At 73.5% G+C, this 56026-nt stretch carries 54 protein-coding genes and 1 pseudogene (2 of these 55 only partly in view); 22 read left to right on the top strand and 33 right to left on the bottom strand.

Translation table 11 applies throughout. The features are described from left to right. The 7 genes from ACQP0T_RS14825 to ACQP0T_RS14795 form a co-directional block, all read right to left on the bottom strand. A protein-coding gene (locus ACQP0T_RS14825) for an ABC transporter ATP-binding protein (protein ID WP_345366025.1) crosses the window boundary here: on the bottom strand, positions 1–487 show its beginning. It extends 1391 nt beyond the left edge of the window; only the first 487 of its 1878 coding nucleotides appear in the window; it begins with the start codon at positions 485–487; the stop codon falls past the left edge of the window. Between the two features lie 217 nt (positions 488–704). Next, complete coding sequence (locus ACQP0T_RS14820) at positions 705–908, bottom strand: hypothetical protein (protein WP_433868597.1); 204 nt, start codon at positions 906–908, stop codon at positions 705–707. Between the two features lie 202 nt (positions 909–1110). Beyond that, positions 1111–2274 (bottom strand): acyl-CoA dehydrogenase family protein, encoded by a 1164-nt coding sequence (locus ACQP0T_RS14815; protein ID WP_433868596.1) that lies wholly within the window; start codon positions 2272–2274, stop codon positions 1111–1113. A gap of 78 nt (positions 2275–2352) precedes the next feature. Further along, positions 2353–2970, bottom strand: coding sequence for a LutC/YkgG family protein (locus ACQP0T_RS14810; protein WP_433868595.1), 618 nt, complete (start codon positions 2968–2970; stop codon positions 2353–2355). Further along, positions 2967–4394 carry a LutB/LldF family L-lactate oxidation iron-sulfur protein gene (locus ACQP0T_RS14805; protein ID WP_433873724.1) on the bottom strand — a complete coding sequence of 476 codons (1428 nt, stop codon included), beginning with the start codon at positions 4392–4394 and terminating at the stop codon, positions 2967–2969. Before ACQP0T_RS14805 ends, ACQP0T_RS14810 begins: the two co-directional genes overlap by 4 nt. A gap of 14 nt (positions 4395–4408) precedes the next feature. Continuing rightward, positions 4409–5143 (bottom strand): (Fe-S)-binding protein, encoded by a 735-nt coding sequence (locus tag ACQP0T_RS14800; protein ID WP_433868594.1) that lies wholly within the window; start codon positions 5141–5143, stop codon positions 4409–4411. A 28-nt stretch (positions 5144–5171) separates the two neighbouring features. Then, complete coding sequence (locus tag ACQP0T_RS14795; protein ID WP_433868593.1) at positions 5172–6800, bottom strand: L-lactate permease; 1629 nt, start codon at positions 6798–6800, stop codon at positions 5172–5174. Positions 6801–6897: 97 nt separating this feature from the next. On the opposite strand from ACQP0T_RS14795, the gene ACQP0T_RS14790 reads away from it, so the two are divergent. Next, positions 6898–7653, top strand: coding sequence for a FadR/GntR family transcriptional regulator (locus ACQP0T_RS14790; RefSeq protein WP_433868592.1), 756 nt, complete (start codon positions 6898–6900; stop codon positions 7651–7653). Here the strand turns inward: ACQP0T_RS14790 and ACQP0T_RS14785 are convergent. From ACQP0T_RS14785 to ACQP0T_RS14745, 9 genes are all read right to left on the bottom strand, one after another. Beyond that, positions 7642–8454: an IclR family transcriptional regulator gene (locus tag ACQP0T_RS14785; protein WP_433868591.1), complete on the bottom strand. Its 813-nt coding sequence runs from the start codon at positions 8452–8454 to the stop codon at positions 7642–7644. The two genes, ACQP0T_RS14790 and ACQP0T_RS14785, sit on opposite strands and share 12 nt — an antisense overlap. Next, positions 8451–9590 carry a 3-oxoadipate enol-lactonase gene (gene pcaD, locus ACQP0T_RS14780; protein WP_433868590.1) on the bottom strand — a complete coding sequence of 380 codons (1140 nt, stop codon included), beginning with the start codon at positions 9588–9590 and terminating at the stop codon, positions 8451–8453. Before pcaD ends, ACQP0T_RS14785 begins: the two co-directional genes overlap by 4 nt. Continuing rightward, positions 9587–10930 carry a 3-carboxy-cis,cis-muconate cycloisomerase gene (gene pcaB / locus ACQP0T_RS14775; RefSeq protein ID WP_433868589.1) on the bottom strand — a complete coding sequence of 448 codons (1344 nt, stop codon included), beginning with the start codon at positions 10928–10930 and terminating at the stop codon, positions 9587–9589. The genes pcaD and pcaB overlap by 4 nt, the downstream gene beginning before the upstream one ends. A gap of 64 nt (positions 10931–10994) precedes the next feature. Further along, positions 10995–11567: a protocatechuate 3,4-dioxygenase subunit alpha gene (gene pcaG / locus ACQP0T_RS14770; RefSeq protein WP_433868588.1), complete on the bottom strand. Its 573-nt coding sequence runs from the start codon at positions 11565–11567 to the stop codon at positions 10995–10997. After that, positions 11567–12319, bottom strand: coding sequence for a protocatechuate 3,4-dioxygenase subunit beta (pcaH, locus tag ACQP0T_RS14765; protein WP_433868587.1), 753 nt, complete (start codon positions 12317–12319; stop codon positions 11567–11569). The genes pcaG and pcaH overlap by 1 nt, the downstream gene beginning before the upstream one ends. A gap of 28 nt (positions 12320–12347) precedes the next feature. Then, positions 12348–13526: a thiolase family protein gene (locus tag ACQP0T_RS14760; protein WP_433868586.1), complete on the bottom strand. Its 1179-nt coding sequence runs from the start codon at positions 13524–13526 to the stop codon at positions 12348–12350. Continuing rightward, positions 13523–14290 (bottom strand): CoA-transferase subunit beta, encoded by a 768-nt coding sequence (locus ACQP0T_RS14755; RefSeq protein ID WP_433868585.1) that lies wholly within the window; start codon positions 14288–14290, stop codon positions 13523–13525. Before ACQP0T_RS14755 ends, ACQP0T_RS14760 begins: the two co-directional genes overlap by 4 nt. After that, positions 14287–15123, bottom strand: a complete 837-nt coding sequence (locus tag ACQP0T_RS14750) for a CoA transferase subunit A (RefSeq protein WP_433868584.1) — start codon at positions 15121–15123, stop codon at positions 14287–14289. The genes ACQP0T_RS14755 and ACQP0T_RS14750 overlap by 4 nt, the downstream gene beginning before the upstream one ends. 228 nt (positions 15124–15351) lie before the next feature. Beyond that, entirely contained in the window at positions 15352–15837 is a 486-nt protein-coding gene (locus ACQP0T_RS14745; protein WP_345366053.1) for an NUDIX hydrolase, read from the bottom strand. A 210-nt stretch (positions 15838–16047) separates the two neighbouring features. Between ACQP0T_RS14745 and ACQP0T_RS14740 the strand changes: the two genes are divergently transcribed. From ACQP0T_RS14740 to ACQP0T_RS14730, 3 genes are all read left to right on the top strand, one after another. Continuing rightward, the gene (locus ACQP0T_RS14740; RefSeq protein ID WP_433868583.1) at positions 16048–17508 is read left to right on the top strand and encodes an Nramp family divalent metal transporter; all 1461 of its coding nucleotides are present in this window, start codon (positions 16048–16050) and stop codon (positions 17506–17508) included. A gap of 29 nt (positions 17509–17537) precedes the next feature. After that, the gene (locus ACQP0T_RS14735) at positions 17538–17693 is read left to right on the top strand and encodes a hypothetical protein (protein ID WP_433868582.1); all 156 of its coding nucleotides are present in this window, start codon (positions 17538–17540) and stop codon (positions 17691–17693) included. Positions 17694–17796: 103 nt separating this feature from the next. Continuing rightward, positions 17797–18978 carry an MFS transporter gene (locus ACQP0T_RS14730; protein ID WP_433868581.1) on the top strand — a complete coding sequence of 394 codons (1182 nt, stop codon included), beginning with the start codon at positions 17797–17799 and terminating at the stop codon, positions 18976–18978. On the opposite strand, the gene ACQP0T_RS14725 is transcribed toward ACQP0T_RS14730, so the two are convergent. Continuing rightward, positions 18975–19145 (bottom strand): hypothetical protein, encoded by a 171-nt coding sequence (locus ACQP0T_RS14725; protein WP_433868580.1) that lies wholly within the window; start codon positions 19143–19145, stop codon positions 18975–18977. The genes ACQP0T_RS14730 and ACQP0T_RS14725 overlap by 4 nt on opposite strands. 171 nt (positions 19146–19316) lie before the next feature. Between ACQP0T_RS14725 and ACQP0T_RS14720 the strand changes: the two genes are divergently transcribed. Then, the gene (locus ACQP0T_RS14720) at positions 19317–20084 is read left to right on the top strand and encodes an IclR family transcriptional regulator (protein WP_433868579.1); all 768 of its coding nucleotides are present in this window, start codon (positions 19317–19319) and stop codon (positions 20082–20084) included. Between the two features lie 221 nt (positions 20085–20305). On the opposite strand, the gene ACQP0T_RS14715 is transcribed toward ACQP0T_RS14720, so the two are convergent. Next, positions 20306–21781 (bottom strand): MFS transporter, encoded by a 1476-nt coding sequence (locus tag ACQP0T_RS14715; protein WP_433868578.1) that lies wholly within the window; start codon positions 21779–21781, stop codon positions 20306–20308. Positions 21782–21945: 164 nt separating this feature from the next. Between ACQP0T_RS14715 and ACQP0T_RS14710 the strand changes: the two genes are divergently transcribed. Both ACQP0T_RS14710 and ACQP0T_RS14705 read left to right on the top strand, forming a co-directional pair. Then, positions 21946–22707, top strand: coding sequence for an IclR family transcriptional regulator (locus ACQP0T_RS14710; protein WP_433868577.1), 762 nt, complete (start codon positions 21946–21948; stop codon positions 22705–22707). A 59-nt stretch (positions 22708–22766) separates the two neighbouring features. After that, positions 22767–23510 carry a GAF domain-containing protein gene (locus tag ACQP0T_RS14705; protein WP_345366071.1) on the top strand — a complete coding sequence of 248 codons (744 nt, stop codon included), beginning with the start codon at positions 22767–22769 and terminating at the stop codon, positions 23508–23510. Here ACQP0T_RS14705 and ACQP0T_RS14700 read toward each other — a convergent pair whose 3' ends face one another. After that, positions 23511–23939, bottom strand: coding sequence for a universal stress protein (locus ACQP0T_RS14700; RefSeq protein WP_345366073.1), 429 nt, complete (start codon positions 23937–23939; stop codon positions 23511–23513). Next, a complete protein-coding gene (locus ACQP0T_RS14695) occupies positions 23936–24808 on the bottom strand; it encodes an SDR family NAD(P)-dependent oxidoreductase (RefSeq protein WP_433868576.1) in 873 nt (290 codons plus the stop codon). Before ACQP0T_RS14695 ends, ACQP0T_RS14700 begins: the two co-directional genes overlap by 4 nt. A gap of 294 nt (positions 24809–25102) precedes the next feature. Here ACQP0T_RS14695 and ACQP0T_RS14690 point away from each other — a divergent pair, with 294 nt between their 5' ends. Beyond that, positions 25103–26269 carry a S8 family peptidase gene (locus ACQP0T_RS14690; protein WP_433868575.1) on the top strand — a complete coding sequence of 389 codons (1167 nt, stop codon included), beginning with the start codon at positions 25103–25105 and terminating at the stop codon, positions 26267–26269. 33 nt (positions 26270–26302) lie between these two features. On the opposite strand, the gene ACQP0T_RS14685 is transcribed toward ACQP0T_RS14690, so the two are convergent. The 5 genes from ACQP0T_RS14685 to selA all read right to left on the bottom strand — a co-directional run bounded on the left by ACQP0T_RS14685 (position 26303) and on the right by selA (position 31982). Next, entirely contained in the window at positions 26303–26623 is a 321-nt protein-coding gene (locus tag ACQP0T_RS14685) for a hypothetical protein (protein WP_345366079.1), read from the bottom strand. An 81-nt stretch (positions 26624–26704) separates the two neighbouring features. Then, complete coding sequence (locus ACQP0T_RS14680) at positions 26705–27676, bottom strand: phytoene/squalene synthase family protein (RefSeq protein WP_433868574.1); 972 nt, start codon at positions 27674–27676, stop codon at positions 26705–26707. A 246-nt stretch (positions 27677–27922) separates the two neighbouring features. Next, positions 27923–28873, bottom strand: a complete 951-nt coding sequence (locus tag ACQP0T_RS14675) for a Ku protein (protein WP_433868573.1) — start codon at positions 28871–28873, stop codon at positions 27923–27925. Between the two features lie 83 nt (positions 28874–28956). After that, complete coding sequence (selB, locus tag ACQP0T_RS14670; RefSeq protein WP_433868572.1) at positions 28957–30693, bottom strand: selenocysteine-specific translation elongation factor; 1737 nt, start codon at positions 30691–30693, stop codon at positions 28957–28959. Then, positions 30693–31982, bottom strand: a complete 1290-nt coding sequence (selA, locus tag ACQP0T_RS14665) for an L-seryl-tRNA(Sec) selenium transferase (protein ID WP_433868570.1) — start codon at positions 31980–31982, stop codon at positions 30693–30695. Before selA ends, selB begins: the two co-directional genes overlap by 1 nt. A gap of 89 nt (positions 31983–32071) precedes the next feature. Here selA and ACQP0T_RS14660 point away from each other — a divergent pair, with 89 nt between their 5' ends. Continuing rightward, positions 32072–32995 carry an alpha/beta fold hydrolase gene (locus ACQP0T_RS14660; protein WP_433868569.1) on the top strand — a complete coding sequence of 308 codons (924 nt, stop codon included), beginning with the start codon at positions 32072–32074 and terminating at the stop codon, positions 32993–32995. A 19-nt stretch (positions 32996–33014) separates the two neighbouring features. Here the strand turns inward: ACQP0T_RS14660 and ACQP0T_RS14655 are convergent, their stop codons facing one another. Next, complete coding sequence (locus ACQP0T_RS14655) at positions 33015–34547, bottom strand: PucR family transcriptional regulator (protein ID WP_433868568.1); 1533 nt, start codon at positions 34545–34547, stop codon at positions 33015–33017. A gap of 323 nt (positions 34548–34870) precedes the next feature. On the opposite strand from ACQP0T_RS14655, the gene ACQP0T_RS14650 reads away from it, so the two are divergent. Continuing rightward, on the top strand, positions 34871–35338 hold the full coding sequence (locus ACQP0T_RS14650) for a GreA/GreB family elongation factor (RefSeq protein WP_433868567.1): 468 nt from the start codon (positions 34871–34873) through the stop codon (positions 35336–35338). Positions 35339–35510: 172 nt separating this feature from the next. After that, positions 35511–35699 carry a hypothetical protein gene (locus ACQP0T_RS14645; protein ID WP_433868566.1) on the top strand — a complete coding sequence of 63 codons (189 nt, stop codon included), beginning with the start codon at positions 35511–35513 and terminating at the stop codon, positions 35697–35699. Positions 35700–35702: 3 nt separating this feature from the next. On the opposite strand, the gene ACQP0T_RS14640 is transcribed toward ACQP0T_RS14645, so the two are convergent. Next, entirely contained in the window at positions 35703–36344 is a 642-nt protein-coding gene (locus ACQP0T_RS14640; protein ID WP_433868565.1) for a TetR/AcrR family transcriptional regulator, read from the bottom strand. Between the two features lie 123 nt (positions 36345–36467). On the opposite strand from ACQP0T_RS14640, the gene ACQP0T_RS14635 reads away from it, so the two are divergent. The 4 genes from ACQP0T_RS14635 to nrfD all read left to right on the top strand — a co-directional run bounded on the left by ACQP0T_RS14635 (position 36468) and on the right by nrfD (position 43203). Then, entirely contained in the window at positions 36468–38054 is a 1587-nt protein-coding gene (locus tag ACQP0T_RS14635; RefSeq protein WP_433868564.1) for an MFS transporter, read from the top strand. A gap of 72 nt (positions 38055–38126) precedes the next feature. Continuing rightward, positions 38127–41417, top strand: a complete 3291-nt coding sequence (gene fdh, locus ACQP0T_RS14630; protein WP_433868563.1) for a formate dehydrogenase — start codon at positions 38127–38129, stop codon at positions 41415–41417. Continuing rightward, positions 41414–42301 (top strand): 4Fe-4S dicluster domain-containing protein, encoded by an 888-nt coding sequence (locus ACQP0T_RS14625; protein ID WP_433868562.1) that lies wholly within the window; start codon positions 41414–41416, stop codon positions 42299–42301. Before fdh ends, ACQP0T_RS14625 begins: the two co-directional genes overlap by 4 nt. Positions 42302–42315: 14 nt before the next feature. Continuing rightward, positions 42316–43203, top strand: coding sequence for an NrfD/PsrC family molybdoenzyme membrane anchor subunit (gene nrfD / locus ACQP0T_RS14620; protein WP_433873722.1), 888 nt, complete (start codon positions 42316–42318; stop codon positions 43201–43203). A 290-nt stretch (positions 43204–43493) separates the two neighbouring features. Here the strand turns inward: nrfD and ACQP0T_RS14615 are convergent, their stop codons facing one another. Further along, entirely contained in the window at positions 43494–44384 is an 891-nt protein-coding gene (locus ACQP0T_RS14615; RefSeq protein WP_433868561.1) for an NmrA family NAD(P)-binding protein, read from the bottom strand. 261 nt (positions 44385–44645) lie between these two features. Beyond that, positions 44646–45518 carry a helix-turn-helix domain-containing protein gene (locus ACQP0T_RS14610; RefSeq protein ID WP_433868560.1) on the bottom strand — a complete coding sequence of 291 codons (873 nt, stop codon included), beginning with the start codon at positions 45516–45518 and terminating at the stop codon, positions 44646–44648. A 612-nt stretch (positions 45519–46130) separates the two neighbouring features. Between ACQP0T_RS14610 and ACQP0T_RS14605 the strand changes: the two genes are divergently transcribed. The 5 genes from ACQP0T_RS14605 (at position 46131) to ACQP0T_RS14585 (ending at position 50988) form a co-directional block, all read left to right on the top strand. Then, positions 46131–46769, top strand: coding sequence for a transglycosylase family protein (locus ACQP0T_RS14605; protein WP_433868559.1), 639 nt, complete (start codon positions 46131–46133; stop codon positions 46767–46769). A gap of 792 nt (positions 46770–47561) precedes the next feature. After that, on the top strand, positions 47562–48887 hold the full coding sequence (locus ACQP0T_RS14600; RefSeq protein ID WP_433868558.1) for a MurT ligase domain-containing protein: 1326 nt from the start codon (positions 47562–47564) through the stop codon (positions 48885–48887). After that, positions 48884–49609, top strand: a complete 726-nt coding sequence (locus tag ACQP0T_RS14595) for a type 1 glutamine amidotransferase (RefSeq protein WP_345366115.1) — start codon at positions 48884–48886, stop codon at positions 49607–49609. Before ACQP0T_RS14600 ends, ACQP0T_RS14595 begins: the two co-directional genes overlap by 4 nt. A gap of 24 nt (positions 49610–49633) precedes the next feature. Next, positions 49634–50179: a DUF2243 domain-containing protein gene (locus ACQP0T_RS14590; protein ID WP_433868557.1), complete on the top strand. Its 546-nt coding sequence runs from the start codon at positions 49634–49636 to the stop codon at positions 50177–50179. Next, complete coding sequence (locus ACQP0T_RS14585) at positions 50179–50988, top strand: cytochrome c oxidase assembly protein (protein WP_433873721.1); 810 nt, start codon at positions 50179–50181, stop codon at positions 50986–50988. Before ACQP0T_RS14590 ends, ACQP0T_RS14585 begins: the two co-directional genes overlap by 1 nt. A 78-nt stretch (positions 50989–51066) precedes the next feature. Here the strand turns inward: ACQP0T_RS14585 and ACQP0T_RS14580 are convergent. Beyond that, positions 51067–51486, bottom strand: a pseudogene (locus ACQP0T_RS14580) (transcriptional regulator); the annotation flags it as partial. Between the two features lie 163 nt (positions 51487–51649). After that, complete coding sequence (murJ, locus tag ACQP0T_RS14575) at positions 51650–53272, bottom strand: murein biosynthesis integral membrane protein MurJ (protein ID WP_433868556.1); 1623 nt, start codon at positions 53270–53272, stop codon at positions 51650–51652. A 115-nt stretch (positions 53273–53387) separates the two neighbouring features. On the opposite strand from murJ, the gene ACQP0T_RS14570 reads away from it, so the two are divergent. After that, positions 53388–53864, top strand: coding sequence for a YkvA family protein (locus ACQP0T_RS14570; protein WP_433868555.1), 477 nt, complete (start codon positions 53388–53390; stop codon positions 53862–53864). A gap of 18 nt (positions 53865–53882) precedes the next feature. On the opposite strand, the gene ACQP0T_RS14565 is transcribed toward ACQP0T_RS14570, so the two are convergent. Together ACQP0T_RS14565 and ACQP0T_RS14560 are read right to left on the bottom strand one after the other, a co-directional pair. Then, positions 53883–54257 carry a hypothetical protein gene (locus ACQP0T_RS14565; protein WP_433868554.1) on the bottom strand — a complete coding sequence of 125 codons (375 nt, stop codon included), beginning with the start codon at positions 54255–54257 and terminating at the stop codon, positions 53883–53885. A 289-nt stretch (positions 54258–54546) separates the two neighbouring features. After that, positions 54547–55704, bottom strand: coding sequence for an acyl-CoA dehydrogenase (locus tag ACQP0T_RS14560; RefSeq protein ID WP_433868553.1), 1158 nt, complete (start codon positions 55702–55704; stop codon positions 54547–54549). A gap of 114 nt (positions 55705–55818) precedes the next feature. Here ACQP0T_RS14560 and ACQP0T_RS14555 point away from each other — a divergent pair, with 114 nt between their 5' ends. Then, positions 55819–56026, top strand: the start of a protein-coding gene (locus ACQP0T_RS14555) for a TetR family transcriptional regulator (RefSeq protein WP_433868552.1). Its footprint extends 518 nt past the window's final position; only the first 208 of its 726 coding nucleotides appear in the window; it begins with the start codon at positions 55819–55821; its stop codon lies off the right edge, out of view.

Genomic DNA, 56026 nt, shown 5'->3' with positions numbered 1-56026 from the left:
TGGAGACCACTGAGGACAGCGTGCTGGTCAGGGCCCGCTGCGCCCCGATCACGTCGTTGTTCAACCTGCTGACCAGGGCGCCGGTCTGCGCCCGGACGAAGAACGCCACCGGCATCCGCTGCACGTGGTCGAAGACCTCGCGGCGCAGGTCGTAGATCAAACCCTCGCCGAGCCGGGAGGACAGCCAGCGCTCCAGCATGGTCAGCACCGCCTCGGCGATCGCCACCCCGGCCACCGCCAGCGCCAGCCACACCACCACGGCGAGGTTCCGCGGCACGATGCCGTCGTCGATGATCGCCTTGAACAGCAGCGGGTTGACGATGCCGAGCGCCGCCGAGATCGCCACCAGCACCAGGAACGGCACGATGATCCGCGAGTAGGGCCGCGCGTAGCGGAAGATCCGCCCGGCCAGCCCCGGCGACAGCCGCTGCCGCGTCACGGAGTCGTCGCTGGTGAAGGAGCGCATCGTCTCCCAGCTCGCGTTCATGTCGTTCCCTTCGCGCGCACCGGTCGGTCCGCCCTCGATCCTCGGACGTCCAGCGCGGTGGAGGTCAAGGCCGCCACCGGCAGCAGCACATCTTCCCAGGCGGTGCGCACCGGCGAGCGGGGACGCACGAGCTCGCGCGGCGGTCCGGACGTGCCGAGGTTCCGACCGCGGGCGCAGCGGGCCGCGAGGTCCCACCGCCGCGCGAGCTCGCGGGCGCTCAGGCCTCGACGCCGACGTAGTTGAACTCCCAGGAGCCGTCCCGGCGCGCGCGGTGGCGCTCGTAGACCACGACGGCGCGCACGTGGGGCGATTTCAGCGGCATGGTGATGCGGGGGATCGGTTTGCCGGACGGGTCCGCCGACACCGAGACCTCGTGACCATCTTCCGGTCCGCCGCACAACCGGACCCGGACGTCCTCCACGAGGGACTCCCTTCCTTGATCGTCAACGACAGTACTGCGACCTCGTGGCGAGCGTCGACGTTCCGCGGTTCACTTGATCGGGTAGGGGGTATCCGTTCCGGCCGTCGCCGCGCGTTCGCTGGTGCCGACGGCCGGGCGGCGCTGCGCCGCCCGGCGGCGCGGTGGTGCTGTTCCACTCCGGTGGAAAGCGCACCGCGCCGGTTCACACCATCTCGGTGATCGCCGGGTCGAGGCCGAGCACCGCCCGGCCGTAGATCTCCGCGTTGACCGCCGGGTTGGCCACCGCGTGCCGGGTCGCGGTCTGCACGTCGCGCAGCAACCGGTTCAGCGGATCGCTGTCGGCCAGCGCCCCGGCTCCGTAGGCGTCGACGAGCACGTCCACCGCCTCGCGGCACTCCCGGACGGCGTGCGCGGCGCGCAGCCGCATCCGGGCCCGCCGCAGCCGGTCCGGCAGCACGCCGCGGTCGGCCGCCCCGTCGACCTCGGCGGCCAGCGCGTGGGCGGTCGTCCGCGCCACGTCGGTCTTCGCGGTCGCCTCGGCCAGCGCCAGCTGGACCGCGGTGGAGTCGCTGAGCCGCCGGTAGGTGGTGAACGGCACCGAACGGTGCTCCGCCTGCGCCAGCACGTGCTCCAGCGCGGCCTCCGCCATGCCCAGCACCGGGCCGAGCAGGCAGGTCAGCAGCGTGGGCACCAGGGCGGTCCGCAGCCGGGCCGAGTGCCGGTGCTCGGCCCGGCCGTCGAGCACCGCGCGGGTGCGCAGCAGCCGGTGCTCGGGGATCGCGAGGTCCTCGCCGACGAGCAGTTCGCTGCCGGTGGCGCGCATCCCGAGCGTGTGCCAGGTGTCCCGGACGACCAGCTCCTCGATCGGCACCAGCGCCCACGCCGCTGGCCCGCCCGGCTCGTCCAGCGCCACGCCGAGCATCGCCCAGCGGGAGTGCCTGCACCCGGAGGCGGGGGCCCACCGCCCGGACACCCGCCAGCGGTCGCCCTCGTGCCGCGCGGTCGCCTTCGGCGTCAGCACCTGGCACACCCGGGTGTCCGGGTCGTCGCCGAAGACCTCGCGCTGCGCGGCGTCGGGGTACTGCGCGGTCAACCAGTCCCCGCAGCCGAGGATCATCACCGCCCAGGCGGCGGAGGGGTCGCCCTTGGCGAGCTCGGCGGTGGCGTCGACGATCACCGCCAGCTCGTGCTCGGCGCCGCCGAAGGCGCGGGGCACCATCATCCGGAAGAACCCGGCGGACTCCAGCGCCGCGACCACCGGTTCGGCCAGCCGGCGCTCCCGCTCGCCCCGGTCGCGGTGCTCGGCGAGGAGCTCGCGCAACGCCCCCGCGCGCTCGACCGGGCCCGGCCCGTCTTCGTCCGGCATGAACACCCTCCCGTCGCCCGGTCCCAGTGTGCCGGTCGGTCCGGTGCCGGGGCGGGACGGGCCGGGCCGGGCCCGGCCTCAGGGCAGGACGAGCACCCGCAGCGTCCGCGGACCGTGCACGCCTTCCACCCGCTTGAGCTCGATGTCGCTGGTGGCCGACGGACCGCTGATGAAGGTCAGCGGGCGGGCCGGGTCGAGGCGGTGCAGCGCGGCCGGGACGTCGTCGACGATCTGCGATTCCCGGAGCACGCACACGTGCACGTCCGGCACCAGCGTGACCGCCCGGCGGCCCTGCCCGGGTCCGTGGTCGAGCACGATGGTGCCCGTCGACGCGATGCCCACCACAGCCGTGGTGACCACCGCGTCGACCCGGTCGAGTTCCGCCGCGCTCAGCCCGTCACCATCGCTGACCAGCTCGAACGATCCCGCGGGCGGATACCACGCCTGGGGTAGTCCGCTGGGGGTGAGCACCCGCTCGGCCCCGCCCAAGGCGGTGGTGATGCGTCCGGGCAGGTCCTCCGGCCCGATCCGCTCGATCTCGGCCCGGTAGTCGGCGACCCGTTCGCAGAACAGCGCCACCGGGTCCGCGACGTCCCGCGACGTCGCGTAGTCCCGGGGGATGTCCGCCCGGGGCATGCGCTCGGTGCCCGCCAGCGCCTCCCGCACCCGTCGCAGGACCGCTTCGCGCGCGTTCACGACTTCTCCTCCCGGGTTCGGGTCCACCAGGACCGGAAGCTCTCCGCCGCGGGCGCCGGCGCGTCCCGGGCGTCGGTCCAGCGGGACAGCGGGGCCGGCAACCGGCCGATCCGCCCGCGCCGCCACAGCAGCCGCCGCCCCCAGGACGCCACCCGTTGCGCGGCGGCCAGCCTGCGGGCGTCGCCGAGCACCCAGGACGCCGCGGCCAGCGCGGCGGCCACCGGCCACGACCGGGGGCCGCGCTGCTCGTCCACGACCCGGGTGCGCAGGTGCACCAGCAGGCTCGGGATGTCGATCGCCACCGGGCACACGTCGTAGCAGGCGCCGCACAACGACGAGGCGTAGGGCAGCGACTTGTCGATTTCGGAGGCGGTGCCCCGCAGCTGCGGGGTGAGCACCGCGCCGATCGGTCCGGGGTAGACCGAGCCGTAGGCATGCCCGCCGGTGCGCTCGTAGACCGGGCAGACGTTGAGGCAGGCCGAGCAGCGGATGCACCGCAGCGCCTGGCGCCCGACCTCGTCGGCCAGCGCGTCGGTGCGGCCGTTGTCCAGCAGCACCACGTGGAACTCCTGCGGGCCGTCGCCCGCGGCCACCCCGGTCCAGGTGGAGGTGTAGGGGTTCATCCGCTCGCCGGTGCTGGAGCGCGGCAGCGACTGCAGGAACACCTCCATGTCCTGCCAGGTCGGGACCAGCTTCTCGATGCCCACCACGCTGATCAGCGTGTCCGGGAGGGTCAGGCACATCCGCCCGTTGCCCTCGGATTCCAGCACCACCAGGGTGCCGGAGTCGGCCACCGCGAAGTTCGCCCCGGAGACCGCCACCTTCGCGCGCAGGAACTTTTCCCGCAGGTGCTGCCGCGCCGCCTCGGCCAGCCGCACCGGGTCGTCGGTCAGGTCCTCCGGAGCGGGCGCGCCCGCCGCGCCCATCTCGCGCCGGAAGATCTCCCGGATCTCGGCCCGGTTGCGGTGGATGGCGGGCACCAGGATGTGGCTCGGGGCGTCGTGGCCGAGCTGCACGATGAGCTCGGCGAGATCGGTCTCCCAGGCGTCGATCCCGGCCGCGGCCAGCGCCTCGTTGAGCTCGATCTCCTGGGTGGCCATCGACTTGACCTTGACCACCTCCCGCTCGCCGGTGGCCCGGACCAGGTCGGTCACGATCCGGTTCGCCTCCGCCGCGTCGCGGGCCCAGTGCACGGTGCCACCGGCCTCGGTCACCGCGGTCTCGAAGCGCTCCAGGTAGGTGTCCAGGTGGGACAGGGTGTGCGCCTTGATCGCCGCGCCCGCCGCGCGCAGCCGGTCCCAGTCGTCCAGCTCGCCGACCACCTCGGCCCGCTTGGCGCGGATCGTCCCGGTGGCCCCGGCGAGGTTGTGCCGGAGCTGGGAGTCGGCCAGCGCGTCCTTGGCCGCGGTGGGGAACGCGGGCATCCCCAGGTGGGTGGTCACGGGAGGTCTCCTTCCGTCGCGGCGAGGATCTCGGCCAGGTGCAGCACCCGCACGCCGGAGCGCTGGCGGGACAGCAGCCCGCCGATGTGCATCAGGCACGAGCTGTCCCCGGCGCAGAGCACCTCGGCCCCGGTCTCGGCGGCGTGGCGCGCCTTGTCCGCGCCCATCGCCACCGACACGTCGGGGTTCTTCAGCGCGAAGGTGCCGCCGAACCCGCAGCACTCGTCGGCGTGCGGGAGCTCGGCGAGGTCCAGCGAGCGCACCGCCCGCAGCAGCCGCAGCGGTCGGTCGCCGACCCGCAGCAGCCGGCTGGAGTGGCAGGTGGGGTGGTAGGTCACCCGGTGCGGGAAGTAGGCGCCGACGTCGGTCACCCCGAGCACGTCGACGAGGAACTCCGAGAGCTCGTAGGTGCGCGGCGAGGTCCGCTCGACCGCCCGGGACAGCCGCCGGTCGCCCGCCGCGACCAGCGCGTGCTGGTGGCGGACCGAGCCGGCGCAGGAACCCGACGGGGCCACGATCGCGTCGTAGTCGGCGAACGCCTCGACGTAGCTGCGCACCGAGGACTTCGCCTGCCACCGGTAGCCGGTGTTGGTGTGCATCTGGCCGCAGCAGGTCTGGGCCATCGGGAACTCCACCTCGACCCCGAGCCGCCCCAGCAGCCGCGCGGTCGCCTTCGGCGCCTCCGGGAACAGGGTGTCCCCGAGGCAGGTCGCGAACAACGCCACCCTCATGCGCCACCACCTCCTTCGGTTCCGATCATCATGGGAGCATCCAGGACAGGACGGTGGACTGCAGGTAGACCAGCACGCACAGGACCAGGAGCAGGCCGATGCTCCACTTGAGCACCGCGCGCAGGATCGTGGACTCAGCCCCGGCCATGCCGACCGCGGTGGCCACGATGGCGAGGTTCTGCGGGCTGATCATCTTGCCGACCACGCCGCCGGCGGTGTTCGCGGCGACCAGCAGCGCCGGGTCGACGCCGACCCGTTCCGCCGCCACCTGCTGCAAGCTCGCGAACAGCGCGTTCGCGCTGGTGTCCGAGCCGGTGACCGCGACGCCGACCCAGCCGAGCACCGGGGAGAAGAACGCGAACGCGGAGCCGATCCCGGCGATGGCGGTGCCGATCGTGGTGGTCTGGCCGGACTGGTTCATCACGTACGCCAGGGCGAGGACGCTGACGATGGTCAGCCCCGACCACCGCATCGACACCACGGTGCCGCCGAGCTCGGCCAGCGCTGTCCGCAGCGGGAGCCGGTACACCAGGGCCACGCCGAAACCGCACAGCAGCAGCAGGCTCCCTGGCGACGACAACCAGCTCAGGGTGAACACCGCGGTGTCCGACGGCTCGCCGGAGGCCGACAGCAGCGCCTCGTGCAGACCGGGCCACGGGATCTCGACGTCGGTCGCGGCCAGCGCGTCCTCCACCGGCCCCCACAGCTTGGCCACCGAGAACACCGCGATCACCAGCAGGTACGGGAACAGCGCGAGCAGGACCTGGCCGGCGCCCAGCCGCTGATCGGGGGCCGGGGACTCCGCGTCCTCGCCGGCCAGCCGGGACCGGGCCTCGTCGCTGTCCGCGGGCTGCCAGAAGCGCAGCAGGGCGAGCAGCGCCACCGCGCCGGCCAGCGCCGAGACGATGTCGGTCAGCGGTACCGAGATGTAGTTGGCGCACACGAACTGCGCGAGGGCGAACGCCGCACCGGTGGCCAGCGCCGCGGGCCACGTCCGGCGCACCCCGCGCCGCCCGTCCACGACGAACACCAGCAGGAACGGGACGACCAGCGCCAGCAACGGGGTCTGGCGGCCGACCACGGCGCCGATGTGCTCGAAGGGGATCCCGGTGAGCTCGCCCGCGGTGATGATCGGCGTGCTCAGGGCGCCGAAGGCGACTGGTGCGGTGTTGGCCAGCAGCACCGCGATCGCCGCGCGCAGCGGCGGGAAGCCGATCGCGACGAGCATCATCCCGGTGATCGCGACGGGGGCGCCGAACCCGGCGAGGGCTTCCAGCAGGCCGCCGAAGCAGAAGGCGATCACCACGGCCTGGATCCGCGGGTCCGGGGACAGCAGCGAGAAGGTCGCGCGCAGGTCCTCGAAGTGACCGCTGCGCACGGTCAGCTGGTAGAGCCAGATCGCGGTGATGACGATCCACAGGATCGGCAGCACGCCGAACGCGGCGCCTTGGGCCGCCGACATCAGGGCCATGCCGGTGGGCATGCCGTAGCCGAGCACGGCGATCAGCAGTGCCGCGGCGAGCCCGGACAGGCCGGCCCAGTGCGCCTTGACGCGCAGGCCACCGAGCAGGATAAACACGACGAGCAGGGGAACCGCGGCCAGCAGCGCGGACAGGCCGAGGCTGTCCGCCACCGGAGCGGTGACCGGTTGGTACACGAGTGCGACACCTCTCTGTGTCGTTGACCTTTGTATGGTCAGACCAAGAGCTGGAGGTACCGTAGAGATCGCTCGTGGGGCTTGTAAAGGGGGATGGGTGACCGGTTCGGAGATCGACGAGCGCGGCGGTTGGCGGCCGGTCGCCCGGGCACGCACCTACGAGCTGGTCATCGACCGCATCGAGGAGCAGATCGTCGGCGGTCAGCTCGGGGTCGGGGACCGGCTGCCACCTGAGCGGGAGCTGGCCCAGATGCTCGGCGTGAGCCGCGCGGCGGTCCGGGAGGCGTTCCGCGCGCTGGAAGCCCAGGGCGTGCTGCGCATGGCCGTCGGCACCGGCCCGGATTCCGGGACGACGGTCGCCGCGCTCACCAGCCAGGCGCTGACCCGGCTGCTGCGGCTGCACGTGGGGCTGGCCAACTTCCCGCTGCGGGACGTGGTGGAGGCCCGCGTGGCGCTGGAGCGCGCCAGCGCCCGCAGCGCCGCGCGGGGGGCCTCCGCCGAGGACCTGGCCGAGCTGGACGCGATGCTCGCCGAGATGGACGATCCCGGGCTGGACCGGGACCGGTTCAACGAGCTGGACACCGCCTTCCACGTCGCCCTCGCCGAAGCGGGCGGCAACCGGCTGGTCGCCGACATGACCACGGCGATCCGGGAATCGCTGCGCCGCCCGCTGCGGCAGGCCTTCCACGACCTCGGCGACGCGTGGGAGGTCATCGCCACCGGCCTGCGCGAGGACCACCGGCGGATCGTGGCCGCGCTGCGCGAGGGTGACGCCGATCTGGCCGGACAGCGGGTCGAGGACCACATCCGGGGCTTCTACGCGAAGATCCCCGGCATCGGCTCAGCGGGGTAGGGCGCCGCTGCGCGGGTTCGGCGCCACCCGCAGGTCCGCCTCGATCCGCCGCGCGGTGTCCAGCAGCGGCGGCAGCAGGCGCTCCCGCGCTTCGTCCGGCGTGGTCCGGCTGGCGTGGGAGGAGATGTTGACCGCCGCCACGACCCGGTCCGAGCGGTCCCGCACCGGTGCGGCGATCGACCGGAGCCCGGCCTCCAGCTCCTGGTCCACCAGCGCCCAGCCCTGCTCCCGGATCCGGTCCAGCTCCGCGCGCAGCGCCGCCTCGGCGGTGATGGTGTTCGGTCCCAGCGGCGCCAGGTCGGAACCGGCCAGGCGCTCGTCGAGCTCGTCGGCGGGCAGCTGGGCCAGCAGCGTCCGCCCCATCGAGGTGGCGTAGGCCGGGAACCGGGTGCCGATGTTGATCGAGACCGTCATGATCCGCGAGGTCGGCACGCGGGCCACGTAGACGATGTCGGTCCCGTCGAGCACCGACACCGACGCCGACTCGTGCACCTCGGCGACCAGCGCCTCCAGGTGCGGCTGGGCGATCTCGGGCAACGACACGCTGGACAGGTAGGCGAATCCGAGCTCCAGCACCCGAGGGGTCAGCGCGAAGACCCGCCCGTCGGTCCACACGTAGCCGAGGTGGACCAGGGTGTGCAGGAAGCGGCGGGCCGCCGCGCGGGAGAGCTCGGTGGCGCGGGCGACCTCCGCCAGCGTCATCTCCGGGTGCGCCTCGTCGAACGCGCGGATCACCGCCAGCCCGCGGGCCAGCGACTGCACGTGGCCGGACGTGGCTTCCCCGGCGTCGTCGGCGTTCACTCGGCCTCGTCGAGGATCGCGGCGGCCCGCGCGAAGGCGGTGTTGGCGCGCGGCACCCCGGCGTAGATCGCGACGTGCATCAGGACCTCGCGGATCTCCTCGGGGGTGACGCCGTTGCGCCTGGCCGCCCGCACGTGCATGGCGAACTCGTCCTCGCAGCCCAGCGCGGCGAGGATCGCCAGCGTCAGCATGCTGCGGGTGGTGCGCGGCACGCCGTCGCCGTGCCACACCTCGCCCCACGCGTAGCGGGTGATGAAGTCCTGGAAACCCTCTGTGAACGGGGTGATCCGGGAGTTCGCCCGGTCGACGTGCTCGTCGGAGAGCACGGCGCGGCGCACCCGCATCCCCGCCTCGCGTCGGCTCCGGTCGTCCGCGGGCGGCGCGGCGGAGAAGTGGTCGAGCAGCAGGCGGTTCACGGTCCCCGGCTGCTCGGCGTTGGCCAGGTGCGCGGCGGGGGAGAGCACCTCGACGCGCGCGCCGTCGATCCCGGCGGCGATCCGCTCGGCGTGCGACGGCGGGGTGGCCGGGTCCTCGGCCCCGGCGACGACCAGGGTCGGCGCCTGGATCGACCCGAGCCCGTCGAGCAGGTCCATGTCCGCGATCGCCTCGCAGCACGCGGCGTAGCCCTCGTCGTCGGCGGCGGCGAGCATCCCGCCGAACTTCGCCACCACGTCCTCGCGGTCGGCCATCGCCGGGGTGAACCACTTGGGCAGCGAGGGCTGCACCATCGCGCGGGTGCCGTCGGCGCGGACCGCGGCGGCGCGCTCCCGCCACATCGAGGCGGGGCCCAGCGCGGCGGAGGTGCAGATCAGCACGAGCCGGTCGATCCGCTCCGGCGCGTGCTCGGCCAGCCACATGCCGGTCATGCCGCCCAGCGACACCCCGGCGAAGTGCGCGCGGGCGATGCCGAGCTCGTCGAGCAGCGCCAGCACGTCCCCGCCGAGATCGGCCAGCGAGTACGGCCCCGGACCGCCGGGCGTGCCGCCGTGGCCGCGCTGGTCGTAGCGCAGCACCCGGAACTCCCGGGACAGCGCGGGGACCTGCTCGTCCCACAGGGTCAGGTCCGTGCCGAGCGAGTTGGACAGCACGACGACGGGGGCGTCCTGCGGTCCGGTCAGCTCGTAGTTCAGGTTCACCGGTTCTCCCGTTCGGTGTGCGCGGTCAGTGCTCGGTCGATGAAGGCGGCGGCCGAACCGAGGTGGTCGGCGGGTTCGGTGGCGGCGCGGACCTCGTCCGCGGACAGCACCGCGCGGACCCGCTGGTCTTCCAGCAGCTCGGCGCGCAGCGAAGTGCCCCGCGCGACCGCGCGGCGGCACACCTCGCTGACGAGGTCCTGCGCCTCGGTGCGGCCGAGCGCCGCCAGCAGCGGGCCGGTGGCCGCCTCGGCCATCACCAGTCCGCGGGTCAGGTCCAGGTTGGCGGCCATCCGGTCCGGGTGGACCCGCAGCCCGGCCAGCAGCTCCCCGGTGCGCGCGGTGGCGGTCGCCGCCAGCCGGAGCAGCTCGGTCAGCGGTTCCCACTCCGCCTGCCAGCCGCCCGCGGCGCGCTCGTACTCCTGGGGCATCGCCGCGAGCAGGGTGGCCGCCAGCTGCGGGATGCGGCGGGTGGTGGCGGTGACCAGCACCGCTCCGACCGGGTTGCGCTTGTGCGGCATGGCCGAGGAACCGCCCGCCTTGCCGTCGGTGAGCTCGCCGACCTCGGTCTGGGCGTGCAGCGCGACGTCCTGGGCGATCTTGCCCAGCGCGCCGCCCAAGGCGCCCAGCGCCCCGGCGAGCTCGGCGATGCGGGTGCGGTCGGTGTGCCACGGCACCACCGGCTCGGCCAGCCCGAGCCGTTCGGCGAGCCGCGCGGCCACCTCGACGCCGGAGCCGCCCAGCGACGACAGGGTGCCCGCCGGTCCGCCGAGCTGCACCGCGAGCCGTTCGTCGCGGACCCGCACCAGCGCGGCGGCGGCCTCGTCCAGCGCGGTCAGCCAGGTCGCGCAGCGCAGCCCGAACGTCGTGGGCAGCGCCTGCTGGAGCAGCGAGCGGCCGATCATCGTGGTGCCGCGGTGCTCCCGGGCCAGCCGGGCGCACTCGTCGGCCGCCGCGCGCAGGTCCGCCAGGAGCGGGTCCAGGAGCCGGCGGGCGAGCAGCATCGCGGCGGTGTCCACCACGTCCTGGCTGGTCGCGCCCCGGTGCACGTGCGCGCGGGCGGCCGGGTCGACGAGTTCGCCGAGGTCGCGCACCAGCGCGATCACCGGGGTCGCCGAGTCCGCCGCGCGGGTGGCGAGGGAGGGGACGTCGAACAGCTCGGCGCGGCACCGGGCGGCGATGGCCCTCGCCGCCTCCTCCGGGACGAGCCCGGCGTCGGCCTGGGCGGCGGCCAGGGCCGCCTCGAAGTCCAGCATCGCCTGCACCCAGGCGGTGCCGCTGGTGCGCCGCCGGGCCTCGTCGGTGCCGAACACGGCCCCGAACAGGTCGTCCTCGTCCTGCACTGCATCCCCCCGATCGTCGTCGCGCGGCGGGTGCGACCTCCTCGGCCGCGCCCGGCGCGGCGGTCTACACCGCGAAGAAGACGGTCTCGTCCTCGCCCTGCAACCGGATGTCGAAGTGGTAGTCGGCTCCGCTCGCGGCGGCGATCAAGGTACCGCGCCGCCGCTCGTCCACCGCGGAAAGGACCGGGTCGGCGGCGTTGGCCGGCTCCTCGTCCGGGAAGTAGATCCGGGTGACCGCCCGGTTGAGCATCCCGCGCGCCAGCACCGTGACGTCGAGGTGCGGGGCCTCGACGGCGCCATCCGGAGCGGGCAGCGGGCCGGGCTTGACGGTGCGGAACCAGAAGCGCCCGTCGGTGTCGGTGGCGCAGCGGCCGAAGCCCTGCCAGCCCGAGGGCTCCGGCCTCGGGTCGGCGGGGTGGTCGAACCGGCCCCGCGCGTCGGCCTGCCAGATCTCGATCACGCCGTCCGGCACCGGCTGGCCCGCGCCGTCGGTGAGCCGCCCGCGGACGATGACCGCCGCCGGGTCGCCCTCGCGGACCAGCTCGGGACCGTCCGGCCAGACGATGCCGCCGGGCAGGGCGTAGAACGGGCCGACCGTCTGCGACGGCGTGGTGGCCGGGGGAGTCTGCGCAGCCATCAGTCGTCGTCCTCCTCGTCCTCGAACACCGCGGCCTGCTCGCCGCGCAGCACGATGTCGAACTTGTAGCTCAGCGCCCACTCCGGCACCGTGCTGTCCAGGTCGAACCGGGAGATCATCCGCTCCCGCGCCTTCGGGTCGCGCACCGAGTTGAAGATCGGGTCCTGGCTGAACAGCGGGTCGCCCGGGAAGTACATCTGGGTGATCAACCGCTGGGTGAACGCCTGCCCGAACAACGAGAAGTGGATGTGCGCCGGGCGCCAGGCGTTGTCGTGGTTGCGCCACGGGTAGGCGCCGGGCTTGATGGTGATGAACCGGTAGTTGCCCTCGGAGTCGGTCGTGCAGCGCCCGGTCCCGGAGAAGTTCGGGTCCAGCGGCGCCGGGTGCCGGTCGCCCTGGTGCAGGTACCGCCCGGCCGCGTTGGCCTGCCAGATCTCCACCAGCGCGTTCGGCACCGGCTTGCCGCCGGAGTCCAGCACCCGGCCGCTGACGATGATCCGCTCGCCGAGCGGTTCGCCGTTGCGGGCGTGCTGGAGGGTGAGGTCGTGGTCGAGCTCGCCGACGCGGTCCTGGCCCAGCAGCGGTCCGGTCACCTCGGTGAGGTGGTGCGGGAGGTACTGCAGCGGCTGCTTCGGGTGGCGCAGGGCGGAGGAGCCGTACTCGGGCGTGTCCAGCGCGGGGTGGGAGTCGTCGTCCCGCACGTAGGTGGGCAGGACCAGCCCGGCGGGAGTCCTGGTCTCGTTGGTGGTCATCGCAGCTCCAGTGTGTGCGTTCGGCGGGTCAGGCCTCGAGGACGACGGCCAGCCCCTGACCGACACCGATGCAGATGGTGGCCAGGCCCCAGCCGCCGCCCGCCCGGCGCAGCTGGTGCGCCAGGCTGCCGAGGACGCGGGCCCCGGAGGCGCCCAGCGGGTGCCCGATGGCGATGGCCCCGCCCTGGACGTTGACGAGTTCCGGATCCAGCTCCGGCCACTCCGCGAAGCATGCCAGCGATTGTGCCGCGAACGCCTCGTTGAGCTCCACGGCGGCCAGGTCGCCCCAGCCGATCCCGGCGCGCCGCAACGCGATCTCGGCCGCCCGCACCGGGCCGATGCCGAAGACGTCGGGGTCCACGCCCGCCGCGCCTCGGCCGGCGATCCGGGCCAGCGGCTCGGCGCCGATCCGGTCGGCGGCGCGTTCGCTGCCGATGAGCAGCGCGGCCGCGCCGTCGTTGAGCGGCGAGGAATTGCCCGCGGTGACCGTGCCGTCGGCGCGGAAGACCGGCTTGAGCCCGCCCAGCGACTCCGCCGAGCTGTTCGCCCGGACGCTCTCGTCGCGGGTCACGTCGGTGCCGGGTACCGCGACGACCTCCCGGTCGAACAGCCCGGCGTCCCAGGCCGCGGCGGCGCGCTGGTGGCTGCGCAGCGCGAAGGCGTCCTGGGCTTCGCGGTCGATCCGGTAGCGGTCGGCGAGCACTTCGGCGCTCTCGCCCAGCGCGATGGTCCAGCGCTCGGGCATCTCCGGGTTGACCATCCGCCAGCCGAGGGTGGTGGAGTGCAGCGTTCCGTGCCCGCGGGGGTAGGCGCCCTCGGGCTTGGGCAGCACCCACGGCGCCCGGCTCATCGACTCGACGCCGCCCGCGACGACCAGCTCGGCGTCGCCGACCTGCACGGTGCGGCTGGCGTCGATCGCGGCCTCCATGCCGGAGCCGCAGAGCCGGTTCACCGTCGCGCCGGGCACGCTGGTCGGCAGCCCGGCCAGCAGCACGGCCATCCGCGCCACGTTGCGGTTGTCCTCGCCGGCGCCGTTGGCGTCGCCGAACCGGACGTCCTCGATGGTGGCCGGGTCGAGCCGGTCGTGCCTGCCGGTCAGGGCGCGCAGCACGTGGGCGGCCAGGTCGTCGGGGCGCACCCCGGCCAGGCCCTTGCCGTAACGGCCGAACGGGGTCCGCACCGCGTCCAGGACGTAGGAGTCGTTCACCGTGCCTCGCTCGTGGTCGCCTGCAACGCACGCAGGGTGGTCAGTTCGGTGTCGGTCGGTGGGGCGACCGCGTCGAGTTCGCCGGCTACGCGCAGCGGCCAGCCGACCGCCTCGCGGGCCTGCTCGACGGTGGCGCCGGGGGTCAGCGCGGTCAGCGTGAGCTCGCGGGTGCCGGGGTCCGGTTCCAGCACGCCGAGATCGGTGATGACCTTGACCGGCCCCCGTCCCCGCAGCCCCAGCGCCGCGCGGTCGTCGGGCCCGCTGCCGTAGCCCACCGAGGTCACGAAGTCGAGCTTCTCGACGAAGCTGCGCCGGCTCAGCCGCATCACGATGAGCACCTCCCGGCAGGAGGCCGCGATCTCCGGCGCACCCCCGGCCCCGGGCAGCCGCACCTTCGGGTCGGCGTAGTCGCCGCCGATCACGGTGGTGTTGATGTTGCCGAAGCGGTCGACCTGGGCGCCGCCGAGGAAGCCGATGTCGATGCGGCCGGGCTGCAACCAGTAGTTGAAGATCTCCGGGACGCTGACCACCGAGTCGGCGGTGTCGGCGAGCACGCCGTCCCCGATGGACAGCGGCAGCCGGTCCGGCTTGGCGCCGAGGGTGCCCGACTCGTAGACCAGCACCAGGCCGGGGGCGTGGGTGCGCCGGGCCAGGTTCGCCGCCGTGCTGGGCAGACCGATGCCGACGAAGCACGCCGCGCCGTCGCGCAGCGAGCGCGAGGCGGCCACCGTCATCATCTCGTCCGCGCTGAACTCGGTGCTCATCGCGCGCTCCCCTCCGGCCGGGCGGCGGTGCCGGGCAGCACCTCGGTGGCCAGCCACTCCTCGAACTTCTCCCGGTCCCGGCTGATCGGGTCCCAGCGCCGGTAGTAGCCGTTGTCCCGCTCCGAGTAGCCCTGCGCGTAGGACGGGTGCGCCCCGCCGGGCACCTCGGCGACGGCGGTGACCGCCCACGCGGGCAGCACCACCGAGCCGGGCCGCGGGACCAGCTCGTCGACGATCTCCTCGACGGTGACCAGGGAGCGGGCGGAGGCCAGCACGGTCTCCTTCTGCACGCCGGTGATGCCCCAGAGCTGCACGTTGCCCGCGCGGTCGGCCTGCTGGGCGTGGATGATCCCGACGTCGGGGTTGATCGCCGGTACGGCCGCCAGCTCCTCGCCGGTGAAGGGGCAGGTGACCGTCTTGATCGTGGCGGTGTTGGCCGGCAGGTCGGTCCCGGCGTAGCCGCGCAGCACCGCGAACGGCAGGGCGGAGGCGCCCGCCGCGTAGCGGTTGGCCATGCCCGCGTGGCTGTGCTCCTCGATCTCCAGCGGGACCGGCCAGGAGTTCTGGATGGCGTCGCGGAACCGGTGCAGCGAGCCGACGCCCGGGTTCCCGCCCCAGGAGAAGATCAGCTTCCGCGCGCACCCGGCACCGATGAGCTGGTCGTAGACGATGTCCGGCGTCATCCGGACCAGGGTCAGGTCCTTCTTGCCCTGCCGGATGATCTCCTGCCCCGCCGTCACCGGGATCAGGTGGGTGAAGCCCTCCAACGCCACCACGTCGCCGTCCTGGACGAGCTCCGCGATGGCTTCGGCGAGCTGCAGGATGCGTGCCACCCCGACCAACTCCACTCTGTACGCATTGTGAACATCTGTTCTTGATGCGAACGATAGGGCGCACACGAACGAAGGTCAAGGGAGGAATGTGCCGTCGTCCCTGGTCGCAGGGCTGTCGCGGCGCACGTTCGCGCCGGTCGCGGAGGCTGAACCGATTCGCCCGGCGAGCGGGCTCCGCACGGGGTCCGCAACGGCGACCACCCGCCGCGCGCGGCGGGACCGGGAAGCTCAGAGTTCGCCGTTGTCCGGCAGGGCGTCGTGGGGCAGGCCGAGCACGTCGATCGCCGCCGCGGCGGCCGCGTCGGCCTGGAGGTAGCCGGTCTCGCCCCACGCCAGCAGGTCGCCCGCCTTGCCGGGGTGGACCAGAAGCCGCCGGTAGGTGCGCCCGCTGTCCGGGTCGGGCGCGGCCGGGTGCACGCCGATGATCACGGCGGCCATCCGGACCTGCGCGTACGGCGAGATGCCGTCGTCGACGAGCTGGTAGCCGAGGTAGTGCGGGAAGGCGATGTCGAGGGTGACCTCCTCCATCGTCTCCCGCCGCAGGATGTCGGCGTAGCGCCATTCGCCGGGCTCCGGTCGGCCGCCGGGCAGCGAGTGCTTGGTGCGATCCAGGCGGATCAGCAGCCGCCCGTCCGGGACGAAGAGGAAGCCGTAGACCTGCCGCACCGGGAGCGGTCCGGGCACGGCCTCGGTGTGCCAGGAGAACCTGGGCATCGGGGCTCCCTTCCCTCGGCGCGTGGACGATCACCCTAACCGAGGTGGACCCCTCGTCCGCCGCGCCGCGCCGGGCCGCTCCGGCCCGCTGACACGAGAAAGAATTGTGGCCTGCTTCACAGATCACCGGCCGGTTGCTATACCGATCTGCACCGGCCGTGCCGGGCCTGCGGGACCGGGCGTGCGGCCGCCCCTGGCGAGGAGGCACCGATGCCCGCTCCAGCCGATCGCGAAGCACCCCGTGCCGGGGCCGTGGCCCCCGAACTGCCCAGCACCTTCCTGCCCGCCGCCACCTACCGCTCGCTGCCCGAACCCCGCGGCTTCCGCACGATCTTCGGCGCGAGCATCATCCTGACGGCCACCGCGATCGGCTCCGGCGAATTCGTGCTGTGGCCGTACCTGACCTCCCAGGTCGGTCTCGTCCTGATGTGGACGGCGGTGCTCGGCTTCTTCATCCAGTACGTGCTCAACATGGAGATCGAGCGCTACACCCTGGCCACCGGCGAGACGGCGGTCAGCGGCTTCACCCGGATCTGGGCGCCGCTGGGCGTGATCATCACGGTGCTGGCGGTGGTGCCGAGCCTGTGGCCGGGCTGGGCCACCGGCGCGGCGACCACCTTGACCTACGTGGTCGGCGGGGGAGACCCGGTGCTCATCGCGATCGTCGGCATGGTCGCCATCGGCTCGGCGCTGACCCTGTCCAAGCTGGTCTACCGCACCGTCGAGCAGGTGGAGCTGGTGCTGGTCGGCGGGATCGCGGTCTTCCTGGTGGTGGCCGCGTTCGTCGGCACCACCGGCGCGGACTGGCTGGCCTTCGGCGCCAGCTTCCGGCACGTCGGGACCCTGCCGCCGATCGAGGAGGTGGGCGGGGTCGCCGCGCTGCTCGGCGCGATCGCCTTCGCCGGGGCCGGGGGCGGCAACAACCTGGTGCAGAGCAACTGGGTGCGGGACAAGGGGATGGGGATGGGCGCGTTCCTGCCCCGGGTGGTCTCGCCGTTCACCGGCAAGGAGGAGGCCGCCGCGGCCACCGGCCACATGTTCCTCGACGACGAGGACAACCGCCGCCGCTGGAAGGGCTGGTGGCGGGTGGCCAACGTCGAGCAGTTCTTCACCTTCTTCGTGCTCGGCTGCGGCACCCTCATCATCATGTCCGTGCTCGCCTACGCCACGGTCTACGGGATGTCCTTGCCCGCCGGGGAATTCGACTTCATCCGGGCCCAGGGCGAGGTCTTCGGCGAGCGCTTCGGCGCCTGGTTCCGCACCGCCTTCTGGATCGCCGGGACGATCGCGCTGTTCTCCACCCAGCTCGGCACGATGGACTGGGTCAGCCGGATGGCCGCCGACACGCTGAAGGTCTCCTTCTTCCGCGGCAGCACCAAGGTCACCGAGAGCCGGATCTACTTCGCGATGGTCTGGCTGCTCATCGCGGCGGGCTCGACGATCCTGCTCGTCGGGTTCCAGGAACCGCTGGTGCTCATCCTCATCTCGTCGTCGGCGGGCGGCGTGGTCATGTTCCTGTACTCGATGATGCTGATCTACACCAACCGGCGGTTCCTGCCGCGCTCGATCCGGCTCGGCGGCTGGCGGTTGCCGATGATGTTGTTCGCCGTCGTGTTCTACGGCTACTTCTCGATCGCGCTGCTGGTCGAGCAGTTCGGCAAGGTGTTCTGAGCGGGGGTGGTGGCGGGCCCGGGACCGAGGTGAACTGGTCGCGGCTGACCGCGAGGGTCCGCCGCCGGGTCTGGTCGGCGTGCTCCTTCGAGTTCCCGTACCGCTGCTGCGGTTCGACTTGCACCTGCGCCAGCCCGGATCTGCGGCTGCTGGCGGCCGTGCTCGCCGGGCTCCGCCGCTGGTGACCGGCGCCGCCCGGCCGTCCGCGCGGTTCGGCGAGCCAGGTGGGCGACTCCGCGGCGGTTCCCCTTTAGGGTGATCGAGTCCGGTCGCCCAGGAAGGGACAGCATGTCCGAGACCACCGTCGTGGCGCCGGTGCGCGCCCGGGGCGCCGTGTCCGCGCTGTTCCTGCTCAACGGGGCGACCTTCGCCAGCATGGTGCCGCGTTACCCGGAGGTCAAAGCCGGGCTGGAGCTGTCCGGCACGGCCTTCGGCGCCGCCGTCGCGGCGGCCCCGGTGGGGTCCATCCTGGCCGGGCTGGTGACCGGTGCGCTGCTGCGGCGCTGGCGATCCGGCCAGCTCGCGGTCTGGGGTTCAGCCCTGCTCGCCGCCGACGTCGTGCTGGTCGGCGTGGCCGGGCAGTGGTGGGCGCTGGCGGGCGTGCTGCTGCTGTGCGGGATGCTGGACGCGGTCGTCGACGTGTCGATGAACGCGCACGGGCTGCGGGTGCAGCGTCGCTACGGCCGTTCGATCGTCAACTCCTTCCACGCGCTGTGGAGCATCGGGGCCATCGTCGGCGGGCTGCTCGGGTCGCTGGCCGCCGGGCTCGCGGTGCCGGTGGCGGTGCACCTGGCGATCACCGGCGCGGCGACCGCGGGCGCCGCCCTGGTCGCGCGGCGGTTCCTGCTGCCCGGGCCCGATGACGCCGAACGGGAGGAGTCGGCCCGCCCGGCGGGCCGCCGCCTGCTGCCCGGTCCCGCCGCGCTGCGCCCGCTGGTGCTGCTCGGCCTGCTGTGCGCGTCGGCCGCGCTGATCGAGGACACCGCGGCGTCCTGGGGCGCGGTGTACCTGCGCGGGGACCTCGGCGCCGCCCCCGCGCTGGCCGGCCTGGTGTTCGTCGCGCTGCAGTCCACGCAGGCGGTGGGGCGGTTGTTCGGCGACCGGCTGGTGAACCGGTTCGGCGCCCGCGCGGTGGCGCGGTCCGGAGCGGTGCTGGTGGTGGTCGGCGTGGGCGGTGCGCTGCTGTGGCCGTCGGTGCCGGGCACGGTGCTGGGCTTCGCGCTGGCCGGGTTCGGCGTGGCCACCGTGATCCCGGCCGGGTTCAACGCCGCCGACGACGTGCCGGGGCTGTCGGCCGGGGTGGGGCTCACGGCGGTCGGCTGGGTCTACCGCGTCGGCCTGCTGGCCGGGCCGCCGGTGGTCGGAGTGCTGGCCGATGCGGCGGGCCTGCGGTTCGGGCTGCTCGTGGTGCCCGCGGTCGCGGTGCTGATGCTGCTGCTCGCCGGACGGCTGCCCGCCCGGCGCACTTAGCCCAGCAGCTTGGTCAGGAAGGAGCCGACCCGGCTCACCCGGCGGACCCGGACGTGCTGCCCGGCAACGCCGTGGATCTCCCAGAGCTGCCCGCAGTCGTCGCACCGCCACATGCCGATCCGCGAGCTGTCGGGCTCGCACGGGTGGCCTCGGCGTCCTCGTCTCATCCGCCCTCCCTCGGCTCGGTGCCGCTGCCGATCAGATCACGCCCCGCCGGTGCTGGACAGCCGCCGACGGGGGCGTGATCGGGTGAACCGGTCACCTGCGGCGCCGACCGGGTTCCGCGCCGACCGGTACCGCTACTGTCCGGGGGCGAAGCGGGGAGGATGGATTCCAGCATGAAGAACAAACCGCCGTACGCGCTGGCCTCCGTGGACAACGCGCTGCTGCTGTTGCAGATGTTGCGCGACCAGGGCGCGTTGCGGGTCAGCGAGGCGGCCGAGGAGCTCGGCATCGCCCGCTCCACCGCGCACCGGCTGCTGGCCATGCTGGTGTACCGCGACTTCGCCCTCCAGGACGACCGGCGCACCTACGTGCCCGGTCCCGCGCTCGGCGCCGATCAGGTGCTGGGGCCCGCGAACCAGCGGTTGCGCAAGGCGCTGCACCCGCACCTGGAGGCGTTGTGCGAGCGGGCCCGGGAGACCGCCAACCTGATGGTGCGGGTGGGCACCCAGACCCGGTTCCTGGCCAGCGCGGAATCCGACCAGGTGCTGCACGTGGGGGACCGGCGCGGCACGATCCTGCCCGCCCACCGCTCCTCCGGCGGCAAGGCGATGCTCGCCGAGCTCGACCGGGACCGGCTGGAACAGCTCTACCAGCCCGGGACGCCCGAATCGGTGCTGCCCGACCGGGAGTGGAAGGCGCTGCTGCGCGAGCTCGCCGCCGCCCGCGAGCAGGGCTACGCGCTCAACCGGGAGCAGACCGAGGCCGGGGTGTCGGCGGTGGGCATGGCCCTGCACGACGGTTCCGGGCAGGTGGTCGGCGCGCTGTCGGTGTCGGCCCCGACGGCGCGGTTGGGCACCGACCGGATCCCCGCCGTGGTGCGGGAGGCGCGGACCGCGGTGGTCCGGGCCGAGCAGGACCTCCGGTCGCTGCCCGAGTGGTGAGGTCCTGCCCAGCAGAACGGAACAGGCCCGCAGCGGGCTCGCCGCGTCCGCGGAGCGGAGGAACCCGGCGGGCCCCGCGCCACCGAGCGCAGCGGTCCGCTGTGGACCTCCACGGACGTCCTCCGGCCACAAGGGACCCGAAGCGCGCAGCGGTGGCGGACGCACCCGAGCACCACTCGTCCCGCTGATCGTCGTCCAGGCGAGGGGGTCGGCGCCCCTGGTCAGGTCGGCCGGGGGCGTCGGCGGTCCAGCAGGTGCGGGTCGCCGCAGCCGTGGTTGAGGGCAGGCAGCGCGGTGGGTTCGGCGCGGGCCGACTCGCGCACGGTGAGGAAGGCCAGCACCCCGCCCGCCGCGCACACGCCGGCCGAGATGAGCATCGCCCGGGCGAACCCGGCGCCCAGCGCCGCGCCCGCCTCGGTGCCCGACAGCCCGGCCAGCAGCGGCAGCACGGCGATGGCGATCAGCCCGGCCATCCGGGACAGCGCGTTGTTGACCCCGGAGGCGACCCCGGCGTGGTGCTCGTCGACGGCGCCGAGCACCGCGGCGGTCAGCGGCGCCACCGTGATCGACAGGCCCAGCCCGAACACGACCACGCCCGGCAGGACTCCGCCGAGGTAGGTGCTGCCCGGGACCGCCCGGGTCAGCAGGGCCAGCCCCGCGCCGCACACGATCGGGCCGACCGTCATCGGCGCCCGCGCGCCGATCCGCTGCGCCAGCGCGCCGATCCGCCCGGACAGCAGCAGCATCATCGCGGTGATGGGCAGCGTCGCCACCCCCGCCTCCAGCGCGCTGTAGCCGAGGGATTGCTGGAGCTGCAGGGTGAGCAGGAACAGCGCGCCGCCCAGCGCGGAGTACACGGTGAGCGTGGTCAGGTTCGCGCCGGTGAACTGCGCGGAGCGGAACAGCACCAGCGGCAGCAGCGGTGCCCGGACCCGGCTCTCCACCACCGGGAACGCCACCAGCCCGCCGAGCCCGACGACGAGCGCCATGGTGGTGATCGCGGTCCAGCCCGAGGACGGGAGCTCGATGAGCGCGTACACCGAACCCGCCAGTCCCGCCGTGATCGCGGCGGCGCCGAGCAGGTCGGGCGCCCCGCCGAGGTCGGGGTTGCGGGTCTCGGTCACCCGGCGGAGGGCGAGCAGCGCGGCGAGGGCGATGGGCAGGTTGATGAAGAACACCCAGCGCCAGGACACCGCATCGACCAGCCAGCCGCCGAGGAACGGTCCGATCGCGGTGGCCACCCCGGTCATCCCCGCCCACCGGCCGATGGCCTGGCCCCGGTCGTCGTGCCGGATCGTGGAGTTGATCAAGGCGAGGCTCCCGGGCACCAGCAGCGCCCCGCCGACGCCCTGCACGAGCCGCGCGACGATCAGCGCCTCCGCGGTGGGGGCCAGGCCGCAGCCCAGGGACGCGGCGGTGAAGACGATCAACCCGAGGGTGAACACCCGCCGCCGCCCGTACCGGTCGCCGAGCGCGCCGCCGAGCAGCAGCAGCGCGCTGAGGGTCAGCAGGTAGGCGTCGAGGACCCACTGCAGCACTGACAGGTCGCCGCCCACGTCGCGGCCGATGGCGGGCAGCGCCACGTTGACCACCGAGCCGTCCAGGAACGCGACGCCGGAGCCGAGGATCGCCGCAGTCAGCAACCAGGTCGCGGCCCGCGAGCGCAGCGGGGTGCCGCCTGGCCGTTCGGTCGCCATCGGCCGAGGGTAGGGGCCCGCGGCAGCACCGGCCCGACGTTCGGAATACCGGACGGCGTTCGATATTGCTAACCTGGAGCCGTCGCCGCGGGGCGAGCCCGCTACCATGTCCGGACGCCGCTCGCCCGGCGGCGGTGGCTGACGACTGGAGAGGGGCGCTGGCGGTGGCACGAGCGGTTCCGGCGGTGGAACGGGCCTTCGACGTCCTGGAGCTGTTCCTCGACGTCCCCGAGCTCAGCGCCCCCGAGATCACCGCGAAGCTCGGGTTGCCCCGCACCACCGTCCACGAGCTGGTCGGCACCCTCGCCGAGCGCGGCTACCTGACCACCTCCGGCGGCAACCGCTTCCGGCTCGGGGTCCGCAGCTTCCAGCTCGGTGCGGTCTACGCCGAGCGGCTCGACCTGGCCAGGGAGGGCCAGGCGGTCGCCGAGGAGATCGCCGAGCGCTGCCAGGAGACGGTGCACGTCGGGGTGCGCGAGGGCGCCGGGGTGCTCTACGTGGCGAAGGTGGACAGCAGCCACCCGGTGCGGATGGTCTCGGCGGTGGGCCGGTTGCTGCCCGCGCACTGCACCGCCATCGGCAAGGTGCTGCTCGCCGCGCTGCCCCGCGCCGAGTTCGACGAGGTCTACCCCGAACCGGAGCTGCCCGCGATGACGGCGGGCAGCATCACCAGCCGCGCGGCGCTGCTGGACGAGCTGGCGGCGATCGCCGACGGGGGAGTGGCGCGCGAGCACTGCGAGTCCAACGACGCCGTGGCCTGCGTGGCCGCCCCGGTGCGCGATCACAGCGGCGCGGTGGTCGCCGCGATGAGCATCTCCGCGCCCATCCTGCGGTGGAACGACGAGGTGGAGCAGGCGCTGCGGGAACTGGTCGCCGAGGGCGCCCAGCGGCTGTCCGAGCGCCTCGGTTCCGCGCCCGCGGCCTGAGCAGCCGAGGTTGGCCCGCCGCGGAGCCCGGGTAACCCCGGCCCGGGAGGCGGTAGTCGATGGCCGAAGTGCCGGAGCAGCAGGACGAGCAGTGGTTCCTCGACCGGTTCGGTGGTGGTGGTCCCGGTGCGGGCGGCGCCGGTTCCGCGCTGCTGCGCGACGTCGCGGCGGTCCGGGCGGAGCTGTACCGCGCACCGGACGCCGCGGGCGTGCTCGACCGGGTGGCCGCCGCGGCGGTGGCGGCGTTGCCGGGCGCGGGGTGGGCCAGCATCACGATCCGGGACCTCGGCGGGGAACTGCACACCCCCGCCTACACCGACCCGAGCGCACTGGTGGTCGACGACCTCCAGGAGGACAGCGGGGAAGGGCCGTTCGAGGAGGCGACCGCGGCCGCGGGCACCGGGATGTCGGGCAGCCCGGACCTCGCCCGGGAACCGCTGTGGCCGCGGTTCGGCCCGCAGGCGGCCGGGTACGGCATCCGGGCGGTGCTGGCCACCGGGATCTTCCCGCCGCACAACCGGCCCGCCGCGCTGAGCGTGTGCGCCACCGAGCCGCGCGGGCTGGCGGCCCTGGACCCGGACGTGGCGGTGCTGCTGGCCGGGTTCGCGCTGCCCGCGGTGGAACGGGCGGCCGGCCCCGCCGTCGACGACCTGCGCGCCACCGCGCTGCTGCCGCCGGTGGACGACGACGAGATCCTCGGCGGTGCGACCGCCGCTCTGGTGGACAAGCGCGGCCTCAGCATCGCGGAGTGCTACCCGGTGCTGCGCCGGGCGGCCCGCGAGCTCACCTCGGTGGCCGGCTGATCAGGCCCGGATGATCACCACCGGGCAGGTGGCGTGCTGGGCGACCCGCTGGCTCACCGAACCCAGCACCGCGCCGTAGAAGCTCCCGTGTCCGCGGCTGCCGACCACCAGCAGTTCCGCCCCGTCCGAGGCGTCGATGAGGATCTGGGCGGCGTCGCCATGCCTGAGCTCGCGCTCGATGCTGTCCCGCGCGCCGCGCTCGTCCTCGACCGCCTCGACGGTGTCCTCCAGGGACTTGGCCGCCGCCTTCTCGAAGTCGTCCGGCGGCATCGGGCCGCCCTCCCAGCTGTAGAACGCCGGGTATTCCCAGGAACCGATGGCGTGGACGGCGGCGCCGGACAGCGCGCCCTGCCCCGCGGCCCACCGCAGCGCCGCGCGCGACGAGTCCGACCCGTCGACGCCGACGACGATCCTGCGCCCTTCGGTCATCGCGATCCTCCTTCCACTGTGGTCGTGACCGTGCCGGGACCGACCGCCTCGGCCACCAGCTCGTCGGAGAGCTCGCGCAGCCGAGCGCGGGCGGCCGGGTCGAAGGCCTGGTCCAGCGGGCGGGACTCCCGGGAACCGTGGAAGAAGCGGCCGGTCACGCCGTCGAAGGCGGGGTCGGTCACCAGCCGCAGGGCGGCGTCGGCGCCGTCGCGCACGGTGTTGACCGGGGTCACCCCGGCTTCGCGGACCATCGCGGTGTTCATGTACGTCGCCGGGTGCAGCGCGTTGGCCTCGACGCCGCGGCCGCGCCACCGCTCGGCGAGGTCGAAGGTGAACATGATCTGGGCGAGCTTGCTCTGCGCGTAGGCCCGGGTGCCGGTGTAGTCCGATTCGACCAGCGGGTCGGCGAAGTCGATGGTCCGCTGCCCGGCGGAGGCGATGCTGAGCACCCGGGCGGGCGCGGAATCGAGCAGCAGCGGCTCCAGCGCGGTGATCAGCCGGTAGCCGGCCAGGTAGTTCACCGCGAAGCGCAGCTCGATCCCGTCCCGGCTGACCTGGCGCGCGCCCTCCGGGCCACCGATGCCGATCCCGGCGTTGTTCACCAGCGCGTCCAGCCGGGGGCAACGGGACCGGACGTCCTCGGCGAGCCGGTCCACCTCGTGCAGCGCGGCGAGGTCGGCGACCAGCATCTCGACCCGGTCGTTGCCGGTGCCGCCGGTGATCTCCGAGCGGGCCTGCTCGACCCGCACCGCGTCGCGGCCGTGCAGCAGCACCCGGCGCCCGGTTCCGGCCAGCAGCTCGGCGAGGACGCGCCCGAGGCCGTTGGTCGCGCCGGTGATCAGAACCGTCTGCTCGTGGGGAGTGCGCACGGGCCGCTCCGGTCGTCGTCGGGATGGGCGGTCCTCCCCAGTGTGCGTACCGGAGGCCGCCGCTGTCATCCGCGGCGGCGTGTCGGGGCGGAAGTCGCCCGACCTGGCGACCCGCGCGCCCGGAATCTGAGGGGGAACCTGAGGTCCATTGTGTACTGATCATGGCAGCGGGGGGAATTCGTCGACCCGTCCGGGTATTCATTCGGTGATGTGCTTGTCACCGAGTGTGACTCGGGGCTACATCTGGGATTCGTGTGACGGAAGACGACGTGCCAACCGAAGGAGTCGAGCGACATGACGACCAGTGGTGATGGCTCCACCGCACGCTACTTGGTGCTGCTGGAGGACGACGCGACCATCGTCGGTACCCGCGAGTTGCACCGGCTCACCGGCATCCGGTGCGCCGACACCGCCGACGCCTCCGGTGCCGGACCGGCCGAGCTGTTCCGGGACGCGGGCGGCATCGTGCTGCACGACCTCGGCGTCGCCCTGATCTCGGCGGCCCCGGACCAGGCGAGCGCGCTGCAGAGCGCCCTCGGCGGGCCGATCGCCGCGTTCGAGCAGGAGCGCACCGTGCACGCGATCGGTGAGGCCGGTGCCGCCGCCCCGCCGGAGGGCGAGCACACCTGGGGCCTGCGCGCGGTGGGTGCCGACCGGGCGCAGCAGACCGGCGCCGGGGTCCGGGTGGCGGTGCTCGACACCGGCATGGACCTCAAGCACCCGGACTTCGCCCAGCGCGACATCGTGACCGGGACGTTCGTGGACGGCCAGGACGTGCAGGACGGCCACGGCCACGGCACCCACGTGATCGGCACCGCCTGCGGCCCGCGGACCTCCGACGCCGGACCCGGCTACGGCGTCGCCTCCGAGGCCAGCATCTACGCGGGCAAGGTGCTCGGCGACAACGGCTCGGGCACCGACAGCGGCATCCTGTCGGGCATCCAGTGGGCGATCTCCAACGGCTGCGCGGTCGTGTCGATGTCGCTCGGCGCGGCCACCCAGCCGGGCCAGCCGTACTCGCAGGCGTTCGAGCGGGTCGCCCGCCGGGCCATGGAGCGCGGCACGCTGATCATCGCGGCGGCGGGCAACGAGAGCCAGCGCTCGACGGGCGTCATCGCCCCGGTCGGGCACCCGGCGAACTGCCCGTCGATCATGGCGATCGGCGCGATCGACCAGCAGGACCAGATCGCGGACTTCTCCTCGGGCACGGTCGACCAGATCGGTCAGGTCGACCTGGTCGGCCCCGGGGTGGACGTCTACTCCAGCTGGCCGGGCGCCGAGCGCTACCGCAAGATCAGCGGGACCAGCATGGCCACGCCGCACGTCGCCGGGCTCGCCGCGCTGCACGCGCAGCAGCACAAGGAGCGGGCGTGGGGCCTGTGGGCGCGCCTGTCGCAGGTCGCGCGCCGGATGCCGCTGCCGTCCACCGACGTGGGGGCGGGGCTGGGCCAGGTGCCCTGACCCGCGCGCGGAGGGCGATCGGGGCCGGCCGGGTCATTCGCCTTCCTCGATCGCCTGCGCGGCGACCCTGGTGGACAGGCCGAGGTCCTCGGCGGCGGCCGCGGCCTGGTCCAGGGCGACCTGGGTCGCCGAGGGCTCGGCCACGCTGGTGGATTCGTAGCGGGCGGCCAGCGTGTCGAGCTGCCGGGCCAGCCGGGCGCCCGCGGCGGTGAGGGCGAGCAGGGCCTGCCGGGCCGCTTCCTTGTCCGCGGCCGAACTCACCCGCCGCCGGGCGCGCTGCTCGATCTCCCGCCCAGCGCGGGAGATCGACTCGGCGGTGTCGCCGACGTCGCCCCACGATGCGCTGCTGTCCATCTCACCTACTCCCGTCGCCGCCCGGACGCGGCCCGGGCGACTCTCGGGCTACCCGGCGACCGAGGTCGACACACCCGGGCCTCAGCGGCCCAGGAGGGCGCGGGCGCGGACCCCGGTGACCGCCGCGGCCGCGGCCAGCGCCACCCCGGCGCGGCGCCGCCGCGGCACCGACACGCGGCGTCCGAACACCGCGTAGCCGGATTCCACGACGCGGTCGAGGATCTCGCCGTAGAGCGTGTGCGCGGTGGCCACGCAGGGCCGCGATTCCGGGGCGAGCAGCTCGATCCCGGGCCGGGCGGCCCGGTAATCGGCCCGCACCCGCGCGACCTGCTCGGACAGCGCCCGGCGGACCCGCCGGTCGGGACGGCCGGTGCGACGGCACCACTGGAGCCGGTCGCGGTCCACGCCGTGCACGGCGAGCTCGTCGGCGGGCAGGTAGACCCGTCCCCGGTCGAGGTCCTCGCCGACGTCGCGGATGAAGTTGGTCAGCTGGAAGGCGCGGCCCAGCGCCGCCGCGTAGGGCGCTGCCTCGGCCGGGCGGGACACCGTGCCCAGCACCGGCAGCACCTGCAACCCGATCACCGCCGCCGACCCGTGCACGTAGGCGTCCAGCGCGGCGCGGTCGGGGTACTCCCGGACCGACAGGTCCATCCGCATCGAAGTCAGGAAGTGGTCGAACAGCGCCGGGTCGATGGCGTAGCGGCGGGTCGTGTCGACCAGCGCCGCGACCACCGGGTCGGTGCTGCCGCCGTCGCGCAGGCCCGCGCGGAGCACGGATTCCAGGCGGTCCAGCTCGGCGTCGCGCTGCTCCGGCGATCGCCGCCGGTCGTGGTCGTCGACCACGTCGTCGACCCAGCGGGCGAAACCGTACAGCGCGTGCACCGCGGGCCGCTGCCGGGCGGTGAGCATCCGGGTGGCCAGGAAGTAGGTGCGGCCGTGGAGCGCGTTGAGCCGCCTGCAGCGCAGGTAGGCGGCGCGCAGCCGGGCGTCCCGGACGCCCGCCGCGTCCAGTTCGCGCCGGGAGTTCGCCGACGGACGGGGACCTGGACGCATACCGGAATCTCAGCACACGGCACTGGGCCGGGCGCGCACGGTCGCGGCCGCAGGTGAACCCGATCACGAGGAGCGCGGAAGGTGACCGACGACACCGTTGTCCCGCGGATCGCTGACTGTTGAACGATTCACCGATATGCTCGCCGGGTCACCGCGCACACCCCCTCGTGCGGTGTCCTGATGCCCAGGGCCTGAACCCCCAGCAGGCCCTGGGCATCCCCGCCCGGCGAATTCAGGAAACCCGGCTCAGGAAGCCCGGCGGGCGCGCCCGCCGCTCGCCTCGGCCACCGCCGCCTCCAGCTCGTCGCGCTTCATCTTGGACCGGCCCCGGACGCCGAGCTCCCGGGCGCGGTCGTCGAGCTCGCCCTTGGTCAGCTCCGCCAGTTCCGACCGCCGGCTCGACCGCGAGCCGCCGCGGGACGACCGCGCCTGGTCGACGCTGCGCCGCAGCGCTTCGGTGAGGTCGATGACGTCGGTGGCCTCCGGCGGCGGTTCGGCCGCCTCCGGCACCGCTCCTTCGGCCTTCTCGGCCAGCAGCCGCTCGACCTCGGCGGTGTAGGTGTCGGCGTACTCCTCGGGTTCCCACGCGCCGCTCATCGACTCGATGATCGTGGTCGCCATCTGGAGCTCCTTGCCCGCCGGCTCGGCCTGCGCGGCGTCGGTGTCCAGGATGTCGGCGGGATCGCGGATCTCGTCGGCGAAGAACAGGGTGTTGAGCGCCAGGGCGGTGTCGTCGGCGCGCACCGCGGTGAGGTACTGCTTGCCGCGCAGCACGAACCGCGCGATGCCCGCCTGGTTGGTCTCCTGCATCGCCTGGCGGAGCAGGTTGTAGGGCCGGAAGTTGTCCTTCTTGTTCGGCGCCAGCCAGTAGGTCTTCTGGAAGAACACCGGGTCGATCTCGTCGAGGTCGACGAAGGTGGTGATGTCGATGGTGCGGGACCGCCCCGGCGCGATCTCCTCCAGCTCCGAGGGCTCCACGGTGATCACCGCACCACCGATCTCGCGGCCCTTGACGATGTCGTTGTAGTCGACCTCATCGCCGGTCCGCTCGTTCACCCGCCGGTAGCGCACCCGGTCCGCGGTGCCCCGCTGGTACTGGTGGAACGCGATCGTGTGGTCCTCGGTCGCGGCGTAGAGCCCGACCGGGATGGTGACGAGGCCGAAGTTGATCGAACCCGTCCAGATCTTGCGCGGCATCGCTGCCTCCCTCCGCCCGGCGCACGCCTGCCGAGGTCTCCACCATGCGGTGACCGCCGCGTGATCGCCAGATCCGCCGAGGCTCAGCCGGTGACCAGGCAGTGCCCGCCGTCGGGGGTGCGCTTGGTGCGCCCGCGCGCGGCCAGCAGCTCCAGCAGCGGCACCGCCACCCGCCGGGAGGTGCCCAGCGCCTGCCGCGCCTGGCTGAGGGTGAACGGTTCGGGCAGCTCCGCCAGCCGCTGCACGGCGGCGTCCAGGGCGTCGGGCAGCAGCACCAGTCCGGGGGCGAGCCGCACCAGCGCGCCGGTGCGCTCGGCGGCGGCGAGTTCGCGCTCGCCGAGGCCGAGGGCGTGCAGCCGGTCGGCGGTCGGGGCCTGGAACGGCTGCTCGGCGAGGTCGGCGCGGATCGCCTCCACCGCCGTGCGCACCCCCTCCGGCAACCGGTCGGACGACCCGATCCGCCCCTCCCGCGGCGTCAGCCCGGCGGCCCGGGCCACCGCCTCGAACAGCGCGGCGTCGGGCAGGCCGAGCGCGCGGCGGGCGGCCTCGGCGGGCATCCCGTCGTCGAGCGGGTGGGCGCGCTGGTGCTCGCGGACCAGGTCGGGCAGCCGGGCGGCGAGCTCGTCCCGGCGGCGGTCGTCGAGCAGCCAGGGGCCGGCCGACGGCGGTGCGGCGCCCATCCCGCGCAGCTCGTCGACGTGCACCAAGCCGCGGCGGCGCAGTTCCGCGGCCGCGTCGGGACGGCCGGTCAGCCCGGCCAGCTCCGCGGCCCGCGACCGGGCCGCCCCGCGGCGGGTCAGCGCGGGCGGCCGCACGTCGAGCACCACGAGCCCGCCCGCGATCCGGTGCGCCCCGGGATCGCGCAGCAGCGCCCGGTCCCCGATGCGCAGCGGCAGCGGCGAGGAGGTGGTGAGCCGGGCGGTGTCCGCGCCCAGCGGCCGGACCCGCACCGGCACCGCGGCGGCGCCGACGTGCAGCACCGGCTCGCGCGGCAGCGCCGCGGCATCCGGCACCCGGGCGTCGAATTCGGTGACGTCGAGCCACCGGCCGGGCGCGAGCAGCGCATCGCCCCGGCGGACCTGGTCCAGGTCCGCGCCGCGCAGGTTGACCGCCACCCGGGCCACGCCGGTGACCTCCGCCGCCTCGGCGCCCAGCGCCTGCAGCCCGCGGACCACGACGTCCCGGCCCGCCGGGTGCAGCCGGAGCCGCTGGCCGACCCGCAGCCGTCCGGCGGCCAGCGTGCCGGTCACCACCGTCCCGGCGCCCCGGATGGTGAACGCCCGGTCCACCCACAGCCGGGGATCGGCCTCCGGGTCCGGTTCGGGCAGCCCGCCGACCAGGTCGGCCAGCGCGGTGCGCAACCGGTCCAGGCCCGCGCCGGTGGTGGCGCTGACCGGTACCGCGGGCACGTCGGCCAGCGCCGTGCCGTCGAGCCGTTCGCGGGCCTGGGCGAGCGCGTCGGCGGGATCGGCGAGGTCGCAGCGGGTCACGGCGAGGACCCCGTGCCGCACGCCCAGCGCGTCGAGCGCGTCGAGGTGCTCGGTGGACTGCTCCTGCCAGCCCTCGTCCGCGGCGACCGCGAGCAGCGCGGCGGGCACCGGGCCGATCCCGGCGAGCATGTTCGGGACGAACCGCCCGTGCCCGGGGACGTCGACGAAGGCGACCCGCTCGGCATCGAGATCGGTCCAGGCGAAGCCGAGGTCGATGGTCAGCCCCCGGCGGCGTTCCTCGGCCCAGCGGTCCGGTTCCATCCCGGTGAGCGCGCGGATCAGCGTCGACTTGCCGTGGTCGACGTGCCCGGCGGTGGCGATCACGTGCATCAGCGGACTCCCAGCACGGTGCGGCGGAGGAGGTCGTCGTCGTCCGGGGCGAGCGCGGCGAGGTCGAGCAGGCAGCGCCCCTGCTCCAGCCGGGCGAGCACCGGCGGTTCCCCGGTGCGCAGCGGCGCGGCGTAGTGCTCGGGCAGTTCGACGGCGGCGCTGGGCAGCTCGACGCCCGGTGCGCCACCGCCGCCGACGGTCGCCGCCGAGTCCCGCGCGGTGGCGGGGACACCGGCCGCGGCCAGCGCGTCGGCCAGCCGGTCGGCGCGGAGGCGCAGCTGCTCCGGGTCCTGCCGCAGCGCACGCTCGACCGGCGTGCGCGGGCCGCGCAGGGTGGCTTCCAGCGCGGCCAGCGTCAGCTTGTCCACCCGCAGCGCGCGGGCCAGCGGATGCCGCCGCAGCCGCTGGACGATCTCCTCGCGGCCCAGCAGCAGCCCCGCCTGCGGTCCGCCGAGGAGTTTGTCCCCGCTGGCGATGACCAGGTCGGCGCCGTCGGTGAGGCTGGTGCTGGCGTCCGGCTCGCGCGGCAGCACCGGGTGCGGGTGCAGCAGGCCGGAGCCGATGTCGGCGACCACCGGCACGTCGAGCCCGCGCAGCGCCGCGACCGGGACGTCGGCGGTGAAGCCGCTGATCACGAAGTTCGACGGGTGGACCTTCAGGATGAAACCGGTGTCCGGTCCCAGCGCCGCCCGGTAGTCGTCGAGCCGCACCCGGTTGGTGGTGCCGACCTCCCGCAACCGGGCGCCGGTGGCGGTGAGCAGCTCGGGGATGCGGAACCCGTCGCCGATCTCGACCATCTCGCCGCGGGCCAGCACGATCTCGCGGTCCTGGGCGAGCGCGGTGGCGGCCAGCGACAGCGCGGCCGCCCCGTTGTTCACCACGTGCGCGGCTCCGGCCGCGGGCACCTCCTCGGTGAGCGCGCGCAGCACCGACGCGCCCCGGGGCCCGCGCCTGCCGGTGCGCAGGTCGAGCTCCACGTCGGTGGTGCCCGCGGCGTGGCGCAGCGCGTCGACCGCGGCCTCGGACAGCGGCGCGCGGCCGAGGTTGGTGTGCAGCAGCACGCCGGTCGCGTTGAGCACCCGGCGCACCGCGCTGGCCGAGGCGGGCAGCCCGGCCAGCGTCCGCTCGACCACCTCGCCGGGGGCGATCTCGTCGTCGCGGGCGCTGCGCTGGGCCTCGTGCACCGCGCGCTTGACCAGGTCGGCGCCGAGCCGGGCCACTTCCCGGGCCACCTCGGGCTCGCTCAGCACCCGGTCGGTCCCCGGGATCTGCCGTCGGGTGTCCACCATGCCGCGCACTCTAGAGGGCGGCGCCGCACCGGGCTGATCAGCCCGCGACCTTGCCAATGGCCGTTGACAACGTTGGTTATGCTCCGATCATGCCGCCTACGTCGGAGCCGCAGCCCACGGAGCCGCAGCACTGGGTCGACACCGCGGACGGGCTGCGGCTGCCGGTCTGGGAGCGCGGCGACCCCGCCGCGCCGACGGTGCTGCTGGTGCACGGCTATCCCGACGACCACGCGGTGTGGGACGGGGTCGCCGACGTGCTCGCCGAGCGCTTCCACGTGGTCGCCCACGACGTGCGCGGCGCCGGGCGGGCCGGAGTCCCGGCGCGGCGCTCCGGCTTCCGCCTCGACCGGCTCGCCGAGGACCTGCGCCGGGTGGCCGACGCCGTCGCCCCGGGGAGTCCGGTGCACCTGGTCGCGCACGACTGGGGGGCGATCCAGACCTGGCACGCGGTGACCGATCCCCGCGCCGACGACCGGTTCGCCTCGTTCACCTCGATCTCGGGTCCCTGCCTGGACCACGCGGGCCGGTGGATCCGGGACAAGCTCCGCCGTCCGACCCCGGCCGGGCTGCGCGCGCTGCTCACCCAGCTCGTCCGCTCCGGCTACATCGGTTTCTTCCAGCTCCCGGCGTTGCCCGAGCTGGCCTGGCGCTCCGGGGCGCTGCCCCGGCTGCTCCGCGCGCTGGAACGGCCGGACCGGCGCGCCGCGGCGCGCCCCACCCGGCCCGCGCTCGCCGACGGGGTGCGCGGCCTGGCGCTGTACCGGGAGAACATCCGGCCCCGGTCGGGTGCCCGGCGGCCCCGCCGCACCGGGCTGCCGGTGCAGGTCCTCGCCCCGGCCGGCGACCCGTTCGTCTCCGCGCCCGTGCAGACCGAGATCGAGCCGTGGGTGCCGGACCTGCGCATCTCCCGGGTGCCCGGCGGCCACTGGCTGCCCCGCAGCCGCCCGGCGCTGGTCGCCGAGCACGCCGCCGACCTCATCGACCACGTCGAGAACCACCGCCCGGCCAAGTGAGCCAGGGCGGCTCGGCCGATCAGCCCGGGCCGTCTTCGACGGCCAGCGAGATGAGCATGGCCAGGCGCTTGTCCGGGTCGTCGAGCGGGAGCTCGGTGATCTGATGCATCCGCCGCATGCGGTAGCGCACGGTGTTCGGGTGCACGTCGAGCAGGCCCGCGGTGGTCGGCAGGTCCCCGTGGGCCTGCAGCCAGGCGCGCAGGGTGGGCAGGTACTGGGTGGCGTAGGCCGCGTCGTGGTGGGCGAGGTCGGTGAGCGGGCCCCGGGAGGGGGTCCGACCCGATGCGGCCGCGCGGCGCAACCGCTGCAGCAGCACCTGGTCCCAGGATTCGTCGTAGCTGATCGGCGGGCCCGCGTGCCTGCTCGCGTGCAGTGCGAGGCACTCGTCGGCTTCGCTCCTGCTCGCGGGCAACTGGTCGGGCGTGGCCGGAGCACCGATCCCCGCCACCGTCGTGAGGTGGCCGGGGAGGTGGGCGGTGACGTCGTGGAGCCAGTCCCGCGCCGGCCGGGGGTCCTCACCGCACGGCAGGATCGTGTACACCGTGCTGCCGAACAGCGCGCTGCGGCTCAGGCGCGACCAGCCGAACCCGGTGGTGGCGCGTTCGAAGGCGAGCAGGGCGGCGGCGTGCTGATCACCGTCGGCGTGGGCCTGCAGGGCGATCACGCGGTACCGGCTCTGCGCCAGCCCCAGCTTCCCGAGCGTCGCGGCGGAGCCGGGCCCGGCCTCCAGCAGCCGGATGACCAATTCCGATTCGACGTGGCGCTCCAGGTCGGCGCTGACCCGGGAGCGCAGCAGGTGCAGGGCCACCGTGCGCGCGCTGTCCTGCAAGATGCCGGCGCGGTGCCGCGGCAGCGGGGTGTCGCAGGTCGCCCACAGCGAACCCAGCAGCTCCCGACCCGCGCGAACGGCCACGACGGTGCGCCCGCGCAGTCCGTGCTCCGGTGAGGGCGCGACGAACAACGGCTCGTCGGATTCGGCGAGGTGGGCGAACACGCCGCGCCGGGTGAACAGCGCCCGGATCTCCTCGGGCACCGACCGCGCGAGGATCGTGCTGTGCCGCACCTCGTCGACATCGTGCTGCCGGCTGGAGTAGGCGACCACCCGCGACCGGCGGTCCTCGATCGTCACCGGCGCCTCGGTGGCGGCGGCCACGGCATCGGCGAGGGCGAACAGGTCGCTCGGGCCGCGCCCGGATTCGGTCTCCCGGCCCTCGAACACCAGCCCGTACACCAGCTCCGCGAGCAAGCTCCACGACAGGGCGCGGTCGGCGGCCAGCACGGCGACCCCCTCGCTGCGCTCGGCGGCCGACCGGACCTCCTCGGCGGCGTCGGCGTGCACCAGGACCGCGACCGCTTCGGCGGCGGCGGCCAGCTCCACGGCGCGGACGGCCGTGGCGACACCGACGGCCAGGAACACATCACCCCGCGTCGGCGTGGCCTCGATCGGATCGTGCATGGCGACGCTGCGCAGCTCGGCATCGCGTCCGGCGGCGACGACGAGCTCGACGCCGTACCCGCCCAGCACGGTGACCAACCTGTCGAGCTTGATCACGCGCCTTCCCCTTCACCGCCCGATTCCGACGGTCCGGACTGTACGCAAGCCCGTCCCCGCGCTCCCCGGCCCTCCGCCGCCGCCCCGCCGCGAGGACCGAGGGGCGCGGGGATTGGCGGGAGCGAACAAATCGGGCCGCCGCGATTGTCCGACATCGATAACCGCTCGTGGCGCCGGAGTGGTCATCATCGGGTGGTGGGGTGCGTGCCGGATCGCGGAGGCCGGTCATGCCCCCGGAATCCAGTTCCCACGAGGACGCCGGTCCGCTCCGCGAGCGAGCGGGAGCTCCGCCCCGGCGCGCACCCACCAGGCAGGACGTCGCCATGAACACCTCTCAGCCGGTCTGGCTCACCCCCAGCGCTTGTGAGCGCCTGCGAGCGGAGCTGGCCGAGCTGCGCGGCGATCCCGGCGCCGGCGCGGACGGCTCGGACACCGCGGTCGCCGATCCGGAGCACTTCGCCGATCACGCTCGCCGACGTGCCCGGATCCAGCAGATCCAGGACCTGCTCGGCCGCGCCGTCATCGGGGAGGCCCCACCCGACGACGGGGTCGCCGAGCCGGGCATGGTCCTCACCGTCCGGTTCGACGGCGACGGTGACACCGACACGTTCCTGCTCGGCACCCGGTCCGGCAACGATCCGGACGGGGTGGAGGTCTGCTCCCCGGAATCACCGCTGGGCGCCGCGTTGCTGGGGGCGCGGCAAGGGGACCGGCGCAGCTACCTGGGTCCCGATGAGCGGCCGGTGCAGGTGACCCTGCTCCGGGCCGTGCCGTACGACCAGCACGGCTGACGGTGCCCGCGCGGAGCGGGGCCCCGAGCGGTGCGCGCGCCGCCGGACGCGGCGGCGGCGTCCGGCGGACCAGGTCCACGTCCCGCCACCGGAGGCGGTGCGGGACCAGCCGAGCCGGCCGGAACGCCCGGTCGGGAGAACACCGTTGTGCGATTCCACGGCGAGGACGCAGATGAACGCGACGCATTCCCTTCGATTCGCGACGCCCGCGATGCTGTTCCTCGGCGGCGCGGGCGTGCTCCTGGGCGACCTGCTGTTCGGCCGAGGTGGTGGCTACGTCTGGGACGAGCTCGGGGTCGGCATGCTCCTCTTCGCCCTGGTGGCGGTGAGCTACGAGCTCGACAAGCGCCGCCGCCGGTAGGCGTTACCGGGTCTGCTCGGCGAACTCGACGAGCCCGCCGCCGGTCTCGGCCAGCAGCGCCACGAAGATCGCCCGCAGCGGCCGGTCGTCGGTGCGCACCAGCCAGGAGTGGACCGCCGCGCCGAAGCAGGCCATGAGCGTCATCGTCCACGCCGCGGCCCGCGGGTCGTCGGTGCCGGTGCCGAGGCGTTCGGCGACGACCTCGGCGATGTCCTGGACCCAGCGCTGCTTGAGCAGCTGGAGCTCGTAGTCGCAGCCCGACTCCAGGTTGTCCAGCAGCCGCGCCCGCATCAGGTGCTGGGCCCGGTCCGGTTCCATCCGGTCGGCGGCGTCGAGCATCGCGGTGGCCACCGCCCGCAGCGGCGGGACCCCGGCGGGCAGCTCGGCGATCACCTCGCGCATCCGCTCGGCCTCGTGGGCCGGGTCGCCGAACAGCACCGCGTCCTTGCTGGGGAAGTGGCGGAAGAACGTGCGCGGCGCGATGTCGGCGGCCTCGGCGATCTGCTCCACCGTGGTCGCCCCGAAACCCTGCGCGGTGAACAGCTCCAGCGCGGCCGCCTCGATCGCCGCCCGGGTGCGCTGCCTGCGCCGATGCCTGCGGTCGGGTTCGGCGGATGCGGGGCGTTGCGGCGGGGCGGCGGTCATGACGCCAGGTTTCCCCGGTCCCGGGCCCCGGTCAAGCGTGACTGCCGTCATGACTGACAATTGTCAGGACTGACATAACCTGGTCGCGACGATCGTCGAACCGAGGAAGCTGGAGGCGGCCACGTGCCGAGCGGAGTGAACGCACCCGAGCAGTTGACGCCGGGGGAGCAGGCGGCCCTCGACGAGGGCATCGAGCCGGGGGTCTACCGGCGGCGGTGGACGACGCTGCTGGTGCTGTGCCTGGCCCTGTCCGCGACGATGCTGGCCAACACGTCGCTGGGCGTGGCGCTGCCCTTCCTCGCGGTCGACCTCGGCGCCTCGATGTCCGAGCAGCAGTGGTTCAACAACGCCTACGCCCTGGTGTTCGCCGGGCTGCTGTTCACCACCTCGGCGATCGCCGACCGCTACGGCCGCAAGGCGATGCTGCAGGCCGGGATGGTGCTGTTCGGCATCGTGTCGGCGTACGTGTGGCTGTTCGTCGGTTCCAGCGCCGAACTGATCGTCGCGCGCGGCCTGCTCGGCCTCGGTGCCGCGATGATCATGCCGGTCACGCTGTCCATCCTGACCAGCGTGTTCCCCAGCTCCGAGCGCACCAAGGCGGTGAGCCTGTGGGCGGCGGTCTCCGGCGGCGGCACCGCGCTCGGCCCGGTGCTCGCCGGGCTGCTGCTGGAGGTGGCGAGCTGGCACTCCGTGTTCGTGATCAACATCCCGGTGGTGGTCGTCGGCGTGCTCGCCGCCATCCGCTACGTCCCCGCCCACCACGGCCGCCGCGACGAGACGCTGGGCGGCATCGACCTCGGCGGGGCCGTGCTGTCCACCGCGGGCATCACGCTGGTGGTGTACGCGCTGATCGAGGCCCAGCACGTCGGCTGGACCGCGCCGCGCACCCTGCTGATGGTGGCGCTGGGCCTGGTGCTGGTGGCCGCGTTCGTGCTGTGGGAGCGGCGGGCCAAGAACCCGATGCTCGACGTCTCGCTGTTCACCAACCCGCGCTTCTCGGCCTCGGCGGTGGCGCTGACCCTGGTGTTCTTCGCGATGGTCGGGGTGTTCTTCGCGCTGAGCCAGACGCTGATCCTGGTTTTCGGCTACTCGCCGCTCAACGCCTCGGTGTCGATGTTGCCGATGACCGTGGTGATGGTCGCGATCGCCCCGCTGGTGCCCCGGCTGGTGGCCCGCTTCGGGCCCCGCAACACCATCTCGACCGGTCTGGTGCTGTCGGCCGCGGGAATGGCCGTGCTGAGCACGCTGACCGCCGACTCCGGCTACTGGCACCTGCTGGGCGGGCTGTCGCTGACCGCGCTGGGCATGTGCGTCGCGATGGCCCCGGCCACCGATCAGCTCATGGCCTCGGTGCCGAGGGAGCGCGCCGGGATGGGCTCGGCGACCAACGACGTCACCCGCGAGGTCGGCGCCTCGCTCGGCGTCGCGGTGCTGGGCAGCGTCGTGGGCAGCGCCTACGCCGGGCAGCTCGCCGACGCGGTGGCCGGACTGCCCGCCGAGGTGCGGGAGATCGTCACCGGGTCGCTGGCCGGCGGTGTGCAGGTCGCCACCCAGCTCGGCCAGGCGGGTCAGGCGCTGCTGACGGAGGTGACGACCGCCTGGATGGACGGCCTGCAGGTGGCGCACTGGGTCGGCGCCGGGCTGATCCTGCTCTCCGCCCTGATCGCGTGGACCTGGCTGCCCCGCAAGCAGGCGGAGGACCAGGGCTGAGCCGTTCGGGTTTGACGGCTGCGATCACCGGGTAGTGCCTGTACCGCGAACAGCGGTAGGGGAGGAGACCCGATGGTGGAGTGGTTGCGCTGGCCGGTGCTGCGGCAGCTCACCGGCTCGGACCCCCTCGGCCGGGGTGCGGCCGTGCGTTCCCGCAGCACCGACGCGCAGCGGGCCCGCACCGAGGACGCCGACGAGGTGGTGCGCTCGGTGTGCCCGTACTGCGCCGTCGGCTGCGGTCAGCGGGTCTACGTGCGCGACGGCGCCATCACCCAGATCGAGGGCGACCCGGACTCGCCGATCAGCCGGGGGCGGTTGTGCCCGAAGGGATCGGCGAGCCGGGAGCTGGTCACCTCGCCGCACCGGGAGTCCACGGTCCGCTACCGGCGCCCGCACGGCACCGAGTGGGAGGACCTCGACCTCGACACCGCGCTGGACATGATCGCCGACCGGGTGCTGGCCACCCGGGACGCCACCTGGGAGGACACCGACGCCGAGGGCAGGGACCTGCGGCGCACGATGGGCATCGCGAGCCTCGGAGGAGCGACCCTCGACAACGAGGAGAACTACCTCATGAAGAAGCTCTACACCGCCCTCGGCGCGGTCCAGGTGGAGAACCAGGCGCGCATTTGACACTCCTCCACGGTTCCCGGTCTGGGAACCTCCTTCGGGCGCGGCGGCGCCACGACCTTCCAGCAGGACCTCGCCGAATCGGACTGCATCGTCATCCAGGGGTCCAACATGGCCGAGGCCCACCCGGTCGGCTTCCAGTGGGTGATGGAGGCCAAGCGGCGCGGGGCGACGGTCATCCACGTCGACCCGCGGTTCACCCGCACCTCGGCGGTCGCCGACCAGCACGTCGCACTGCGCCCCGGCAGCGACATCGCGTTCCTCGGCGGCCTGATCCGCCACGTGCTGGCCCACGATGCCTACTTCCACGACTACGTGCTGGCCTACACCAACGCGGCGTTGATCATCGGCGAGGACTTCGAGGACACCGAGGACCTCGCCGGCGTGTTCTCCGGCTTCGACCCGGTGGAAGGCAGCTACGACACGACGAGCTGGCGCTACGAGAGCAGCAGTGCCGGCCCGGCGCCGCGTGAACCCCGGTCGGGAGGCGGTCCGTCGACCGCGCACGGGCGCGAGCGGCAGGCCAGCAGGCCGGAGCGGGCCGGGTCCGGCGGACCCGTGTACCACGGCGAGGCGGCGACCGATCCGACGCTGAGCCACCCGCGGTGCGTGTTCCAGCTCCTCAAGCGGCACTACGCCCGGTACACCCCGGAGATGGTGGAGCGCGTCTGCGGCGTCCCGCAGGCGGAGTTCCTCCGGGTCGCCGAGGCGCTGGTGGCCAACTCCGGCCCGGACCGCACGTCGGCGTTCGCCTACGCCGTCGGCTGGACACACCACACGGTCGGCGTCCAGTACATCCGGGCAGCGTCGATCCTCCAGCTGCTGCTGGGCAACATCGGCCGCCCCGGCGGCGGCATCCTCGCGCTGCGCGGGCACGCCAGCATCCAGGGCTCCACCGACATCCCGACGCTGTTCAACCTGCTGCCCGGCTACATCCCGATGCCGCACGCGCACACCGACACCGACGTCGACAGCTTCGTGTCCGACGACGAGGAGGCCCAGGGCTTCTGGGGCGACATGCGCGCCTACCTGGTCAGCCTGCTCAAGGCGTGGTGGGGCGAGCACGCCACGGCCGACAACGACTACTGCTTCGACCGGCTGCCGCGGCTGACCGGCGACCACGGCAACTTCCAGACCGTGTCCGACCAGATCGACGGCCTGGTCAAGGGCTACTTCGTGATCGGCGAGAACCCGGCGGTGGGCACCGCCAACTCCCGCCAGCAGCGGATGGGCCTGGCCGCCCTGGACTGGCTGGTGATCCGCGACCTCAACATGGTCGAGACCGCCACGTTCTGGAAGGACGGCCCGGAGGTCGAATCCGGCGAGATGTCCACCGAGGACATCGGCACCGAGGTGTTCTTCCTGCCCGCGGCCTCGCACACCGAGAAGGACGGCACGTTCACCAACACCCAGCGGCTGCTGCAGTGGCACCACAAGGCCGTCGAGCCGGCCGGGGACCGCCGCAGCGACCTGTGGTTCTACTACCACCTCGGCCGCCGGTTGCGGGCGAAGCTGGCCGCCCGCGGGGAGCTCGCCGAACGCGACCGGGCGCTGCTCGAACTGACCTGGGACTACCCGACCGAGGGCCCGCTGGACGAGCCGAGCGCCGCCGCGGTGCTGCGGGAGATCAACGGCACCGGCCCGGACGGCCGGCCGCTGTCGGCCTACACGGAGCTGGCCGCCGACGGCTCGACGAGCTGCGGGTGCTGGATCTACTGCGGGGTTTACGCCGAGGACGTCAACCAGTCCGCCCGCCGCCGCCCCGGCGGCGAGCAGAGCTGGGTGGCGCCGGAGTGGGGCTGGGCCTGGCCGGCCAACCGGCGCATCCTCTACAACCGGGCCTCGGCCGACCCGGAGGGCAGGCCGTGGAGCGAGCGCAAGGCCTACGTCTGGTGGGACGAGGACAGCGGGCGCTGGACCGGGCACGACGTCCCGGACTTCGAGGCCACCAAGCGCCCCGACCACGTCCCCGAACCGGGCGCGACCGGACCGGCGGGCCTGGCGGGCAACGATCCGTTCGTGATGCAGAGCGACGGGAAGGCGTGGCTCTACGTGCCTTCCGGCCTGGTCGACGGACCGCTGCCCGCGCACTACGAACCGCAGGAATCGCCGCTGGCCAACCAGCTCCACCCGACGCAGCAGCGCAACCCGGCGCGCCAGGTCAACTCGCGGCCGGAGAACCGCTACCAGCCCAGCGGTGACGAGCCGGGAGCCGGGGTCTTCCCGTACCTGTTCACCACGTTCCGGCTCACCGAGCACCACACGGCGGGCGGGATGAGCCGCTGGCTGGGGCACCTGTCGGAGCTGGCCCCGGCGATGTTCCTGGAGGTCTCGCCCGAGCTGGCCGCCGAGCGCGGGCTGTCCCACCTGGACTGGGCCACCGTGGTGACCGCGCGCAGCGCCATCGAGGGCCGGGTGCTGGTCACCTCGCGGATCCGCCCGCTGCGCCACGGCGACCGCACCGTGCACCAGATCGGCATCCCGTGGCACTGGGGCCCGAACGGGCTGACCACCGGCGACGCGGCCAACGAGCTGATCGGGGTCGCCCTGGACCCCAACGTGCACATCATGGAGACCAAGGCGGGCACCTGCGACCTGCGGCCCGGCCGCAGGCCGCGCGGGGCGGACCTGCTGCAGCTGGTCGAGCAGTACCGCCACCGGGCGGGCATCACCGAGCTGACCGGAACCGAGTTCGCCGATGACCCCCGGCGTTCGGGAGAGGAGGAGAAGTGACCGCCAACCGGCTCAGCGGGCCGCTGCCCGACCCGGCGGGGGAGGCGGGGTACCCGGCCGACCACCCGGAACGCGTCGGGTTCTTCACCGACACCAGCGTGTGCATCGGGTGCAAGGCCTGCGAGGTGGCCTGCAAGCAGTGGAACCTCCTCCCCGAGGACGGCCTCGACCTGACCGGGATGTCCTACGACAACACCGGCGAGCTCAGCGGCACGACGTGGCGGCACGTCGCCTTCATCGAGCAGCGGGTGCCCGCGGTCGACCTCGGGATGCCCTCGGTGGGGCCGCAGGACGAGCAGGAGCAGCCGCCCGAGGACCAGATCCGCTGGCTGATGTCCTCCGACGTCTGCAAGCACTGCACGCACGCGGCCTGCCTGGACGTGTGCCCGACCGGTGCGCTGTTCCGGTCCGAGCACGGCACCGTGGTCGTGCAGGACGACGTGTGCAACGGCTGCGGGTACTGCGTGCCCGCCTGCCCGTACGGGGTGATCGACAAGCGGCCGGACACCGGTGGGGTCGCCAAGTGCACGATGTGCCAGGACCGGCTGGGCGCCGACCTCGCCCCCGCCTGCGCCACGGCCTGCCCGACCGAGTCGATCCAGTACGGCCCGCTCGACGAGCTCCGCGAGCGCGCCGCCCAGCGCGTCGACGAGCTGCACGAGCGCGGGGTCACCAGCGCCCGGCTCTACGGGCACGAACCCGATGACGGCGTCGGTGGCGACGGGGCCTTCTTCCTGCTGCTCGACGAGCCGGAGGTCTACGGGCTGCCGCCCGACCCGGTGGTCACCACCCGGGACCTGCCCTCGATGTGGCGGCACGCGGCGGGCGCGGCGCTGGCCGGCGCGGCGCTGATCGCCGGGTGCTTCGCGGGGAGGACGCGGTGAAGGCGGAGCAGGGGATGGTGCCGGAGGCGGAGTTCCGGTCGTACTACGGCCGGCCGGTGATCAAGGAACCGGTCTGGAAGGTGCCGGACGTGCCCGCCTACCTCTACCTCGGCGGGCTGGCGGGCGCTTCGTCGACGATGGCGCTGCTGGCCGACGCGACCGGGCGGCCGGTGCTGACCCGCACCGGCCGGATCAGCGCCGCCGCCGGGGCGACCGCCAGCGTCGCGTTCCTGATCCACGACCTCGGCAGGCCCGCCCGCTTCCTCAACATGCTGCGGGTGTTCAAGCCGACCTCGCCGCTGAGCGTGGGGTCCTGGATCCTCGCGCCGTTCTCCGCGCTGGCCGGGGCCGGGGCGGCCAGCGACCTGACCGGCCTGCTGCCGGGGCTGGGACGGCTCAGCAGCTCGGTGGCGGGGGTGGTCGCGCCCGCCATGACGACCTACACCGCGGTGCTGCTGTCCGACACCGCCGTGCCGGGCTGGCACGAGCCGTTCCGGGAACTGCCCTACGTGTTCGCCGGGAGCGCCGTGGCCAGCGCTGGAGCGGTCGGGATGCTGGTCGCTCCGGCGCGGGAGGCGGCACCCGCGCGGCGGATGGCGGTGGCGGGCGCCGCGCTCGAACTGGCCGCGAGCCACCGGATGGAGCACCGCGACGAGGTGATCGGCGAGGTCTACCGCACCGGGCGCGCGGGGACGGTGCTGCGCGCGGCGAAGGCCCTGACCGTCGCGGGAGCGGTCGGCGCGGTGTTCGCCCGCCGCAGCCGGGTCGCCGCGGTGGCGGCCGGGGTGTGCCTGTCGGCGGCCGGAGCGGCGACCCGCTACGGCGTCTTCGAGGCGGGGCGCCAGTCGGCCCGCGACCCGCGCTACACCGTCGTGCCGCAACGCCGCCGCGCCGCGGTCTGAGGGCCGCGCCCGGCTCCGCGGGCGTTCGGACGCGGGACGCCAGCGGCTTTCCCGCTGCTCCTGCTGTCGGCGCACCCGCTCACGGCACGGACGAATAGCAGGTCCGGGTCGAGCTCCGCCCTCCTTGTTTCGTACGCACGATCACTTCAGTGTCGACCGAAATCCACAACTGATCAGGGGCGGGCGCCCGCGACGATTTCCAGGAGGCGCCCGCCCGGTTGGGCCCCCTCGGACGCTGGTCCTGCGGGGCTGCCGGTGGGAGGTCGATTCCAGCGTCTTCGCAGGACTGGTCAGGAGGCGTTGAGCGCGGGCACGAATTCGGTTCTGATGAAGGACTCCAGCGAGGTCGGGGTGGTCGTTTCCGGGGTTCGCGGCTGGGTCATGCGCAAGTGACCGGTGTTCACGGCGCGCGGGACTTCCGTCATCATCGCGGCGACGTTGTCCGACACGCCGGCTTCGCGCAGCTGCTCGTGGAACGCCTTCACGGTGCGGCGTTCGTAGGTCACGGGTGCGCCGATCGCTGTTGTGATCGCCTGCGCGACCTCGTGCATGGTCACGTCTCGTTCCCCTTGCAGTTCCCGGATCCGTGTACCGGTCTGCGGCCGTGCCAGTTCCTCGGCCGCGGCGATACCGACGTCGGTCGTGGTGACCAGCGGCAATGGCACGTCGGGGTCGAATGGCGCGATGATCCGGCGGTGGGTGCGCACGGAGTCGAGGTGATCGAAGAGGTTCTCCATGTAGTAGCCCGCGCGCAGCCACGTGATGTCGGCTCCGGGAGCGGTCGAGAGACGGTTCTCGAAGCGGTGCAGGCCGGCAACGGGGCCGGTGCCGCTGGGGTGTTGTGCTCCCCAGCTGCTGAGCGCTACGACACGAGGCACCCCGGTTCGGGTGACAGCGTCGGTGAGCGCGGCTGCCGCCTGGTCTTGGAAGGCGGCGAAGTCGGGGTGGTCGGGGATGTAGTTGGGTTGGATGACCAGGTAGGCGGCATCGGCCCCGCGCAGAGCGGTGGCCATCGCCGTCGGGTCGGACTGGTCGGCCTGATGGGTCTCGGCTCCGTCGTCGGCGAGACGCGCGAGGTTGCGCGGGTCGCGGCCGACCGCCCGCACGTGGTACCCGTGTTCCAGCAGGTGGGATGCTGCCGCGCGGCCGGTGCGGCCGCTGGCTCCGGTGATGACGTACATGCTTCTTCCTGTGTCAGTGTCGATTCCCGGCAACGGACGCGGCGATTGCGGAGATCTCGGCGAGAGCGTCCCGGGCAGAGGTTGAATCCGGTGGCTGCGAGGTTGCCTTCCAGGTAGCTACGCCGTTCGGTGCCGGGTAGGGCGACTCCACCTCGTCGTCGGCCCTGCCGTAGAAATCGCTCATCCCCGTGCAGCCCAGGCCCTGTTCCGGCACCGGCAGCGACCCCGGGTGCAGTCTCCCCGGCGAGGTTCGGGGAGACGTCATGATGTGCGCTCCTCTCGGGTGGTGAACGGGGGAGCCGACAACGTGGCGAGCGATCCGAGGCGAACCAGCGCTTCTTCGGTGATGTCGTCGGTGGGGTGGTAGGCCCAGATCTGGTGACCGTCGCTGTCGGGTAGCTCCAGCACGTGCTGGTTGAATGCGAGCGCGCCGACCAGCGGGTGCCGGAGCCGCTTGCGGTCGACGGCCTTCTCATGCACCTCGTGCTGCGCCCAGGCGGTGCTGAACACCGCGCTGGCCACGGCGAGCTCACCCACCAGCCGCTCCAACCGGCCCGAACCCGACTGGGAACCGGCGCTGGCGCGCAACGCCGCCACCATGCAGCGGGCCAGCTCGGGCCAATCGACGAAGAACTCCTGCGCCCCTGGCGACAAGAACACCATCCGTGCGTAGTTCTCCCGATGCTCCAACCCCTCGTGGAGCATGTCGCCCAACGCGTTGGCGGCCACGATGTTGAGCCAGCGGTCCACCAGGATCGCGGGGACGGTCAACGAGTCGAGCAGCGGCCGCACCGCTTCCAGCCGGCCCGGATCGAAAGCGACCCCTACCTCGGCCTCGTCGTCGGCCGTGGCGAGCTCACGCAGATACCGCGACGAGGCACGGTCCAGCAACAAGGCGGCCGACAGCCCGTCGGTCACCATGCGCGAAGGATGCCGCTCCCGGCCCTGCTCCAGCCGCACGTAGTAGTCCGTGCTGATCCCCGCCAGCATCGCGACCTCGTCGCGCCGCAGCCCCGCCACCCGCCGAGCCCCGCCCGGAACGAGGCCCTGCTGCTCCGGACGCACCTGCTGACGCCGCGCCCGCAGGAACACGCCCAGCGAGCTGTCCAGCGCCTTCGCCTCCCATGAGTCCATGGACCCACGGTAGGCAGCTCACCCTGATCCCGGGATAGGAGCACCACACCCACCTCGGCGACCAGGCAGCTCGTCCACTCGGCCAGGTCCGGAGCTGGAGAACAGGTGGGCCGAAGTGGGCGCCACCAACTCCCTCGTGATCGTCCATGGTTTCAGTGCTCAATAAAATCAATTCACGCAAAGCAGACGAGAAAGACCGCCGGGAAGCACCCGCAAAAGTCCGCCGTGGACGATCGCGAGCACTGATCGAGCACGGCGGGGGACGCTCCGTGCTCGCCCGCGGGGCGGGCCAGGTGGTCCAAGTCTCACGCTCAGTGATCATGGGTCCCGCGGTGGAGATCGGTGTAGCGATCCTCTGATCTGCGAAAACATCGACATCGCGCCGATCTTGGTGGTGTTTCTATGGCGAGTGCCACCGTCGCTCGATTTGGTTCCGGGGTTCGTCGCTACGTAGCGTCGCCCGGCGTCGGCCCCCCGAGCCGATGCACGCAAGACCCCTGGAAGACCGTCCGCCGATCCTGCCCCGCGGTCTTCCTTCCCCGAATCCCGAGGGGCAGGAGCACGGGAGCGGCGCCGCGCGCCGGACCGTGCCGGCGCAGCAGGAGGACCATCATGGCTAGCTCCCGAGGCAAGCACCGCAAGACCGGCCGCACCGCGGCCCGCGTGGCCGTCACCGGTGCGGTGATCGCCGCTCCGGTCGTCCTCGCCCTGCCCGCCAACGCCGCGTCGGAGTCCACCTGGGACGCCGTCGCGCAGTGCGAGAGCGGCGGCAACTGGCAGATCAACACCGGCAACGGGTACTCCGGTGGGCTCCAGTTCAGCCCCTCCACCTGGTCGGCCTACGGCGGTGACCAGTACGCCGCCAACGCCGCCGACGCCACCCGCGAGCAGCAGATCGCGGTCGCCGAGCGCGTCCTGCAGGGCCAGGGCCCCGGCGCCTGGCCGGTGTGCTCGCAGGAGGCGGGCCTCACCGCCGGCGGCGACCTTGCGCACCAGGACGTCTCCGCCGAGGCGCAGTCCTCCGGCGAGACCGGGTCGAGCCAGTCCTCGGAGACCAGCGGCTCCGACCGATCGCAGCAGGAGCAGCACACGTCGGCCGACGGCAGCAGCTACACCGTGCGCTCCGGCGACACGCTGGGCTCCATCGCCGCCCTGTACGGCGTGGACTGGCAGAAGCTGCACGAGCTCAACACCGGCGAGATCAGCGACCCGAACCTGATCTTCCCCGGGCAGGAGCTCGCCCTGCGGTGACTCACCCGGTCCGGGTGATCGGGTGAACCGCGCGGGGCCCCGCCTGCCTCTCTCCGGCGGGGCCCCGCGCGGCATCGTTTTCCCTCACTTCAGGCGCCGTCGCCGCACATCGCTGCGGACGTCCCAGATGGTCCAGCCGATCGCGCCGAGGACCAGGGCGGTCAGCACCACGAGCAGCAGGGCTTGGGTCACGGCGAACTCCCTCCGGATCGTCCGAAACGACGGGTGGACCGCACTTCCGACCCTACTGACGCGAAGGATGATCGCCGAGGGTGCTCTGCGCTTCCGACCTGAACGAGTGAGGTCGGGAGTGGACGGCCCTCCCGGTCAGGTCGAAGTTTTCCGTGCCGTGCGGTCGAATACCGGATCGCCGTGGCCGACCGGCCGCTGTCCGCAGTGGTCACTCCGCGTGCGCTGAGCATCATGATGTCGGGTGACTCGTTCCCTTCCGGATGATGGCCCGGCGTGTTGCGGCCCGGTCCGCCCCGATGACCGGCGCACGATGGACCGGCGTCGGCCCCGGCGCTCCCCGGCAGCGGAGAGGAACCCGCGCGATGCCCCTCGTCCTGGCCGCCACGTCCGCGGACCCCACCGCGATCTCCGCCCTGCACGGCTGGGTCGGCCCCGGTGCGGTGGTGGGGGGACTGCTCCTCTTGGTCATCGCGCTGTATCGCCGTTCCCGCGCGACACTGGCCAGGAAGCGGGACGCGGCGCAGCCGGGGGATGGATGAGGCGGCGCCGCCCCGCGCCGTGAGCCGCCTGCGCGCGGCTCGCCGAGTGGGGGAGTGACGCATGACCGATACCACCCGGGAGAGGACCGGCACGAACCCGGACGCGACCGGTCCGAGAGCCGAGCAGAACTGGCGGCTCGTCCCGCCCCGGCGTCCGCACCGACCCGATCCGCGCACCGCCTTGGCCGTGCGCGTCGGTCGCACCGCCGCAGCGCTGTCCCAGCGGTTCCGCCTCGGCAGCGGCGGGATGATCGGCGGCAGGCTGGCCCTGAGAGTACAGCCCGACGCCCTGCGGCGGTTGGCGCTCGATCGGCGTGTCGTGATGGTGACCGGGACCAACGGCAAGACCACCACGACCCAGATGGTCGCCGAGGCGCTGCGCTCGCGGGCGCCCGCGGTCAGCAACGCGACCGGCGCGAACATGCCCGACGGCCACGTCGCCGCGCTGCTGTCCGCCCTCGACGCGCCCTACGCCGCCCTCGAGGTCGACGAGCTGCACTTGGCGCAGGTCACCGCCCGGTTCGAGCCGTCGGTGATCGTCCTGCTCAACCTCAGCCGGGACCAGCTCGACCGGGTGGGGGAGATCCGCACCGTCGCCGAGAGCCTGCGCCGGGCGCTCGTGCGCGCCCCCGGCGCCCGGGTGATCGCCAACCGCGACGACCCCAACATCGTCTTCGCCGCGATCGACCACCCGCAGGTGACCTGGGTGTCCGGTGGTGCGCGGTGGAAGGACGACGCGTCGAACTGCCCGCGCTGCGGGGCCTACCTCGGCGAGACCGACGTCGAGTGGACCTGCGCCTGCGGGCTGAGCAGGCCGGTGGCCGACTGGACGGTCACCGGCACGGGCGTGATCGGCCCCGACGGCACCCACCACGAGCTCGACCTGGGCCTGCCGGGGCACGTCAACCGGGTCAACGCGACCTTCGCGCTGGCGTCCGGTCTCGCGCTGGGCTGCGACGGGTCGGCCGCGCTGGCGCGGATCAGCGGGATGGCGCAGGCCAGCGGGCGCTACAGCACCGTGCGGCTGGCCGGTCGGACGGTCCGGTTGTTGCTGGCCAAGAACCCGGCGAGCTGGCTGGAGATGCTCGACCTGGTCTCCGGGCACCAGCGGCCGCTGGTGCTGGTGGTCAACAGCCGGGAGGCCGACGGCTACGACGTGTCGTGGCTGTGGGACGTGGACTTCGAATCGTTGCGGGACCGCACCGTGGTCGTCTCGGGGGACCGGGCGCTGGACCTGGCGGTGCGGTTGCGCTACGCCGGGGTGCGCTGCGCGGTGGTGCCCACCGTGCTGGAGGCCGTCGGTTCGGCGGCGGGGGAGGGGATCCCGGACGTGATCGCGAACTACACGGCGTTCCGGGACCTGTTCGCGCGGAAGGAGCGGGCATGACCGCCGAACCGGTGCGCATCGCGCTGCTGCTGCCCGACCTGCTGGGCACCTACGGCGATCGCGGCAACGTCCTGGTGCTCGCCCAGCGGCTGTCCTGGCGCGGCATCGCCAGCGAGACGATCACCGTGCTGTCGTCGTCGGCGGCGGTGCCCGATTCCTGCGACCTCTACCTGCTCGGCGGTGGTGAGGACGTCGCGCAGGTCGCGGCGGTGCGGTTCCTGCGCCGCAACCAGGGCCTGCAGCGGGCGGTGGGGCGCGGTGCGCCGGTGCTGGGCATCTGCGGCGGACTGCAGGTGCTGGGCACGAGCTTCGAGACCGGCGACGGGCAGCGGCACTCCGGGCTCGGGCTGGTCGACGCGGTCACCGAACCGGGACCGGACCGCGCGATCGGGGAGGTGACCACCCATTCCGCGCTGGGCGGGGTGGGCGCCCTGACCGGGTTCGAGAACCACCTCGGCCGGACCCGCCTGGGCGGCCACGCCGAACCGCTGGGCCGGGTGGTGCGCGGTACCGGCAACGGCTACGACCAGGTCGAGGGTGCGGTCTGCGGCCACGTGGTCACCACCTACCTGCACGGGCCGGTGCTGGCGCGCAATCCGAAGCTGGCCGATCTGCTGCTGGAGTGGGCGATCGGCGAGCCGCTGGAGCCGCTGGCCGATCCGCCGGAGCTCACCGCGCTGCGCGCCGAGCGCACCCGCAGCTACGCCCGCACCCGCAAGTAGCCCGGCCGCCGGAGGATGTCCGCAGTGGAGAGGGAGACCGGAGCGACCGCGGGGGTCCTGAGGCTGCCGGGCATCGTGCTGGGGGTGGGGCTCGGCGGGTTCGTCGACGGCATCCTGCTGCACCAGGTCCTGCAGTGGCACCACATGCTGAGCAGCACGGACACCGACAACATCGGGGTGCGGTACTACGACCCGGAGACGGTTTCCGGGCTCGAGATGAACACCCTGTGGGACGGCCTGTTCCACACCGTGTGCTGGCTCGCCGTCCTGATCGGCCTGGCCCTGCTCCACTCGCGGGTCACCTACCGCCGCCGCCAGGTGTGGGCTTCGCGCGTGCTGTGGGGCTGGGTCCTGGTCGGGTGGGGCCTGTTCAACCTCGTCGAGGGGATCGTGGACCACCACGTCCTGGGCATCCACCACGTCCACGGCGGCCCCCACCGGCTGTGGTGGGACATCGGTTTCCTCGTCTTGGGTGCGCTGCTGGTCGCGGTCGGCTACTGGCTCCAGCGCAGCGGACGGCCGTCCGGTCCGGGCGCCGCGGCCGCGCGCCGAGGCGGGCAGCGGTCGTGATGGCCCACGCCGAGCACGCGGTGGGCGGCGGGCTAGCGGGGGTGGTGCTGCCCGCGCTCGCCGTGCTCGTGGTCGCAGGCGGCTACTTGCACCTGGCGCGGCGGGCCCGGTGGCGCAACCAGGTGCGGGGCTGGAGCCGGTGGCGCACCGCGGGCTTCCTCACCGGCCTCGCGCTGCTGGCGGTGGCGCTGCTGCCGCCGGTGGCGCCGTTCGCCCACGCCGATTTCCGCGGTCACATGGTCCAGCACCTGCTCATCGGGATGTACGCGCCGCTCGGCCTGGTGCTGGGCGCCCCGGTCACCCTGCTGCTGCGCACCCTGCCCACCGCGCACGCTCGGCGGCTGACCGGGGTGCTGCACAGCGGCCTGGCCCGGCTGCTGGCCCACCCGGCGACCGCGCTGTTGCTGTCCAGCGGCGGGCTCGTCGTGCTCTACGGCACCCCGCTGCACGAGGCCACCGCGGCGCACCCGGTGGGGCACTGGCTGGTGCACGTCCACTTCGTGCTCTCCGGTTACCTGTTCGCCCACGCCATCGCCGGTCCGGACCCGGATCCGGCGCGTCCCGGGGTGCGCGCCCGCCTGGTCTACCTCGGCTGCGCCATCGCGGTGCACGCGGTGCTCGCGCAGCTCATGTACGGCGGTGTCGGGATCGTGGTGCACGCCCCCGCAGCCGAGGTCCGGGGTGGTGCGGAGCTGATGTACTACTTCGGCGACATCGCCGAACTGCTCCTCGCCGCGGTGCTGGTCAGCACCTGGCGCCCCGACCGCCGTCCGGGCCGTCGATCGCTCGCCCGCCCCGCGGTCGGGTAGGGCGTCGGAGACCTGACGGTTTAGTGCGGGCCGGCACTCCCGGGGTGGTCAGGTGTCGAAAAGCTGCGGGCTCGTTGATCAGCTGTTCGCGGTGTTCTCGATATGGGTGGGCGCGTGGAGGCTGCTGAGCAGCGCCAGGGCGTGGGCGCTGGGGGTGCCGGGTTCTGCGTGGTGGGGGACCAGCTGCTGCCCGGGTGCGCTGCGCACGTCGAATGCCTGGTAGATGAGCGTGAGCGGGCCGACGTCGGGGTGGACCAGGTGCTTGGGGTCGCCGGTCTTGCCGCGCACCGCGTGGGCGTTCCAGAGGGCGCGGAACTGCTCGCTGCCCGCGCTGAGTTCGGTGACCAGGCTCGGTAGCGCCGGATCTGCATAACCTGCTGCCATCCGCAGGTTGGCCACGACGGCTTGCGCCGTCCAGTCCCACCGCGCGTAGAAGTGGCGTCCCGCGGGGTCCAGGAAGGTCATGCGCGCGAGGTTGACGGCCCGGACGAATGGTGCGATTCCTCGATGTCGCGGCGCTGAATCGGAACCGGCAACGGGCGGAAACGACTTCATGAAGATCCGGTTGCGCGTCGGCGCGGAATTCCCGGTGCTGCCCGGGCGAATCGACGGGGTTTTCGAGTCGGGCGCGGAGGCGGCCGAGGAACGCCTTTCCCGGCGGTCAGCCGCGCCCCCGGCGCAGCCGGGCCAGCACCGGAGCGAGTTCGGGGGCGCGGAACAGGGCGAGCAGGCCGTAGCTGACGGCGGGCAGCACGGCGCAGTGCACCAGGAGTTCCAGCCACGCCGTGACGATCCGGTCCTGCGGGGCGACGGCGGCCCGGACGGCGCCGGCCGCGGCCAGGGAGAGACCGCAGCCGACCGCGGTGGCCGCCAGCGCGCGCCCCAGCCCGGCGAGGGTGCGGCCGGTCTCCAGCCCGCCGACCCGCGCCGCCAGCCACACCTGGCCGACGACCGCGCCGAGCGCGAAGCTCAGCGACATCGCCAGCGAGACGCCCACGACCAGGTCTTCCGGGGCGAGCACGGCCAGGCACAGGTAGCACAGCGCGCTGCGGAACACGACCATGATCAGGTTGATCCAGGTGGGCGTGCGGGAATCCTTCATCGCGTAGAAGGCGCGCAGCTGCAGCATGGTGATCGCGAACGGCACGATGCCGACCGCGGCGGCGGCCAGCGCCACGCCGAGCCGGTCGGCGGCGTCGATCCCGCTGGCGCCCAGCGAGAAGAACGCCACCCCGAGGGAACCGCCCGCCACCACCAGCAGCGCGCTGATCGGCAGCAGCAGCACGGCGCTGGTGCGCGAGCCCAGCGAGAGGTCGGAGACGAACTCGCGGGTGCGTCCTGCGCCCGCGGCCCGGCTGATCCGGGGCATCAGCGCGGTGAGCAGCGAGACCCCGAGCACGCCGTAGGGCACCTGGGACAGCAGCCACGCGTAGTTGAAGGTCGAGACGCTGCCCGGGGTGCCCTGCGCGGTGACCCGGGTGATGACGATCATGCCGAGCTGGCTGATGGCGGTGTAGAGCACGACCCAGAAGGCGAGGCCGCCGAACTCGGCGAGCCGGTGGTCCCAGCCCCACCGCCACCGCCAGCGGAAGCCGCTGCGCCGCAGCGCCAGCACCATCGCCAGGGCCTGCGCGGTGATACCCAGCGCGGTCCCGATGCCCAGCACCAGCAGCTTCGCCTGGCCCATCCGCACCGGGTCGAGGGAGATCTCGCCGGGCAGCAGCGCGTAGACGGCGACGGTGGCGATCACGACCAGGTTGTTGAGCACCGGGGCCCAGGCCGGGATGGCGAACACGCCGCGCACGTTGAGGATCGCCTGCAGCAGCGCCGAGAGGCCGTAGCAGATGATGCCGGGCAGCAGCAGGTAGGCGAAGGCGGTGGTCAGCGCGGAGTTCGCGCGGGTGTCGCTGCCCAGGTAGAGCTGGGTGAGCAGGGGAGCGGCGGCCACCGCCAGCGCGGTGGCCGCCACCAGCAGCACCGCGCCCATGGTGATCATCCACTGCGCGTAGTGCTCGCCCTCGCGCTCGTCCTGCTGCTGGGCGCGCACCAGCAGCGGCACCGCGATGCTGGTCAGCACCCCGCCGAGGAGCAGTTCGTTGACCACCGTCGGCAGCGTGTTGGCCACGGTGTAGGAGTCGTTGACCACGCCCAGCCCGAGCACGGCGACCAGCAGCACCTTGGCCAGCAGTCCGCTGATGCGGCTGACCGCGGTCGCCACCGCCATCGCTCCGCTCGCCCGGGCCAGCGAGGTGTCGCGGGGTCGCGACTCGGCCTGGTCGACCACGTCGTTCCTCCCGATCGCCGGTCCGCCTGCGGATCGACCGTGCCACGGAACGTGCGGACCCGCCCCTCGACGGCCGGGTGTGGCAACCTGATCGCAGGCGGGAAGGAGGCGCGAAGTGATCCTGTTCGGTGGTCTGCTGCTGGTCGCCGGGGTGGTCCTGGCCGTGGTGGGCGGTGGTGACATCGCGGGCGGGTGGCTGCTGCCGGGCGGGTTGATCGCCGGCGGGCTCGGGGTGCTGGTCGCCGGGGTGGTGGCGCGGGTGCGGCGCAGGATCGCGCCGGTGCGGGCGGTCGCCCGGGCGCACCGCACCGCGACGGGGCCGGAGGCGAACCCGCTGCGCCGGGCGCGGGCGGTGCCGGGGATGCTGGGCGCGACCTGGCGGGGCCGGAATCCGGCGCTGCCGCGCTACCAGCTGCTGCTGTGGGGGCTGGCGCTGGTGTACCTGGTCTCGCCGGTGGACGTGCTGCCGGAGTTCCTGCCGCTGCTGGGCATCACCGACGACATCGGAGTCGGGGCGTGGCTGCTCACCAGCGTCTACGCCGAATCGGGCAACTACCTCGCGCAGCGCGCCGACCACCCCGACGAGAGCTGACGTGCCGGTCGGGGGCCTTCATCGCTCCTGGTCGCGGACGTTGCGGTGCACGTGGAGGGCGTCGGAGCGATACGTCGCGACATCGCGGGTGGCCACCGCGAGGGTGCGTTGGAGTGCGCGCAGCTGGTCCACGGCGTGATCGATGACCTCGTAGGGGTGGTCGCCCAACGTGCCCCGGTAGAGGCGCTCCCGGTCCAGATCGTCGATCTGCCCGGCGAGCACCCGGGTGAGTTCCATCAGGTTGTCGAGGATGGATTGCAGGGTCCACCCGTAGGACGGCAGGTCCTGCTTCGTCAGGTCGGCCCGGAGCTGGCTCGTCGTGGCCTCGCGCAGCCCGTCGCGGACGTGGTACAGCACTTCCAGCGGATGTGCTGGCTCAGGTGAACTGCCCATACCGCCTCCCCTGCTCGTGGACCTACGGCCCAGGATGGCAGGCCGAGCTCGATAGCACCTGCTGCGGCGGGCGGCCTCGGTCGCGCACGCACCTCGCAACGCGATGGTTGCGCAGGCGCTGTTCGGCGCACGGAGGCCCGGTGGCGGCATCGGCCTCGGGAGGCCGCGGCCGCTCGCGCGAACGTGCGTGCACGCGGTTCCGATCCGGTCGCACGGTGAGGCGGGCGGTCGACGCCGTGGCCGGGGAACCCACAGGGGGAGGAGAGGCCGGGCGCCGACCGCCGGTGGTTCAGCCCTTGAGCAGGGAGCGGGCCATCACCATGCGCTGGATCTGGTTGGTGCCCTCGTAGATCTGGGTGATCTTGGCATCGCGCATCATGCGCTCCACCGGGAAGTCGCGGGTGTAGCCGGCGCCGCCGAAGAGCTGCACGGCGTCGGTGGTGACCTCCATCGCCACGTCGGAGGCGAAGCACTTGGCGGCGGCGGAGATGAACCCGAGGTTGCCCTCGCCCCGCTCGGCGCGGGCCGCCGAGACGTAGACCATGTGCCGGGCGGCTTCGATCTTCATCGCCATGTCGGCGAGCATGAACTGCACGCCTTGGAAGTCGGCGATGGCCGTGCCGAACTGCTTGCGCTCCTTGACGTAGGCCAGCGAGGCGTCCAGCGCGCCCTGGGCGATGCCGATGGCCTGGGCGCCGATGGTCGGCCGGGTGTGGTCGAGGGTGCGCAGCGCCGTCTTGAAGCCGGTGCCGGGTTCGCCGATGATCCGGTCGGCCGGGATGGTGCAGTCCTCGAAGTACAGCTCGACGGTGGGCGAGCCCTTGATGCCGAGCTTCTTCTCCTTCGGTCCCACCACGAATCCGGGGTCGTCCCGGTGCACCGCGAAGGCGCTGATGCCGTTGCTGCCCTTGTCGGGGTCGGTCACCGCCATCGCGGTGTACCAGCTCGACTCGCCGCCGTTGGTGATCCAGCACTTGCTGCCGTTCAGCACCCAGTGGTCGCCGTCGAGGCGGGCGCGGGTCTTCATCGACCCGGCGTCGGAGCCGGCCTCCCGTTCGGACAGCGCGTAGGAGGCGGTGGCCTCGCCGCGGGCGATCGAGGGGAGGACGAGCTGCTTGAGTTCCTCGGAGCCGGACAGCAGGATCGGCATGGTGCCGAGCTTGTTCACCGCCGGGATGAGGGACGAGGAGGCGCAGACGCGGGCGACCTCCTCGATCACGATGCAGGTGGCGACGGAGTCGGCGCCCTCGCCCTGGTACTCCTCGGGCACGTGGACGGCCGCGAACCCGGCCTTGACCAGGGCGTCGCGCGCTTCGCGCGGGTAGCGCTCCTCCTCGTCGACCGCCGCTGCGTGCGGGGCGATCTCCTTGTCGGCCAAGGCCCGCACCGCTTCGCGCAGCGCGTCGTGCTCCTCGGCCAGTTGGTAGGTGCCGAAGCTCGGGTCCACCGCTCTGCCTCCCGTTCCCGGTCCGCGGGCCGTCGTCGTCGCACGGCCTCGCCTCCGCTCATCGTAACGGCACTGAGTGCCACCATCAACGGCTTTCGATGCTATATTCCGCCCATGTCCGAGTCCCCGACGCCCAAACCCCGCGCGGGGCGCACCGCGCAGGGCCGCCGCCGGGTGCGGGGGGAGCTCGCCCTGGCCGCGCTGGACCTGTTCGCCGAGCAGGGTTTCGAGGCGACCACCGTCGATCACATCGCCGAGGCCGCCGGGATCAGCAGGCGCACCTTCTTCCGGTACTTCCGGGCGAAGGAGGACGTGGTGTTCC

This window comes from Saccharopolyspora sp. CA-218241 (assembly GCF_050954615.1).
Classification (GTDB): Bacteria; Actinomycetota; Actinomycetes; order Mycobacteriales; family Pseudonocardiaceae; genus Saccharopolyspora; species Saccharopolyspora cebuensis.
This window is presented reverse-complemented; position numbering and strand designations above follow the sequence as displayed.

Coding starts and splice junctions, on each gene's coding strand:
- ACQP0T_RS14660 (WP_433868569.1), top strand. CDS start 32,072: ATGCCGCCTACGTCGGAGCCGCAGCCCACGGAGCCGCAGCACTGGGTC.
- selA (WP_433868570.1), bottom strand. CDS start 31,982: ATGGTGGACACCCGACGGCAGATCCCGGGGACCGACCGGGTGCTGAGC.
- ACQP0T_RS14585 (WP_433873721.1), top strand. CDS start 50,179: ATGGCCCACGCCGAGCACGCGGTGGGCGGCGGGCTAGCGGGGGTGGTG.
- ACQP0T_RS14685 (WP_345366079.1), bottom strand. CDS start 26,623: ATGGACAGCAGCGCATCGTGGGGCGACGTCGGCGACACCGCCGAGTCG.
- ACQP0T_RS14605 (WP_433868559.1), top strand. CDS start 46,131: ATGGCTAGCTCCCGAGGCAAGCACCGCAAGACCGGCCGCACCGCGGCC.
- ACQP0T_RS14715 (WP_433868578.1), bottom strand. CDS start 21,781: ATGGCGACCGAACGGCCAGGCGGCACCCCGCTGCGCTCGCGGGCCGCG.
- ACQP0T_RS14600 (WP_433868558.1), top strand. CDS start 47,562: ATGACCGATACCACCCGGGAGAGGACCGGCACGAACCCGGACGCGACC.
- ACQP0T_RS14800 (WP_433868594.1), bottom strand. CDS start 5,143: ATGAGGGTGGCGTTGTTCGCGACCTGCCTCGGGGACACCCTGTTCCCG.
- ACQP0T_RS14640 (WP_433868565.1), bottom strand. CDS start 36,344: ATGACCGCCGCCCCGCCGCAACGCCCCGCATCCGCCGAACCCGACCGC.
- ACQP0T_RS14595 (WP_345366115.1), top strand. CDS start 48,884: ATGACCGCCGAACCGGTGCGCATCGCGCTGCTGCTGCCCGACCTGCTG.
- pcaH (WP_433868587.1), bottom strand. CDS start 12,319: ATGACCACCAACGAGACCAGGACTCCCGCCGGGCTGGTCCTGCCCACC.
- ACQP0T_RS14565 (WP_433868554.1), bottom strand. CDS start 54,257: ATGGGCAGTTCACCTGAGCCAGCACATCCGCTGGAAGTGCTGTACCAC.
- ACQP0T_RS14805 (WP_433873724.1), bottom strand. CDS start 4,394: ATGCCCGCGTTCCCCACCGCGGCCAAGGACGCGCTGGCCGACTCCCAG.
- ACQP0T_RS14675 (WP_433868573.1), bottom strand. CDS start 28,873: ATGCCGCGCAAGATCTGGACGGGTTCGATCAACTTCGGCCTCGTCACC.
- pcaG (WP_433868588.1), bottom strand. CDS start 11,567: ATGGCTGCGCAGACTCCCCCGGCCACCACGCCGTCGCAGACGGTCGGC.
- ACQP0T_RS14740 (WP_433868583.1), top strand. CDS start 16,048: ATGCCCGCTCCAGCCGATCGCGAAGCACCCCGTGCCGGGGCCGTGGCC.
- ACQP0T_RS14755 (WP_433868585.1), bottom strand. CDS start 14,290: ATGAGCACCGAGTTCAGCGCGGACGAGATGATGACGGTGGCCGCCTCG.
- ACQP0T_RS14745 (WP_345366053.1), bottom strand. CDS start 15,837: ATGCCCAGGTTCTCCTGGCACACCGAGGCCGTGCCCGGACCGCTCCCG.
- ACQP0T_RS14680 (WP_433868574.1), bottom strand. CDS start 27,676: ATGCGTCCAGGTCCCCGTCCGTCGGCGAACTCCCGGCGCGAACTGGAC.
- ACQP0T_RS14725 (WP_433868580.1), bottom strand. CDS start 19,145: ATGAGACGAGGACGCCGAGGCCACCCGTGCGAGCCCGACAGCTCGCGG.
- ACQP0T_RS14815 (WP_433868596.1), bottom strand. CDS start 2,274: ATGCCGGACGAAGACGGGCCGGGCCCGGTCGAGCGCGCGGGGGCGTTG.
- ACQP0T_RS14615 (WP_433868561.1), bottom strand. CDS start 44,384: ATGTACGTCATCACCGGAGCCAGCGGCCGCACCGGCCGCGCGGCAGCA.
- ACQP0T_RS14645 (WP_433868566.1), top strand. CDS start 35,511: ATGAACGCGACGCATTCCCTTCGATTCGCGACGCCCGCGATGCTGTTC.
- ACQP0T_RS14730 (WP_433868581.1), top strand. CDS start 17,797: ATGTCCGAGACCACCGTCGTGGCGCCGGTGCGCGCCCGGGGCGCCGTG.
- ACQP0T_RS14705 (WP_345366071.1), top strand. CDS start 22,767: ATGGCCGAAGTGCCGGAGCAGCAGGACGAGCAGTGGTTCCTCGACCGG.
- ACQP0T_RS14700 (WP_345366073.1), bottom strand. CDS start 23,939: ATGACCGAAGGGCGCAGGATCGTCGTCGGCGTCGACGGGTCGGACTCG.
- ACQP0T_RS14610 (WP_433868560.1), bottom strand. CDS start 45,518: ATGGACTCATGGGAGGCGAAGGCGCTGGACAGCTCGCTGGGCGTGTTC.
- ACQP0T_RS14720 (WP_433868579.1), top strand. CDS start 19,317: ATGAAGAACAAACCGCCGTACGCGCTGGCCTCCGTGGACAACGCGCTG.
- ACQP0T_RS14690 (WP_433868575.1), top strand. CDS start 25,103: ATGACGACCAGTGGTGATGGCTCCACCGCACGCTACTTGGTGCTGCTG.
- selB (WP_433868572.1), bottom strand. CDS start 30,693: ATGCACGTGATCGCCACCGCCGGGCACGTCGACCACGGCAAGTCGACG.
- ACQP0T_RS14650 (WP_433868567.1), top strand. CDS start 34,871: ATGAACACCTCTCAGCCGGTCTGGCTCACCCCCAGCGCTTGTGAGCGC.
- nrfD (WP_433873722.1), top strand. CDS start 42,316: ATGGTGCCGGAGGCGGAGTTCCGGTCGTACTACGGCCGGCCGGTGATC.